The organism is Streptomyces sp. NPDC029041 (assembly GCF_040637515.1).
GTDB lineage: Bacteria > Actinomycetota > Actinomycetes > Streptomycetales > Streptomycetaceae > Streptomyces.
Genome location: NZ_JBEZWO010000005.1, coordinates 1 through 56,481, shown reverse-complemented (window position 1 = coordinate 56,481; position 56,481 = coordinate 1). Strand labels below are relative to the sequence as shown.

The following is a 56,481-nucleotide window of genomic DNA, read 5'->3' as shown; positions in this document are numbered from 1 at the left end:
CCCGCGCGTGCCCGTGACCGCGCGCCCAGGCCACCGCCGCGGCCAGGTCCAGCACCTCCCGGTCGCCGACCGTGGAGTGGCCGCCGGACATCCCGTGCCCGCGGAAGGAGAAGGTGACCACGCCCCCGTACCGGGCGAACGCCTCCGCGATCCGCCGCACGTGCGGGCGGTCCACCGCGCCGGTGAAGCCGTGGGCGACGACGAACACCGGATGACCGGAAGGCGTCCCGGAGGTGTCGTGCGCCGCCGCCCCCGGCTCGTACACGGCGTCGATCGCGACACCGTCGGACGTCCGCAGAAACGCCCGCGACGACATCCGCACACGCTTCCCCCCGTTCGTCTCGGAATGCGGACGATCGGTGGAACGCGCCACATGACCTGCCGGACCAGAGCTCATGTGGGCTATTCTGCTGGGCAGAGGACTCGGGCACCGTAGCCCCCGGGTCCTTTTGTGCTTTCGGAAGCGTTGTATACGACGCGGGAAACCGCAGGTGTACGGGGCCTTCGGGATCGCAGAGCGGTGCTGTGCCAACAAACGTCCTCGCAGGGACCGAGGAGGAACCAGACGTATGAGTTCTCTGCTGCTCCTGACCAATGCCCTCCAGCCGTCGACGGAGGTGCTCCCCGCCCTCGGCCTGCTCCTGCACAACGTGCGTGTGGCGCCCGCGGAGGGGCCGGCCCTCGTCGACACCCCCGGCGCCGACGTCATCCTCGTCGACGGCCGCCGCGACCTGCCGCAGGTCCGCAGCCTGTGCCAGTTGCTGCGCTCCACCGGACCGGGCTGTCCGCTCGTCCTGGTCGTCACCGAGGGCGGCCTCGCCGCCGTCACCGCGGACTGGGGCATCGACGACGTCCTGCTCGACACCGCCGGCCCGGCCGAGGTCGAGGCGCGGCTGCGGCTGGCCATGGGCCGGCAGCAGATCGTCAGCGACGACTCCCCCATGGAGATCCGCAACGGCGACCTGTCGGTGGACGAGGCGACGTACTCGGCGAAGCTCAAGGGCCGCGTCCTCGACCTCACCTTCAAGGAGTTCGAGCTCCTGAAGTACCTCGCGCAGCACCCCGGCCGGGTCTTCACCCGCGCCCAGCTGCTCCAGGAGGTCTGGGGCTACGACTACTTCGGCGGTACGCGCACGGTCGACGTGCACGTACGGCGGCTGCGCGCCAAGCTCGGACCGGAGCACGAGTCGTTGATCGGCACCGTCCGGAACGTCGGTTATCGATTCGTTACGCCGGAGAAGCCGGAGAAGATGGAGCGCCCCGCCGAGGAGGCGAAGGCCAAGGCGGCCGAGGCAAAGACGGACAAGGCGGACGAGTCGGCCGCCCTGGACGCCGCCGACGCCCGCGCCAAGGCCTGAGAGGCGTCATGCGGCCCCGACCTGGGCATCGCTATCCGCACAGGGTGCCCCGGACGGCGGTCGGGATATCGTACGGAACCTCCTTTACGCCCTGCCCGCGGCAGGTATATCCGCGTAGACTCCGCGCGTGGCCAAGGTGACTCGGGATGATGTGGCGCGGCTGGCAGGGACTTCCACTGCCGTCGTCAGCTACGTCATCAACAACGGACCCCGGCCGGTCGCCCCGGCCACGCGCGAGCGTGTCCTCGCCGCGATCAAGGAGCTGGGGTACCGGCCCGACCGGGTCGCCCAGGCGATGGCCTCCCGGCGCACGGACCTCATAGGCCTGATCATCCCGGACGCCCGCCAGCCCTTCTTCGGGGAGATGGCGCACGCGGTCGAGCAGGCCGCCTCCGAGCGCGGGAAGATGGTCCTGGTCGGCAACACGGACTACGTGGCCGAGCGCGAGGTCCACTACCTGCGCGCCTTCCTCGGCATGCGGGTCTCCGGCCTGATCCTCGTCAGCCACGCGCTCAACGACCTGGCCGCCGCCGAGATCGAGGCCTGGGACGCCCGCGTCGTGCTGCTGCACGAACGGCCCGAGGCCATCGACGACGTCGCCGTCACCACGGACGACCTGGGCGGCGCCGAACTCGCCGTCCGGCACCTGCTGGAGCACGGCTACGAGTACGTCGCCTGTATGGGAGGCATAGCCGAGACCCCCGCGGTCGGCGACCCGGTCTCCGACCACGTCGAGGGCTGGCGCCGCGCGATGGAGGACGCCGGGATCTCCACGGAGGGCCGCCTCTTCGAGGCGCTCTACAACCGCTACGACGCCTACCAGGCCGCCCTGAAGATCCTTTCGGGCCCCGAGCGCCCGCCGGCGATCTTCTGCTCCACCGACGACCAGGCGATCGGCCTGCTGCGCGCCGCGCGCGAGCTGCGCATCGACGTCCCCGGCGAGCTGGCGGTGGCCGGCTTCGACGACATCAAGGAGGCGGCCCTCGCCGACCCGCCCCTGACGACGGTCGCCTCCGACCGTCCGGCGATGGCCCGGGCGGCGGTGGATCTCGTCCTCGACGACGGGCTGCGGGTCGCGGGAACCCGGCGCGAACGGCTGAAGGTGTTCCCCTCACGCCTGGTCACCCGGCAGTCCTGCGGCTGCCCGTAGGCCCCCGGCTCCAAAGCCGCGGGCCTCTTCGTTCCGGGGCGGCGGCCGCCTTTATATCGGGCATACGAGGTTCTGTCGGGCTTCTCAGGGAGCACTCAGGAAGCTCTCATGGTCGGGCGACAAGCTCTGTTCCATGACCGAGAGCTTCCACCGCAGTGGCGAACACGAGAACCCTTACGAGGGTCAGCAGCAGGCCCCGGTGAACCCCGAGTGGCCGCCCCCGCCGGCGTACGCCCCGGCACATGCTCCGCATCCGAAGAAGCGCACCCGCGGGCCCCTGGCCCTGATCGCCGCCGTGGCGATCGTCGCGGCGGCGATAGGCGGCGGCACCGCCTACGGCATCCAGGAACTGACCGGCAACGACACCGTCGCCTCCAGCTCCACCAGCACCAACGTCGTCCCCTCCAGCCAGAAGGGCACGGTCGCCGGGGTCGCGAAGGCGGTCAGCCCGAGCATCGTCGAGATCAGCGCCGAGTCCAACGCCGGGTCCTCCACCGGCTCCGGCGTGATCATCACCAGCGGCGGCGAGATCGTCACCAACAACCACGTCGTCGCCGGGGCCTCGCAGATCAAGGCGACCACCAGCGACGGCAAGTCGTACACCGCGAAGGTCGTCGGCACCGACAGCAAGAAGGACCTGGCGCTGATCAAGCTGGAGAACGCCTCCGGCCTGAAGGCGGCCACGCTCGGCGACTCGGCCGGGCTCCAGGTCGGCGACCAGGTCGTGGCGATCGGCTCCCCCGAAGGGCTGTCCGGCACCGTCACCAGCGGCATCATCTCGGCCCTCGACCGTGACGTCACCGTCCCGACCGAGGAGGGCCAGGACCAGGGCCAGCAGCAGTGGGGCCAGGGGCAGGGCGACCAGTGGCCGTTCGAGTTCGGCGGACGCCAGTTCAACGGCGACACCGGCAACGACACCACGACGTACAAGGCGCTCCAGACCGACGCGTCCCTCAACCCGGGCAACTCCGGCGGTGCGCTGATCGACATGAACGGCAACATCATCGGGATCAACTCCGCGATGTACTCGCCGGCCGGGCAGGCCTCCTCGTCCTCCGACGCGGGCAGTGTCGGCCTCGGCTTCGCCATCCCGATCGACACCGTCAAGGCCGACCTCGCGAAGCTGCGGGCGGGTTCGACCGACTGAGTCCCGGCCATCGACAGTTCGACAGCTCGACAGTGAGGAGTACGGCGATGATCCAGCAGGTGGTGCACACGGAGCCGGGCGACGACCCGGCGGCGATCGGGCCGGCCCTGGCGGTGGCGTACGCCCTGCACCCGCCGACGGGCCGGGCGGCGGAGGTGGCACCGGCGGCCACGACGACGCGCAGGACGGGCCGGTCCGCGAGGGCGCGACGCCGGGCGGGACGAGGCTGAGGCACGTCCCGCCGCAGCCCGCCACCGGGGCGGCGCCCGCCCGTCACCGTCGTCGGCCCCCGGGGACCGGCAGACGCTCCCGCGCAACCGCCCACCACGGTCCGGCACTCGCCCCCCGCCCCCGCCCGCCGGCGTGCGACGCTGAGAGCGTCAGAGGAGCAGCACCCCCGTCCCCCTTCACCCCCGAGGACCCCGAGCCATGAGCCCCGCAGACGGCGACCGTGACCCGCAGCGCATCCTGATCGTCGACGACGAGCCGGCCGTACGCGAAGCACTCCAGCGCAGCCTCGCGTTCGAGGGATACGGGACCGAGGTCGCCGTCGACGGCGCGGACGCCCTGGACAAGGCGGCGGCCTACCGGCCGGACCTGCTGGTCCTCGACATCCAGATGCCACGCATGGACGGCCTGACGGCGGCCCGCCGCATCCGCGCCACCGGCGACACCACGCCGATCCTCATGCTCACCGCCCGCGACACGGTCGGCGACCGCGTCACCGGCCTCGACGCGGGCGCCGACGACTACCTGGTCAAGCCCTTCGAACTGGACGAACTCTTCGCCCGGATCCGCGCCCTCCTGCGCCGCAGCTCCTACGCGGCGGCCGTGGGGGCGGCGGGCCCGGCCGACGAGGACGCGCTCACCTTCGCCGACCTGCGCATGGACCTCTCGACACGGGAGGTCACGCGGGGCGAGCGCCACGTGGAGCTGACCCGCACGGAGTTCACGCTCCTGGAGATGTTCATGGCGCACCCGCGCCAGGTCCTCACCCGGGAGCAAATCCTCAAGGCCGTCTGGGGCTTCGACTTCGAGCCGTCGTCGAACTCCCTCGACGTGTACGTGATGTACCTGCGCCGCAAGACCGAGGCGGGCGGGGAGGCGCGCCTCGTCCACACGGTGCGGGGCGTCGGCTACGTGCTGCGGCAGGGCGGCGCGGAGTGAGTTCCCGGACGGTCCTGCGGCGGTTCCGCTCCCTGCCGATCCGGTCCCGGCTGGCCCTGCTGGTGGCGGCGGCGGTGGCGTTCGCGGTGGCGGCGGTGTCGGTGACATGCTGGTTCATCGTGCAGGGGAAGCTGTACGACGAGATCGACAACGACCTGAAGTCGTCGGTCGCGCCGCTGCGTTCGGACGAGTTCCAGGCGCTCACCGACGAGTGCCTCCAGAGCCCTTCCGACTCGCTGGGCATGGGGTCGCGGCCCAAGACCTACGGGCAGCTGGTCCGCGTCGACGGCACGCTGTGCCTCTTCCCGAGCTCCACGACCCAGGTGCGCGTCACCGGCGACGACAAGGCCGTGGCCAAGAACCCCGACCCGAACCAGGGCCACATCCGCGACGGCACGGACGAACACGGCAACAAGCTGCGCGTCCTGACGACGGCGGTCGTCATCAAGGACGGGCCCGTGACGCGGGGCGTCGCCGCCGACTACTCCCTCGTCATCGCACTGCCGCTCAAGGGCACCCAGTCCACCCTCAACGAGCTGGCCCTGATCCTCCTCCTGGTCTCCGGCGTCGGAGTCCTCGGCGCCGGAGCCGCCGGTCTGGCCGTCGCCCGGGCCGGGCTGCGCCCCGTCGACAAGCTGACCGAGGCGGTCGAGCACGTGGCCCGTACGGAGGACCTGCACATCCGCATCCCCGTGGAGGACGACAGCGAGGACGAGATCGCCCGCCTGTCCCGGTCCTTCAACTCGATGACGTCGGCGCTGGCCAGCTCCCAGGAACTCCAGCAGCAGCTGATCGCGGACGCCGGCCATGAACTCCGCACCCCCCTCACCTCCCTCCGTACCAACATCGAACTCCTCACCCGCAGCGAGGAGACGGGCCGCCCCATCCCCGAGGCGGACCGCAAGGCGCTGCTCGCGTCGGTGAAGGCGCAGATGACGGAGCTGGCCGCGCTCATCGGCGACCTCCAGGAACTGTCCCGCCCCGACACGGGCCAGCACGGGGGCCGGACCCAGATCGTCGCCTGGCAGGACACGGTCGAGTCGGCACTGCGACGGGCCCGGCTGCGGGGTCCGGAACTGACGATCACGGCGGACATCGAGCCCTGGTTCGTCCGCGCGGAACCCTCCGCCCTGGAACGGGCGATGGTCAACATCCTGGACAACGCCGTGAAGTTCAGCCCGCAGGGCGGCACGATCGAGGTACGCCTGGCCTCGGGCACCCTCACGGTCCGCGACCACGGCCCGGGCATCCCCGCCGACGAACTCCCCCACGTCTTCGACCGCTTCTGGCGCTCCCCGAGCGCCCGGGCCCTCCCGGGCTCCGGCCTGGGCCTGTCGATCGTGGCCCGCACGGTGCAGCAGGCGGGCGGCGAGGTGTCCCTCACCCCGGCGGAGACCGGCGGCACGACGGTGACGGTACGACTGCCGGGGGCGTCGGTGCCGCCCCCGGAGGACCCTCCTGCCCCTGTCTGAGGGACATCTCGCCCGCCCAGCTGTCGATGTCCTGTCATACCCGTCAGTAGCGCACACTCCTGCCGCTGTTCTGACATCTTCATCACCGTCACAGAACGACAAGCAGGAGTGAGCCCCCCACATGCGTCTCATCCGCACATCAACTCTCAGGAAGTGCGGCATAGTTGCCGCCTCCACCGCCCTCGCCGTCACCGGACTGCTCACCGGTGCGGGCACCGCCGCCGCCGGACCCGCCGGGGCGACCGACATCCGGGGTGTGGACCCCGGGGACACCGACCTGATGATCGAGCGGCTCTGCAGTCAGGAGACGAGTCTGACGGGCGTGTACGGCGCCCTCAACGTCGACACCGGTGAGTTCAAGACCCGGGACGAGTACCTGCGGGACGTCATCGGGCTGTGGGCGCCCGCGGGACCCTGGGAGCTGTTCCGCGGCTGGTGCGGGTACGCCGAGGCCTCCACCTGGTCCATCAAGGGCGACACCGTCCGCACGTCCCGGTGGATCGGCAACCAGGGCTCCGCCGACGACAAGGAGACCTTCGTCAGCAGCTACAGCACCAAGACGTTCGCGAAGAAGAGCGTCGGCGGCTCCATCAGCCTCTCCCTCGCCAAGAGCATCTTCAGCGGGACCGTGGGCGGCAGCGCCGGGTACGAGTGGGGCTGGGAGAAGGAGTCCAGGTTCGAGACCCGCAGCGAGAAGACCGTCCCGCCGTGCCGGCAGGTCGCCGTGACCTGGACGCCGTACCAGCGCGTGGTGCGCGTCAACCCCGTCTTCTACGTCGAGGACTACCAGTGGAACAAGGGCGACGGGGACCGGACCGTGCACAGCTGGCGTGACCGGGGCTACCAGACCATCTACTCGCACGGGTACTACATCGACGGCATCTCCGACAAGCTCCTGCCCAGCGGCCAGCCCGACGGCCGTGAGGACAAGATCGAGGAGAAGCTCGACCCCAAGTCCTGCATCCAGTAAGGCCCTCGTACCGGCAACCTTTCCGCGCGGTGCGGCGACTGCTCAGCGGTCATTCCCCCACACGGAACGGATCGCCGCATGAGTGAGCCGCGCAGCAAGGCCCGTCACCGCAGAAGCCGCACCGCCGTGGCGGTCGGGGTCCCCCTGGCCCTGACCGCCACCGGTACCTTCGCCTACGGCGCCGACCTCGGCGCCCTGGGCTCCACCGCACTGCAGGCCTCCGCCGCCACCTCCGCCTCCACCAGGGCCGCGGCCGCCACCACCCTCACCGTCGCCCAGGACGGCAGCGGTCAGTACAGGACCGTCCAGGCCGCCGTGAACGCCGTACCGGCGAACAACCCCTCGCGCGTGGTGATCGCCGTGAAGCCGGGGACGTACCGCGAACTGGTGAAGATCCCCTCCAACAAGCCGCACGTCACCCTCCAGGGCACCGGCGGAAGCCGCAAGGACACGACGATCGTCTACAACAACGCGTCGGGCACCCCCAAGCCGGGCGGTGGCACCTACGGCACGAGCGGCAGCGCCACCGTCGCCGTCGAGGCCGACGACTTCCAGGCGCGCAACCTGACCATTTCCAACGACTTCGACGAGAAGGCCAACCAGCACTTCAAGGACCATCAGGCCGTCGCCCTGCGGACCGCCGCCGACAAGGTGTTCCTGGACGGCATCATCGTCAGCGGGGACCAGGACACCCTGCTGCTGGACACCGCGTCGAAGGACCGGCTGGGCCGGGTCTACGTCTCCGGCTCCTACGTGATCGGCAACGTCGACTTCATCTTCGGCCGGGCCACGGCGGTCGTCGACAAGTCCGTGATCACGCTGAAGAAGCGCTGGGACGGCACCTCGACCGGGTACGTCACCGCTCCGAGCACCGCGGCGAACCGCAGGGGCTTCCTGATCGCCAACTCCACGGTCAACGGCGACGTCTCGGCCGGCGGCTTCCACCTCGGCCGGCCCTGGCACGCGGGCGGGGACGCGTCCCTCGATCCACAGGCCACGGTCCGCAACACCAACCTGAGCAACGCGATCAAGCCGGCCCCGTGGACCGACATGAGCGGGTTCTCGTGGAAGGACGACCGGTTCGCCGAGTACAAGAACTACGGCGCCGGGGCCGGCCCGGCGAGCACGAACCGGCCGCACCTGACCGACGCGCAGGCCGCGAACCAGGAGATCGCGGACTGGCTCGCGGGCTGGACGCCTTCGGCGTCCTGAACGGCTCCCTTCCGGGTCCGGCTGACGAGCGGCGCCGGGCCCGGAAGGGCCACCACCTCGCGGGTGACTACTGCTTCCAGGCGTAGTGCAGCCGGTCCAGGCCGCTCTGGTTGTTCACCGTCAGGCTGAGGTTCGTGCCCGTGCCCTGGAGCGTGGTGAGGGAGTAGGTGTCACCGTTGCGCAGGCCGGGCCAGTAGACCGAGCCCAGCCCGAGCTCGCGGATGGTGTCGGTCGCGGCCTGGATGTAGGCGATCTCGTTGGAGGTGCCCACCGGGCCGTTGTAGTCCAGGCCGGTGGTCATCGAGGCGCCGAACTCGTCGAGGATCGTGCGGGACGCGCAGTCGCCGATGCGGCTCTTGAAGTCGGCCTTCCACTGGTCGACGCTGGTCCAGTCGGTGTGCCAGAAGCCGTAGTTGTGCAGGGCCAGGCGGACGCCCTTGAGGCGCGGGTCGGCGCAGACCGGCTTGACGTCCTCGCTGTACTTGTAGCCGCCGATCAGGACCCGGTCCCGGGGCACGTTGCGGTGGGTGGTCACCCACTTCGCGGCGATGTCGGTCCACTCCTGCGCGGTGTAGCCGAACGGCTCGTTCATCGGCTCGAAGTACACCTTGGAATCGCCGGCGTAGGCGGAGGTGATCCGCGCCCACATGCGGTCCCAGGACGCCTGGTCGTCGATCTTTCCGTCCTTGGCGTTGTCGGCCTCCCAGTAGCCCAGGATGACCTTGAAGCCCTTGGCGGTGGCGGCGTCGATCGCGCCCCGGTACGACTTCCAGAACGGCCCGTTCACCGAGGTCGGGTTGACCGGGAGGCGGACGGTGTTGGCGCCGAGCTTGGAGAACCCGCCGATGATCGCCCTGGACTTGGCGTAGGTCGTGGCGTAGCTGTCGGAGGTGGACAGGCCCGAGGGCACGACCGCGTCGTCGGCGTAATTGTCGCGCGGGTCGGCCCAGTTGACGCCCTTGAAGTCGCTGACGGGCGGTGGGGTGGGACGGTGGGCGGGAGAGGCGGCCGCGGGGGAGGCGAATGCCCCGCCGAATGCCGTGACGCAGGCCAGGAGCGCCCCCGCGGCGGCTGTCCCACGCTGGTTCTTTCTGGACACGACATCCCCTTCTGAGCAGGTGCACGGATGAGCGACCGTCAGACGGACCGCTCATGGGAGCACGAAACTAGAAGGGTTCTCGAACAGAGGTCAACACATCTGCACACAAAGATTGATCCAGCGCGAGGCCGGGCGGCTCTGCGCAGCCGCACCGGCTCAGCCGCCCACCGGACAACTCCGAGCCGGCTCAGCCGCCCAGCGTCAGCCCCGAGCCCGACAGCCGCACGCGGATGCCGTCCTCCTCCACCCGTACGTCCTCCAGCTTCATGTCTCCCTGCTCCGGCTTGGGCAGTTCGAAGGCCAGCGCGAGCCGGTCGGCCAGGACCGGCCGGGTCAGGCGCGACAACTCCCCGAGCAGAGAGGGGTCGAGGCCCAGACTCTTGAGCACGTCGGGGTTGTCCAGGGCGAGGTCGATGAGGTTCAGGCGTTCGGCCTGGCGGGCGAAGCGCGGGGAGCCGGTCAGCTCGGTGAGCTTGCCGTCGTCGGCCAGGGCCTGGTTCACGGTCGCCTCGGGTACGCCCATCCGCCGCACGATGGCCGGGACCGACAGCAGCGCCTTGGCCTTGCGGGTCTCCCGGGCCAGATCCGCGGACGCCTCGGGCGTCAGGTGCAGCCCTTCCGAGGGGCGCTTGCCGGGGCGGTAGGTCGCCAGGTCACCGATGTCCAGGCGCATGCCGCCGATCTCGGTGGCGATGCCCCGCTCGCCCTGCCGCCGGATCCGGGCCTCGGCCCGCAGCTTGAGGTCGTGACCGGCGACCGGCAGGGTGCCCCGTGCCCGCACCCGGTCGCGGCCCTCGCCCGTGAACTTCACCTGGGAGGCGCCGAGTTCGCGGTTGAGGTCCTCGAAGGACAGCAGCACGTCCCCGTCGAACCGGGGGACGTCGGCACCCCGCACGGACGTCAGTCCGTCGGCGTTGAGCCGCACGTCGTGGGCCGTGGCCGACACCTTCGCGAGCGAGACGCGGTCGGCGGCGACGTCCGGGACGGTCAGCCTCACCGACTCCAGCCGCTTGTCGGCGAGCTGGGTGAGGAAGGGGAAGCCGCCGATCTCCACCTCGGGCGCGGCGGCCAGGTCGAGGCGGTCCTTGAGCGTGTCGGCGGCCCGGTGCTCGGCGTACAGCACCGCCCCGCGGTCGCCGAGGGCGGCGAACGAGGCGAGGACGACCAGGCCGACGACGGCCTTCACCGCGAACGGCAAGCCAGCGAAACGATTCTTCCGACGTCGCTTGCCGCCGCGGCGATGGTCCGGCGGGGCCCAGGCGTCCTCGGCGCCCGCAGTGCGTTCCTCCGGGAGGAACTCCTCCAGAGGGGTCTCCTCCAGAGGCCCGTCATCGAGGGCGGCGAGCTCCTCGTACGGGTTCGGACGGGGATGCGCATCGAGGTGGTGGGGGGTACGCATCGATCCATCCGACCATGCGCACCGCCCCCACCCGCAACTCGAACCCCCGGTATGCGACCTACTTCACGATCGTGATCCGGTCCGCCTTCGGCGGCGCGATCGGGTTCGACGCCGAGGAGTTGGCCGTCAGGTACTGCTCCAGCGCGGTCAGGTCGTCGGCGCCGACGACGTCGTTCGTGCCCTGGCCGAGGGTCGGGAAGCCGTCACCGCCGCCCGCGAGGAAGCTGTTCGTCGCGACACGGTAGGTGGCCGACGGGTCGATGGCCGAGCCGTTCAGCCTGATGCTGTCCGTGACCACCCGGTCGGCACCCGACTTGGTGAGGTCCAGCGTGTAGGTCAGGCCGGAGGACACCTGGAGGACCTTCGGGGCCGCCGCGTTCGGGCCGGACACCTGCTCCTTGAGCACCTGGACGATCTGCGCGCCGGTGAAGTCCTGCAGGTTCACGGTGTTGGCGAACGGCTGGACCGTGAAGCCCTCGGCGTAGGTGACGACACCGTCGCCCTCGGCGCCCTTGGCCGCGTAGGTCAGCGGCGCGCGGATGCCGCCCGGGTTCATCAGCGCCAGGTCGGTCTCCGGGTCGAGCTGCTTGCCGTGGGCGAGCTGGGCGTCGGCGATGAGGTCGCCGAGCGGGGACTCGGTGCCGGTGTTGCCGATGTCGCCGGAGATGTAACCGATCGCGCGGTTGCCGATGGGCGCGGCCAGCGTGTTCCACTTGCTGATCAGCTCGGTCATGTCGGGCGCCTTGGGGACGTCCCGGGTGACCACGCGGTTCGCGGACTTCACGGCCGTACGGGCGATGTCGCCGGTCCTGCGGTCGTAGGTCAGCGTCGTGTCGGTGTAGAGGCGGCCGAAGGACGCGGCCGAGGTGACCATGCGGGGCTTGCCCGCCGGGTCGGCGATGCTGCACACGTACGCGTTGTGGGTGTGGCCGGTGACCAGCGCGTCCACCTGCGGCGTGACGTTCTTGGCGATGTCGACGATCGGCCCGGAGATGCCGTCGCCCGCGCCCGGGGAGTCACAGTCGTAGTTGTACGACGTCGACGCCGGGAAACCGCCCTCGTGGATGAGCGCGACGATCGACTTCACGCCCTGCTTCTGCAGCACCTTGGCGTACTTGTTGATCGTCTCGACCTCGTCCTTGAAGGACAGGCCCTTGACGCCCTCGGCGGAGACGATGTCCGGGGTGCCCTCCAGGGTCACGCCGATGAAGCCGACCTTGACGCCGTTCTTCTTCCACACCCAGTAGGGCTTGAGGATCGGCTTCTTCGTCTTCTCGTCGAGGACGTTGGCCGCGAGGTAGGGGAAGTCGGCGCCCTCGAACTTCGTGTCCGAGTAGCAGCCGTCCTTCGGGTGGCAGCCGCCGTTCTGGAGGCGGCCGAGCTCCTTGGCGCCCTCGTCGAACTCGTGGTTGCCGACGGAGGTGACGTCGAGGTCGAGCTTGTTCAGCGCCTCGATGGTCGGCTCGTCGTGGAACAGCCCGGACAGCAGCGGCGAGGCTCCCACCATGTCGCCGCCGGCGGCCGTGATGGAGTACTTCTCGCCCTTGCGGGCCTGCCGCAGATGCGTGGCGAGGTACTCGACACCACCGGCGTCGATGGTCTTCGTCGTGCCGTCGGGCTGCGCCTCGGTGACACGGCCCGAGGAACCGGCGGGCGGCTCCAGGTTGCCGTGCAGGTCGTTGAAGGACAGCAGCTGGACGTCCTGGTAGCGGCCGTGGCCGTACCCGCCCTCGCTGCGCTCCTCCCCTGCCGAAGCCGAGCCGGGCAGTCCGGCCGCGGCCAGCGCACCGACGGTGACGACACCGGCGGCGAGAGCGGCGAAACGGTTCGTACGACGTCTGCGGCGGTCCGGGTGCGCCGGTGAAGTGGCTGGCATACGCCCCCCTGTAGGTCTGCTGGGACAGTGATGTCGTCCGGCGCAGCCTAGAGTCAACGCGCGTAGCGCAACAGGTGTTTCATGGTTACGGCCTGGTTGCTTCTTTGCCGCGGATTTGCCGGTGGTGCCCCGTACCCTCGTACGCATGACCAGCGACGACACCGTAAGGCCGGGCCGCCCCCGCTCGATCGAGACCCTTGCCGCGCTCTCCGCGGAGCAGACCGAGGCCGTGCTCGGACTGCTCGAGGAGGCGGCCCGGACCGACGGGCAGCAGGCGGTGTCCGAACAGGGCCGGTTGCAGTTGCGCGGCGGGGAGCGGGAGGGCGTGTCCCATCTGCTGCTCACCACCGGCGGGGAACTGGTCGGTTACGCCCAGCTGGAGGACACGGACCCGGTGGAGCCGCCGGCCGCCGAACTGGTGGTGCATCCCGGGCATCGCGGACACGGGCACGGCCGGGCGCTCGGCTCGGCCCTGCTGGCCGCGTCGGGCAAGCGCCTGCGGGTGTGGGCACACGGCGGGCACTCCGCCGCCCGGCATCTCGCACAGGTCCTCGGCCTCACGCTCTTCCGTGAACTGCGCCAGATGCGGCGCCCGTTGACCGGCTTCGACGCGCCCGACCCGGTGCTCCCCGAGGGCGTCTCGGTCCGCGCCTTCGTGCCCGGCGAGGACGACGCGGCCTGGCTCGCGGTGAACGCCGCCGCCTTCGCCCACCACCCCGAGCAGGGCTCCCTCACCCAGCGCGACCTCGACGACCGCAAGGCCGAGCCGTGGTTCGACCCGGCGGGCTTCTTCCTCGCCTTCCGCGGCGACGAACTCGTCGGCTTCCACTGGACCAAGGTGCACGCCGAGGAGGGCCTGGGCGAGGTGTACGTCCTCGGCGTCGGCCCCGGCGCGCAGGGCGGCGGCCTCGGCAAGTCCCTGACCACGATCGGGCTGCGGCACCTCGCGGACCAGGGGCTGCCGACCGCGATGCTGTACGTCGACGCCGACAACAAGGCGGCGGTGTCGGTGTACGAGCGGCTGGGGTTCACCACGCACGAGGTGGATCTGATGTACCGGACGGAGACCTGAGGGAGCCATCGGGAGGTCCCGGGTCAGGGCGTCGCCGGTCGGCGATGCGCTCGCCCCGGCTCACCGCGACGCGCAGCACCTCCCCCAGCGACTCCACTGCCCTGACCAGTGCGAAACGCAGCGCGTGCTCACCGGCTCCGGCATCGCCGAGTACGGCCCTGGCGCCGGCGAGCACCTGCTCCGCGGACGTCAGTTGCACGGCCTCGATGTCATCGGCGAGCCGCGAGAGGAGGCTGTCGGGGTCATCGGTGCTGAGGTAGCAGGGCCGTCCGTCGAGCCCGGTCCAGGGGAGCAGCCTCATACGAACACCTCCTCGGCACGCAGGTACGGCCGGACGAGCGGGCCGTCCATGAGCAGCGGTTCCGGGGGCCAGGGCCTGGGGACCGGCGGGGAGTGGGGCAGCGCCGGCGGACGCCAGGCCGACACCGCTCGATGACGCCCTCGTGCGGGCAGCAGGCTCCGCAGGAGGGCGAGCAGCAGGGACTCGCAGAATTCGGCGATACGCAGGCGCACGGGGGCGTCCCTTCTCAGGGCAGGGGGATTCAAGGCGGGGTTGACGAGCGGTGATCACCGTTCGTGCCTCGATCGTCACTCATCGCACGTACGCTGCGGAAGAGGTCCGGTGTTGTCTGGCGCTCAGACAACGGGGAGGGGTGACGTGGGTCAGAACGTTGACGCGGAGCCGGTCTCCGGGCGGGTGATGCTCGGGCAGACGCTGAAGGTCCTGCGGGAGAAGGCCGGGAAGTCACTGGGGCAGCTGGCCGACGAGACCGGCTACGAGAAGAGCTATCTGAGCCGGCTGGAGTCCGGGGAGCGGCTCTCCAAGGTGACGGTCATGGAGGACCTGGACGGCTACTACGGCACGGGTGACCTGCTGTTGAGCCATTGGAAGGCGGCTCGGCTGGATGCGTTCAAGGATCAGTACAGGGAGTTCATGGCGCTGGAGGCGACGGCGCGGATCATGTGGAAGTTCTCGCTGGGGATTCCCGGGCTGCTGCAGACAGAGGACTTCGCTCGCGGGGTGTTATCTGGCGCTCAGACAACGGCTGAGGGTGACGAGGCTGTCGAGGAGCAAGTAGCCGCTCGGCTCGGACGGCAGTCTGTGCTGGGGCAGAAGCCGGAGCCCGAGGTCCGGATCATCGTGGACGAGTTCGCGCTCCGACGTCCCGCTGCCCAGGGCAAGACGTGGCACGACCAGCTGCTTCACCTTGAGGCCGCGGCACTGTGGCCCAACTTGGCGCTCCAGGTACTGCCGTTCTCGGCGGGTGCGCATCACCATATGAACGGATCGCTGACGCTGCTCTGGCAGAGGAATGGAAGCGCCGTTGCCTACACGGAAGGCAACAGCAGTGGTCGGCTGATCGAAGGTCCGGACGAGGTTCTTCGGGAGCGGTCGTCCTACGATCGGCTTCGCGACCTGGCGTTGTCCCCGTCGGACTCGCTCGCGTTCATCAGGGGCGTACTGGAGGAGCACAGATCATGACGAGCACCCGCGACCTCACCGCTGCTGTGTGGCGCAAGTCGTCCTACAGCGACGGGGGAGACAACAACTGCGTCGAGGTCGCCGACAACTGCCCCGGCACGATCCCGGTCCGCGACAGCAAGCAGCCGCAGGGTCCGATACTCGTGTTCGGCGCGAGCCCTTGGGCGTCGTTCCTCGACTACGTCACCAACTGACTGTCGGGGCCGCCCGCTTCCTTGCCAGTGTCGTGCTTCCACGGCCTGCCTCAAGGGCGCTTCGCGTCGGCTCCGCCGATCGGCCTGCGGCCGACCCTTGACCCAGTCCGCTCCAGCACGAGGAAGAAGCGAGCGAGCGGCCCGGAAAGGCGGGTGGCCGAACCCCGCGTGCGGTCATCGGCCCGTTGCGTCGCTGATCGGCGTCGGCGGGCGCGGGCGCGTCACCTGCACGCCGGCTTGGCTCAGCGGCGAGCGGTGGGGGGGCGTAGGCGGGGCCTTGCGAGCCCGGTGGAGTATTTGGGCCATGTTGCCCAGTTCTCACCCGCGTTTCGCTCCCGCCCGTGGCCCATCCGCTCCAATACCGCAGAGGGCACCCCCTTTGCCCCCGGCCCGGCTCCCCTCCCCACGACCACCGCTCGCCGCTGAGACCACCCGGCGTGCCGGCGAGGCGCGGGTGCGCCCGCCGATGCCGATCAGCGGTACGACGGGGCGTTGATCGCACACAGCGTTTGGCCACCCGCCTTTTCGGGCCGCTCGCTCGCTTCTCTCCCGTGCTGGAGCGAGGTGAGTCAAGGGTCGGCCGCAGGCCGATCGGCACAGCCGACGCGAAGCGCCCTTTACTCGGCTCGTGGAAGCACGACACTGGCAAGAAGCGAGTGGCCCCGACAGTTTCACTCCGCCCAGGACGGGCGCCAGGTCTTGCCTTCCGTGAGCCGGGGCTGTGCCGCCAGGTGGGCGCGCAGGGCGGTCAGGCCCGGGTGGGGGTTGTCCGTGCGCCAGAGCAGGCAGTGCGGGTAGACCGGGGTCGGGTCGCGCAGCGGGACGAGGCGCAGGTCGTGGTCGGTCGGCCACACCAGCGGGGTGCGTTCGCTGAGGAACGTCGCCAGGGTCGGGGAGTCCGCGACGGTGTCGAGGAGGGCCTCGACACCGAAGTTGGGGCCGATGGTGTCGATGGCCGGGCCGAAGGTGGCGGCGAGTTCGTCGTAGTAGGCGGCCCACTCCGTGCCGGGCTCGTTGCCCGGCATCCAGATGCGGTGTCCCGCGAGTTGCGCCGGCGTCACCCACTCGGCCCGGGCGAACTCGTGGCCGGGGCCGACGCACAGCCGGAGCGGCTCGTCGAGGGCCGGGGTCGCCGTGATGCCGTCGGGGAGCCGGTGCCCGGGCATGGTGACGGCCCGGAACGTGGCGTCGACGGCCCCGTCCCGCACGGCGGCGACCGCCGCGTCGACGCCGAAGAGGGTGACGACGTCCAGCGTGATCTCCGGGTGCGCCCGGTGGAAGTCCCGGACCAGTCCCGCCGTGGCGGCCCGGCGCCCCACGATGTCCACCCGCAGCGCCCGCCCCCCGGGCCGTACTGCGGCCACCGCCCGTTCCTCCGCCTGGAGCAGGGCGCGGGCGTGTGGCAGCAGGGCCTGCCCGTCGATGGTGAGCTCCGCCCCGCGCGGCGTGCGGACGAGCAGCCGGACACCCAGGTCCTTCTCCAGCGCGGCGATGCGCTTGGACACGGCCTGCTGCGTGAGGGCCAGATCCCCGGCGGCCTTCTGGAACTGCCCGGAGTCGGCGATCGCGACGAAGGCCCGTACGGCTTTGGAATCCACGGGTAGCAGGGTAGCCACACAACCCTTGGTTGTAGGACCACCTCACCATATGGACGTTCACGGCCGGGCATGACCATCTGCACAACCGCTCGATGTGCCAGGCGCCGACCAGAGCCGGACCCGCCGCCGCAGTGGCTCCACCGCGCACACCGCACCGAGGAGCACGGCCGCGCCCAGCACCAAGCCCCACCGCTCGTGCGCCGCCGCCCACCGTTCGTCCTGCACCTGTACGAACAGGGCCCAGCGACCGGGCCAGAACAGCATGACGAGCACCGATGTGGTCAGCAGTCCGGCCGCCACCGGCAGTCCGGGCCGGGTCAGTTCACCGAACCGCACCGCGACCACCCCGCCCGCCACCGCCAGGACGAAGGCCGCCCCCGCCTCCAGCGTGAGGCCGGCGACCGGAGGCCGTACCTCCGGCGGCACGAGCAGCAGGGCCACCGTCCACCAGGCCGCCGCGGCCGGGACCGCGAGGGCCGTGCGCAGGGCGATGCGGACCGGGCGCGGGGTCGGGACGGTGGACGTGGTGTGGCGGGCCGGGTCGTCCAGGAGGAAGGCCAGACCCAAGGCGAAGGCGAGGATCGCGGCCCGCAGCAGATACAGGGAGAGCTGTTCCGCCGCCTCGCCGGTCCGGGTCAGCGCGGCGAGCAGCAGTCCCGTCGCCCCGGCCGCGCCGATCACCGCCCACGGCACCGTCCGCTGGACAGGGAACAGCAACTGCCGGATCACGAGCACTTGTCCTTCCCCTCGGGCGCGGGCAGGCCGAGCAGTTCGGCGGCCCGGGCCGTGGTGACCTTCGGTGCGGTCAGTTCGCCCCAGTGGTCCTTGACCCGCGCTTCGGCCTCGTCGCGGGGCAGGTCGAGCAGCGCCCGCAGCACCTCGGTCTGGGCCTCGGTCATGTACAGGCCGTCGGTGGGCTGGAGCACGAAGGAAGAGCCGGTGACGGTGTCGTCGAGGCGGACACGGCGCAGCGCGTCGAGCGGCTCGGACTCCCAGCCCACGGCCAGCCACATCAGGGGGACCATGCGGCCGTCGCAGATCGAGGTCGCGGCCTTCTCGTCGCCCGCGATCAGCACACCGGCCACGGCCGCGGAGAACTCGGGGACGCGGTTGCCGCCCCACGCGGTGCCCACCGTCACCTCGTGCGGACGCTCCAGCGGGGCCAGAGCGGAGTCACTGGACAGGCCGTAGCGCGCTTCGATCCGCTGCCGTACGACGAGGTCCTGCTCGTGGGCGCCGCCCCCGGCCAGGGACCGGACCCGGTCCACGACCCCGGCCCAGTCCGCCACCCGCGGCACCCACTCGGGGAACGCGCAGTACGTCGATCCGTCCCGCCGGACGCAGGTCTGCACCTGCTCGGGGTGCACGGTGGCGCGTTCGCGTGCCTTGAGCAACTCGGGGGAGTCGCCCGCCGACTGGGCCACTCCGCCGACCAGCGTCATGGCGAGCGCCCCGGCGACACCGGCGAACACGGCCGGCTTGCGGGCACCGGCCAGGAGCACCGCCAGCAGCCCGAGGCACAGGCCCAGCCCGGCCAGGTACAGGGCGTGCCAGGCGGCCGGCCGGCCCATCAGGTCCGACGGCAGGGTGTTGGGGGACGCCTCCTCGACCGCCGGCAGCAGCCACCTCGCCCCGTAGTCCATGCCCGAGAGGAAGACGAAGAAGAACAGGAAGAGCACCACCAGCAGCGGCCCGGCCAGAGCGGACCGCACCAGCCCTGCCAGGAGCAGCCCGAACAGCCCGAACAGCAGCACGGTCAGCGGTCCGACGAGCAGTTCGCCCAGCGACCCGTGCCCGATCGCGCCGGGCCGCAGCGCCTCGCGGCCGAACTGACCGGCCACGCACACGGCGGTGAGCAGGGCCACGGCCACGACCGACAGGGCGTGGGCGGCCGTACGGCGCCACTGCGGGAGCACCAGCACCGCGAGGTGCCGTTCCGTGTCGTGCCTCCGGGAGCGCAGGGCGGCGAGGTTGACGGACAGCAGGACCGCGAGGCCGATGAGCATCGGCGCGCCCTGGGTGGCCCGGTCGGCGTCCTGGAGGGCCGGGTAGTCGCCCCACGCCCTCCCGCCGCGCCACACGGTCCAGCCGGCGTACACCGCGAAGGCCAGCAGCACCGGGACCCGGGTCAGCAGCCGGCGGGACTCGAACACGGCCAGAGCGAGGACGGCCTTCCAGGCCCCGCCCGGCTCCTCCACCGTCCCGGGCACGGCCGTTTTCTCCGTCACCGCGGTCATGCCGCCACCTCCGCTCCGGTGCCGTCGAGGGTGAGCAGGTAGCCGTCCTCCAGGGTGGGTTCGAGCAGCTCGGCGCCGGGCGGCGGGTCCCCCACGTTCCGGAAGGTGCCCGTCCCGGTGCGCCACCCGGCCTTCGCGCCGGGGGCCCGCTCGGTGCTGCTCCACACCCGCCCCGCGGCCCGCTCGGTCAGCTCGGCCGGGGTGCCCTCGAACCGCACCCGGCCGTCGGCCATGACCACCACGCGGTGGCAGAGCATCGCCACGTCCTCGGTCTGGTGGGTGGACAGCAGCACCGTCCGCCCCTGCCCGGCCTCCGCGATCAGTTCCCGGAACCGCATGCGCTGTTCGGGGTCGAGACCGACGGTCGGCTCGTCCAGCACCAGGAACCCGGGGTCGCCGACGAGGGCTGCTCCCAGGGCGACGCGCTGCCGCATGCCCCCGGACAGCTTGCGGATCCGCTTGCTCCGCACGTCCGCCAGGCCGACCTCGTCGAGCACCCGCCGCACCTCCCGGTGCCGGGCGGCCCGGTCGGTCATCTCCTTCAGGATCGCCACGTAGTCGACGAACTCGAAGGCGGTGAAGTCCGGGTGGAAGCCCGGGGTCTGGGGCAGATAGCCCAGCCGGCGCCGCACCTCCTGGCGGCCGCGGGCGGTGCCCGGATCGTGCCCGAGCACGGTGAAGGCCCCGCGGTCGGCGAGCAGGGCGGTGGCGAGCACCCGCAGCAGGGTGGTCTTGCCGGCGCCGTTGGGGCCGAGCAGCCCGGTGACACCGGCGGTCAGCCGCAGCGCCACGTCGTCGAGGGCCCGGGTGCCGCCGTAGCGGAGGCTCAGCCCGGAGGCGGACACGGTCGTGGTCATACGGCACGTCCCTGGAAGAGGTCGAATCGGTCACGGAGCAGGAAGAGCAGCCCGGCGGCGAGCGCGGCGACGACCGCCGACACGCCCTGCCCGGCCGCGGTGAACGGCGCGAGGGGTACGTCCGCCCCGGCCCGCAGCGCGTCGGCCGCCAGCAGCAGCCCGGCCCATGCCCCGCCCACCAGGGACGGTGCGAGCACCGGCCCGAGACGGGGCATCAGCGCGAGTCCGGTCGCCGTCAGGGCCAGCCCGGGCAGCAGCCAGGCCAGCGCCCGCAGCCCGTAGGCGGGCAGCGCGAGGGTCGCCAGCCCGTTCAGCGCCAGCACGACGACCAGTACGGCCACCGTCCGGATCATCAGCAGCCGGAACCCGTGCATCGGAGCGACGACGGCCATCTCGTACGTCGGATCCAGCGCGGGCCCGTACGACAGCGCCACCCCGGCCAGCGGCAGCAGCGGCGCGAGGGCCAGGAACAGCGTCGGGAACTCCCCGCCGCGCACGGCATGCCCGGCCGCGACGCTCAGCAGCAGCACGGCGACGACGGCCCCCAGCCAGGACCGCCGCAGCACCGGCGTCGCCGCCAGCAGCCGCGCGGTGTGCCCGGCCACCCCGGACCGCACCAGCAGCCTCTCCAGCAACCCCGTCCGGGGCGCGTCCAGTTCGGCGTCGAGCCGGTCCCAGCCGGCGTCGAGCACGACGGGGTCGCCGACCTCCGCCAGCACCGCGCGGCACCCCGCGCAGGAGGTCAGATGGGCGTCGGCGGACCAGAGCCCGGGGGCCTTCAACTCTCCGCGCGCATAGGCGCGCAGATCTTCTTCGGACACGTGCCAGCTCATGCCAGGGCCTCCCGCAACTGCTTCCGGGCCCGCATCGCCCGCGTCTTGACCGTCCCGGGCGGTATCCCGAGCAGCACGGCCGCCTCACGGGTGGTCAGCCCGTCGATGACGGTCGCCTGCAGCACCGCCCTCAGCTCCGGCGACAGCCGGACCAGCGCCCCGGCGAGGTCCCCGTGCTCCACCCCCGCGAGCACGCGTTCCTCCGCCGAGGCCTCGTCCCGGTGCCGCAGCCGCGCCAGTGCCTGCCGCAGCCGTCCCCGCGCACCGTCGCCCCGCATCGCGTCCACCAGCCGCCGCGAGGCGATGCGCCACAGCCATCCGGCCGCGTCCGGGGAGTGGCCCTCCTGCCGGTGGCGGGCCGTGCCGCGCCACACCGCGAGGAAGGTCTCCTGCACCACGTCGTCGACGACGCCGAGATCGGCGCACCGCCCGCGCAACCGGGCCCGGAGCCAGGGCGCGTAGCGCCGGTACAGCTCCTCGAAGGCACGCCGGTCGGCGTCCGCGGCTATGGCCCGCAGCAGCTCCCCGTCGCTTCTCGTATCGCTCACATCTCCTCATCGGACGGTCCGGCCCGAACGGTTCACGCAAGCACGCTTGACTTTCCCCGCCCCCTTCCACCACCCTTTCACTACTCATTTAGTCAAAGGGTGGTGGAGCAGTGGTCGAGTACCGCATCGACCGGCGCAGCGGCGTCGCCACCTACGTCCAGATCGTCCAGCAGACCAAACAGGCCCTGCGCCTGGGCCTGCTGGAGCCGGGAGACAAGCTCCCGACGGCCCGTGAGGTGGTGGAGGCCACCGCCATCAACCCGAACACGGTCCTCAAGGCCTACCGGGAGCTGGAGCGCGAGGGCCTGGTCGAGGCGCGCCGCGGACTGGGCACGTTCGTCCGCAAGGCCCTGAGCACCGCCCCCGCCGACTCCCCGCTCCGCGCCGACCTGGACGTCTGGGCGGTCCGGGCACGCGAGGCCGGCCTGGAGCGCGAGGACGTGGCCGCCCTCTTCACTTCCGTACTCGACGCGCATTTCGCAGACTTCAAGGGGGACGCATGACCGACACCGCCATCGAGGCGGCGGGGCTGGGCAGGAGGTTCGGGCGCCGCCGCGCCCCGGCCCTGGACGGCTGCGCCTTCCGGCTCCCCGCGGGCCGCGTCTGCGCCCTCACCGGCCCCAACGGCGCCGGCAAGTCCACCCTGATCTCCCTGGCTGCCGGGCTGCTGCGCCCCACCGAGGGCAGCATCACCGTGCTCGGCACCACCCCGGCCGCGGCCCGCGAGCGCCTCGCCTACGTCGCCCAGCACAAGCCCCTGTACCCGCAGCTGACCATCGCCGGGACCCTGCGACTGGGCCGCGACCTCAACCCCCGGCGCTGGGACGCCCGGGTCGCCGAGCGGATCGTCGCCGAGGGCGACCTCGACCCCGGCACGAAGATCCGGGCGCTCTCCGGCGGCCAGCGCACCCGCGTCGCCCTCGCACTCGCACTCGGAAAACGCCCCGAACTGCTGCTGCTGGACGAGCCGATGGCCGACCTCGACCCGCTCGCGCGACACCAGCTGATGGCCACGCTCATGGCCGACGCCGCCGACCACGGCACCACGGTTGTCATGTCCTCGCACGTCGTCGCGGAGCTGGAGGGATCCTGCGACCACCTGCTGCTGCTCGGCTCGGGCCGCGTCCGGCTCGCCGGGCCGCTCGACGACCTGCTCGCCGCGCACACCCTGGTCACGGGCCGGGCGGGCGAGGCCCTCGACCCGCACACCGTGGTCGAGTCGCGCACCACCGGCCGCCAGCTGACCGCCCTGGTCCGGCCCGCCGGACCCCTCGGCGACGAATTCCAGGGCGACCGCCCGTCCCTGGAGGAAGTCGTCCTGGCCCACCTGCGCTCCCCCGCCGCCCCGCCGCTCCTGCTCGACGCGCGGGAGGCCGCCGTATGACCGCCCTCGACACCGTGACCGCACCCGCCACCACCCGGCCCACCTCGCCGTCGCGCGGCCTGCTGCGGGCCATGGTCCGGCTGCACCGCACGGCGCTGCTGTTCTGGCTGGGCCTGGTGGCGGTCGCCGCCGGGGCGCTGCTGTGGGCGATGGGCCCGGGCGCGGACGCCGCCTGGGCCGAGTACACGGCCATGGGCTGCGACCAGGCCCGCCCGAACCTGGGCTGCGACGCCCCCGGCCCCGCGCACAGCCGGTACCAGACGGCCGTCGCGGTCGGCATCGGTCTGCTCAGGCTCCTCCCGCTGCTCACCGGCGCCTGGGCGGGCGGCGCCCTCATCGGCCGCGAACTGGAGAACGGCACCGCCCGGCTCGCCTGGACCCAGTCGGTCAGCCCGGCCCGCTGGCTGGCCGCCAAGCTCGCGATCCCGGCCCTGCTGCTCATGACGGGCACGCTCACGCTGACCCTGCTGCACCGCATGCTGTGGTCGTCGGACCGTTCCCTGATCAGTGCCATGCGCTGGCGCGAGTGGCACGACGACGGCGTCTTCGAGATCAACGGCACCGTCGCCGCCGCCGAGGCCCTCGCCGCCCTGGCCCTCGGCGTCCTGGTGGGGTTGCTGCTGCGCCGGACGCTGCCCGCCCTCGGCGTCGCCGCCCTGGCGGTCGTGTCACTCGTCTACGTCCTCGACGAACTGCGTCCGCACCTGTGGCCGGTGCAGACGGTCGTGACCAGCCTGGACGACGGCACCCCCGGCATCAACAGCATGATCGTCGAGACCGGCGCCCTGACCGCTTCCGGTGCCCGCGTCCCGATCCCGTCGTGCTCGGGCGAGTTCCGGTGCGAGTCCCGGCTCGGCATCACCCACTACTACGCCGACTATCACCCGGCCTCCCACTTCTGGCCCCTCCAGCTCATGGAGACCGGCCTCCTCCTCGCCGTCGCCGCCCTGGCGGCCGCGACCGCCTTCGTCCTGCTGCGCCGCCGCACGGGAGCCGCCGTATGACCGCCCTCACCGCGGCGGCCGCCCCCGCCGCCCGTCCCGCCCTCCACCGGGGCGGCCTGCTGCGGGCGGTGCTGCGCACCCACCGCACGGCCCTGTTCCTGTCGCTGTCGGCCCTGGCCTGCGCCACCGCCGCCCTGGTCTGGCTGCACTCCCTCGGGGACGAGGCCCGCGCGGGCATGAGCGCCTGCGCCACGCCCTCCACGGACCGGCTCCCCTCCTGCGCTGCGGTCGAGGCGATCACCGCCGACGAGGTGTACGCGAACGGCATCGCCGTGCTGGCCACGGCCCTGTCCTGGGTGATGTTCCCCGTGGCCGCCTGGGCGGGCGGCGCCCTGGTCGGCCGCGAGCTGGAGCGCGGCACCGCACAGCTGGCCTGGACCCAGTCCGTCGGCCCCCTGCGCTGGCTGGCCGCGAAACTGGCCGCCCCGGCCGCGCTGCTCACCGCCGGCACCGGCGCGCTCGTACTGCTGAACGTCCGGGCGCGCGGCGACGGCGATCCCGACCTGGTCGGCGACTGGTACAACCCGGACGCGTTCGTGTCGACGGGCCCGGTGGCCGTGGCCTACGCCCTGGCCGGACTCGCCCTCGGCGCCCTCGCCGGATTGGTGTGGCGCCGGGCCCTGCCCGCCACGGGAGTGGCCCTGGCCGCCTCCCTGCTCCTCCACAGCCTCCTGGAACGGCACCGCGAGGACCTCTGGCCGACCGTCAGCCGCATCGCGCCCGGCAGCATCGAACTGCCCCGCTCGGCCTCCCAGGTCACCTGGGACACCCCCCTGCCCCACGGCGTCCGGATCAGCCACGCCACGTTCCACCCGCGGTCCCACTTCTGGCCGCTCCAGTACGTGGAGACCGGCCTCCTGCTGGCCGTGACCGGCACCGCGACGGCCGCCGCCTTCCTCCTGCTGGCCCGCCGCCTCCCCTGAACCCGGTCCGCGCGTCCTTCCACGGGGGGACGGACGCGCGGCCCGCCCTTCGGGGACACTCCACGGCACACGCCGGGGACGGACGGGACACTCCCCGGCGCACGCCCGACACCGACCCCGACACCGGGGCAACTCCACAGCGCACGGCGACGCCGGCACCGAACCCCCGGTCCGCACGCCCGACACCCACACCGGGACCCTCCGCGGCACACGCCGACACCCACACCGGGACAACTCCGCGGCACACGGCAGCGCCGAGGACCGAACCCCCGGTCCGCACGCCCGACACCCACACCGGGACCCTCCGCGGCACACGCCGACACCCACACCGGGACAACTCCACAGCGCACGGCCACGCCGGCACCGGACACCGGTCCGCACGCCCGACACCCACACCGGGACCCTCCGCGGCACACGCCCACGCCGACGCCGGGGACACTCCGCGGCGCACGGCAGCGCCGAGGACCGTCCACAGCCTGTGGGCAGCCGCCCCTGCCGCCTCACCCGGCCCTGTGGACGCCCACGGGCCGCCCCCCGGTGTCCCGCACGTCATGTCTCCGTAACCATCGATTCAGACGAGCTTGCGAAGCTCGGCCAATGAATCCCGCCGTGCCCGAGCCTCCCCCGTCCCGCGAGGGCCCCGAGGGAAACGGGAGCGCTCATGTGACGTCTTCGCTCCCGCCCGTGCCGTCCGACGCGCCCGTGATGCTCGCGACGCGGAAGAATGGGTCCATGAGCCAGCCGAACACCCAGGCACAGGTCCAGCACGCGCAGCCTTCCGTAGGCTCCATAGCAGCCCACCGCCCCCACACGGTGGCGGCGGCCGTCTCCGATCTGGAACCGGACATCGACGCCGACCTCGACGCGTACGAGGAGTCGCCGTACGACGGGCCCCAGCTGCCGCAGGGTCGTTTCCTCGACCGGGAGCGCAGCTGGCTCGCGTTCAACGAGCGGGTGCTCGAACTCGCCGAGGACCCGAACACACCCCTGCTGGAGCGGGCCAACTTCCTCGCGATCTTCGCCAGCAACCTGGACGAGTTCTTCATGGTCCGGGTGGCCGGACTGAAGCGCCGCATCGCCACCGGCGTGGCCACCCGCTCCGCCTCCGGCCTCCAGCCGCGCGAGGTGCTGGAGATGATCTGGGCCCGCTCGCGCGAACTCATGGCCCGGCACGCCGCCTGCTACCACGAGGACGTCGCCCCCGCACTCGCGGAGGAGGGCATCCACCTGGTCCGCTGGAACGAACTGCAGGAGAAGGAGCAGGCCCGCCTGTTCACCCTGTTCCGGCACCAGATCTTCCCCGTGCTGACCCCGCTGGCGGTCGACCCGGCGCACCCCTTCCCGTACATCTCCGGCCTGTCCCTGAACCTGGCCGTCGTGGTGCGCAACCCGGTCACCGGCCACAAGCACTTCGCCCGCGTCAAGGTGCCGCCGCTGCTGTCGCGGTTCCTGGAGAGCTCCCCGGGCCGCTACGTCCCCATCGAGGACGTCATCGCCGCCCACCTGGAGGAGCTGTTCCCGGGCATGGAGGTCCTGGAGCACCACGCCTTCCGCCTCACCCGCAACGAGGACCTGGAGGTCGAGGAGGACGACGCCGAGAACCTCCTCCAGGCGCTGGAGAAGGAGCTCATGCGGCGCCGCTTCGGCCCGCCGGTGCGCCTGGAGGTCGAGGAGTCCATCGACCGCGAGGTCCTGGACCTGCTGGTGCGCGAGCTGAAGATCAGCGAGGCCGAGGTCTATCCGCTGCCGGGCCCGCTGGACCTCACCGGCCTGTTCCGGATCGCCTCGCTGGACCGGCCGGAGCTCAAGTACCGCAAGTTCGTCGCCGGTACCCACCGCGACCTCGCCGAGGTCGAGTCGGCGTCCCCGCCGGACATCTTCGCCGCGCTGCGCGAGCGGGACGTCCTGCTGCACCACCCGTACGACTCGTTCTCCACCTCCGTGCAGGCCTTCCTGGAGCAGGCGGCCGGCGACCCGGCCGTCCTCGCCATCAAGCAGACGCTGTACCGCACTTCGGGCGACTCCCCGATAGTCGACGCCCTCATCGAGGCCGCCGAGACCGGCAAGCAGGTCCTGGTCCTGGTCGAGATCAAGGCCCGCTTCGACGAGCACGCCAACATCAAGTGGGCGCGCAAGCTGGAGGAGGCCGGCTGCCACGTGGTCTACGGCCTGGTCGGCCTGAAGACGCACTGCAAGCTGTCACTGGTGGTCCGCCAGGAGGGCGAGACGCTCCGCCGCTACAGCCACGTGGGCACCGGCAACTACCACCCGAAGACGGCCCGGCTCTACGAGGACCTCGGCCTGCTCACGGCCGACCCGCAGGTCGGCGCCGACCTCTCGGACCTCTTCAACCGCCTGTCCGGCTACTCACGCCGGGAGACCTACCGCCGGCTGCTCGTGGCGCCCAAGTCGCTGCGCGACGGCCTGGTCTCACGGATCACCAAGGAGATCCAGCACCACCGCGCGGGACGGCCCGCGTACGTCCGCATCAAGGTCAACTCGATGGTCGACGAGGCCGTCATCGACGCCTGCTACCGCGCCGCCCAGGCGGGCGTGCCGGTGGACATCTGGGTGCGCGGCATCTGCGCCGTGCGCCCGGGCGTGGCCGGCCTGTCGGAGAACATCCGGGTCCGCTCGATCCTCGGCCGTTTCCTGGAGCACTCCCGGGTGTTCGCCTTCGGCAACGGCGGCGAGCCCGAGGTGTGGTTCGGCAGCGCCGACATGATGCACCGCAACCTCGACCGCCGGATAGAGGCCCTCGTCCGGGTCACCGACCCGGCCCACCGGGCGGCCCTGAACCGGCTGCTGGAGACCGGCATGTCCGACTCCACCGCCTCCTGGCACCTCGGCCCGGACGGCGACTGGACCCGGCATGCGACCGACGCGGACGGACAGCCCCTGCGCAACGTCCAGGAGATGCTCATAGACGCCCGGAGGCGCCGGCGTGGCACAGCAACACCTTGACCCCACGGACCCCCGGTCCGGGCACGACGGGCCCGCCCCCACCGGAGACGTCCTCGCGGGCTATCTGCGGGTCCAGGCCACGGAGTTCCTCCGGGCGCTGCGCCTGCACCGGGAGACGGGGTCGGGGCCGAACGGCTCGGAGGGCTCCGCCGAGGCGGCCCGCGCCCTGCGCCGCTCGGCCCGCCGTATCAGCGCCAGCCTGCATTCGTTCCAGTCCCTACTCGACGCGGACTGGTGCGAGACGATGCGCCCCGAACTGGCCTGGGTGTCGGGGACGCTGGCGATGGAGCACGCCTGCACGGCCCGCCTGGAGCGCCTGCTGGCGGCCCTGCACCGCTTGTCGGGCTCCACGGCGTTCCCGGCCCAGGCCGGCGCACGGGCCTCCGGCGGTGGCCACGGCGCGGCGGCGCACCCCCGGGCCGGTGCCGCCGCCCCGGAACGCGGCAATCTGACCGTGGGCGCGGCCAAGGCCGGCGCCCTGCTCGACCGCCAGCTCACCCTCGCCCGCACCCGGGCCCATTCCACCGCCCTGCAGGCCCTGGGCAGCAGTCGCTTCCACGCCGTCGCGGACAAGGTCGCCGTCCTGGCCAGCGAGGTCCCCCTCACCAGCACCGCCGGCACCACCGACCTGCGCCCCCTGGCCCGGGCCGCCCTCGACCGCCTCGCCGACGCCGTGACCGCCCTCCCCCTCGTCACCGCGGGAAACCCGTACAACGCCACGGCCCTCGTCCACGGCCTGTCCCCGGACACGGTCCCGCACCCCCAGGACGCCCCGTGGCACCAGGTCCGGCTGCTGCTGCGCCTGCACCGCTACGCCCGCGAGGCCGTCAGCGGCCCGAAGGGCAACGCCGTGGTCGACCTGCGCCTGCTCTCCGCGGGCCAGGCCCTGAACCGGCACCGCGACGCCTCGGAGGCGGCGGCAGCGGCGGCCCAGGCGGCCCGTACCCCGCGCATCGCCCCGGCCACGGCATACGCCCTCGGCGTGCTGCACGCCGACCAGCGGCACGAGGTGGAGGCGGCGCGGTTCGCGTTCCAGCAGGCCTGGCAGAAGGAGACCGTGGGCGCGTCATGACCGCGCCCGGCACCAGGAGGCGGTGAAACACGGTGAACACTCCCAAGGGCACCACCGTTCGGGCGGCCGGCTGCGTCCTGTGGCGCCGGTCCCCGGCCACCGGCGAGCCGGAGCTCTGCCTCATCCACCGGCCGAAATACGACGACTGGTCGTGGCCCAAGGGGAAACTGAAGCGCGGCGAGGACGCACTCGCCGGAGCACTGCGCGAGGTGGCGGAGGAGACCGGCTGCCGGGCCGCGCCGGGCCCCGAGCTGTCCACCCTGCGCTACCTGGCGGGCGGCCGTCCCAAGCAGGTCCGCTACTGGGCCGCCGAGGCGGTGAGCTGCGCGTTCTCGCCGACGGACGAGGTGGACCGGGTGCTGTGGCTGGCGCCCGCCGCCGCCCGCGACCGTCTCACCCAGCCCCACGACCGGTCCCTGGTCGACGAACTGCTCGCCGTTCTGCACCTGCCCCGGGCGGGCGGCTGACCGGGAAGGTCCCGGTTCGTCCGCAGAAGCGGAATGCCGACGTGCTCTCCCCGTGAGCATTCCGTTACCTCACCAGGCCTTAGACAGGGGTTCACCCCTCGTTCATGTGCGGCCATCGGCGCCTTCACCTGATCTGCCTAATTTCGGCCTTACCGACGCGAGCCGCGCCTGCTGAGTGCGGCCGCGTCCGCATCACGCAGACTTCGCACGCCGCCGATCAGGACGGCGGCTCCTGGAAGGAACTCAAGTGAAGCTTCAGCGCATGAACCGGCGGGCCCTCGCTCTCGGTGCTCTCGCCGTCTCCGGCGCCCTGGCCCTCACGGCGTGCGGCTCCGACGAAACCGGCAACCCGGACGGTGGCTCCTCCAACGCCGCCGCGCAGAGCAACATCAAGTGTGACGACGCCTCGGGCCAGGTCCTCGCCGACGGCTCCTCCGCGCAGAAGAACGCGGTCGACGCGTGGGTCAAGCAGTTCTCCGCGGCCTGCAAGGTCGAGATCAACTACAAGGCCGGCGGCTCCGGTGCCGGTGTCACCGCGTTCACGCAGGGCCAGGTCCCGTGGGCCGGCTCCGACTCGGCGCTCAAGCCCGACGAGGTCGCCGCCTCCAAGAAGGTCTGCTCCGGCGGCCAGGGCATCGACCTGCCGATGGTCGGCGGCCCGATCGCCGTCGGCTACAACGTGCCGGGGGTCGACAAGCTCGTCCTGGACGCCTCGACGATCGCCAAGATCTTCGACAGCAAGATCACCAACTGGAACGACCCGGCGATCGCGAAGCTGAACCCCGACGCGAAGCTGCCCAACCTCAAGATCCAGGCGTTCCACCGCTCGGACGAGTCCGGCACCACGGACAACTTCACCAAGTACCTGATCGCCACCGCCAAGAAGGACTTCCCCTACGAGGGCGGCAAGGCCTGGCAGGCCAAGGGCGGCCAGTCCGCTCCGCAGTCCTCCGGCGTCGCCGCGCAGGTCAAGCAGACCGCCGGCGCGATCGGCTACTTCGAGCTGTCGTACGCCAAGGACGGCATCAAGACCGTCGCCATCGACACCGGCGCCTCCCAGCCGGTCGAGGCGACCGTCGACAACGCCACCAAGGCCATCTCGGACGCCAAGGTCGTCGGCACCGGCAAGGACCTCGCGCTGCAGCTGAACTACGGAACCAAGGCCGACGGCGCCTACCCGATGGTCCTGGTGACGTACGAGATCGTCTGCGACAAGGGCAACAAGGCCGACACCCTGCCCGCCGTCAAGGCGTTCCTGCGCTACGCGGCCTCGGAGGACGGCCAGAAGATCCTCGCCGAGAACGACTACGCGCCCATGCCTGACGACATCATCGCCAAGGTCCGCGAGACCGTCGAGAGCCTGAGCTGACCCGAGTGCGGTCCGGCCTCCTCAGCGAGACCGGACCGCACCGTCCGGTGCACCGCCGCCAGGAACCGCACAGCACGTGCGGTTCCGCAGACCGGAGAACCCGATGGACACAACACAGATAGCTGACGCACCTCCACCCCTCCAGCCATCCACGGCCGAGCAGAAGCGCGCGGCCCGTGGTGCCACCCGGCCCGGAGACCGGATCTTCCTCGGTCTCTCCCGCGGCTCGGGCATTCTGCTGCTGGTGATCATGGCCGCGATCGCGGTCTTCCTCACCTACCGCGCCTTCCTCGCCATCAGCGAGGACGAGGGCAACTTCCTGACGACCTTCGAGTGGAACACCGGTAACACCCCGCCGGTGTTCGGCATCGCGGTGCTGGCCTTCGGCACGATCGTCTCCTCGATCGTCGCCATGGTCATCGCGGTCCCGATCGCCGTCGCCATCGCGCTGTTCCTCACGCACTACGCCCCGCGCCGGCTGCGCGGCCCCATCGCGTACGTGATCGACCTGCTCGCCGCCGTGCCGTCCATCGTCTACGGCCTGTGGGGCGCCCTCGTCCTCGTGCCGCACATGACCGGCCTCTTCGGCTGGCTGAACGACTACCTCGGCTGGACCGGCGTCTTCTCCTGGGACGGCGGTGCCCCCCGCTCGATGCTGACCGTCGGCATCCTGCTCGCGATCATGATCCTGCCGATCATCACCAACGTGAGCCGCGAGGTCTTCCGCCAGGTCCCGCAGATGCACGAGGAGGCGGCCCTGGCGCTCGGCGCCACCCGCTGGGAAGTGGTCCGCATGGCGGTCCTGCCCTTCGGCCGCTCCGGCGTGATCTCCGCCTCGATGCTCGGCCTCGGCCGCGCCCTCGGCGAGACCATGGCCGTGGCGACCGTCCTCTCCCCGGACTTCCTGATCCACGGCAGCCTGCTCAACCCGGGCGGCGGCACCTTCGCCCAGAACATCGCGAGCAAGTTCAGCGAGGCCACCGAGTTCGGCCGTGACGCGCTGATCGCCTCCGGCCTGGTCCTGTTCGTCATCACCCTGCTGGTCAACGGTGCGGCCCGCGCGATCATCGCCCGCCGCAAGGAGTACTCGGGGGCCAACGCATGAGCACCGCAACCACCACCCCGAAGCGCCCCAGCACCCTGCGCGGCGGCCATTTGCCCACGTGGGCTCCGTGGGCCATCGCCGCCGGATCGGTCGCCCTCGGAGTCGGCATCAGCGCCGCCGCCCGCCTGCACAGCAGCATCCAGTGGGCCCTGATCGCCGCGATCCTCTACGTCCTCGGCACGTACGTGATCGCGGCCCGGGTCGAGAACCGCCGCCAGGCCAAGGACCGCGTGGTCACCTCGCTGGTGTGGGTCGCGTTCCTGCTCGCCGTGGTGCCCCTGGCCTCGCTGGTCTGGTCGACCGTCCAACGCGGCGTGAAGGTCCTCGACGTCTACTTCCTGACCCACTCGATGGGCGTGGTGGCCGACTCGGAGGCGGGCGGCGGCATCTACCACGCCATCCTCGGCACGCTGGAGCAGGTCGGCCTCGCCACGCTGATCGCCGCGCCGGTCGGCGTGCTCACCGCGATCTACCTGGTGGAGTACGGGCGCGGCAACCTCGCCCGGGCCGTCACCTTCTTCGTCGACGTCATGACCGGCATCCCGTCGATCGTCGCCGGCCTGTTCATCCTCAGCCTCATGCTGATGTTCGACATGGAGCCCTTCGGCTTCGCCGGCTCGCTCGCCCTCGCGATCCTGATGATGCCGGTCGTCGTCCGCTCCACGGAGGAGATGCTCAAGCTCGTCCCGAACGAGCTGCGCGAGGCCTCCCTGGCACTCGGCGTCCCGAAGTGGCGCACCATCCTGAAGGTGGTCCTGCCGACGTCCCTCGGCGGCATCACCACGGGCATCATGCTGTCCATCGCCCGTATCGCCGGTGAGACCGCGCCCGTGCTGCTGCTGGTGTTCGGCAGCAAGTTCATCAACGCCAACCCCTTCGAGGGTGCTCAGGCGTCGCTCCCGCTGTACATCTACCAGCAGTACGGATCGGGCGAGGCCACGGCGTACGACCGCGCATGGGCGGCGTCCCTCACGCTGATCGCCTTCGTGATGATCCTCAACCTGGTGGCCCGCGGCATCGCCCGCTGGAAGGCCCCGAAGACCGGTCGCTAAAGCATCCATGTGCGGCTACCGCCGCGTGGCGACCACAGCGACTGATCTGACTGTCTGGAAGTGAAGTAATCATGGCCAAGCGAATCGACGTAAGCGGACTGACTGCCTACTACGGCTCCCACAAGGCGATCGAGGACATCTCGATGACCGTCGAGCCGCGCTCGGTGACGGCGTTCATCGGCCCCTCCGGCTGCGGCAAGTCGACGTTCCTGCGCACGCTGAACCGCATGCACGAGGTCACCTCGGGCGGCCGCGTCGAGGGCAAGGTGCTCCTCGACGACGAGGACCTCTACGGCACGGGCATCGACCCGGTGTCGGTCCGCCGGGAGGTCGGCATGGTGTTCCAGCGCCCGAACCCGTTCCCCACGATGTCGATCTTCGACAACGTCGCGGCGGGCCTGCGGCTGAACGGCAACTACAAGAAGAGCGAGCTCTCCGACATCGTCGAGCGCTCCCTCAAGGGCGCGAACCTCTGGAACGAGGTCAAGGACCGCCTGAACAAGCCCGGCTCGGGCCTCTCCGGCGGCCAGCAGCAGCGTCTGTGCATCGCGCGGGCGATCGCGGTCGAGCCGAACGTCCTGCTCATGGACGAGCCCTGCTCGGCACTCGACCCGATCTCCACGCTCGCCATCGAGGACCTGATCGGGGAGCTCAAGGAGCGCTTCACGATCGTCATCGTGACGCACAACATGCAGCAGGCGGCCCGCGTCTCGGACCGCACGGCGTTCTTCAACCTCGCGGCGGTCGGCCAGCCCGGCAAGCTCATCGAGATCGACGACACCGAGCGCATCTTCTCCAACCCGTCGGTCCAGGCCACGGAGGACTACATCTCCGGCCGCTTCGGCTGATCCCACCCCCCCGACTCCTCGCGGTGCTGCATGGCGGTGCCACCGTGAGGCCGAAAAAGGGCCCGCCCCCGGCTTCCGGGGGCGGGCCCTGTCGTATGCGTCGGTGCCGCTACAGGAACGCCAGGTTCACGATCCCGAAGGACGCCGCGGCCACGATCGCCGCGGCCGGCATCGTGATGAACCAGCCCAGGATGATGTTCTTGGCGACGCCCCACCGCACGGCGTTCACGCGCTTGGTGGCCCCCACGCCCATGATCGCCGAGGTGATCACGTGCGTCGTGGAGATCGGCGCCTTGAACAGGAACGCCGTGGTGAACATGATCGACGCGCCCGTGGTCTCCGCCGCGAAGCCCTGCGGCGGGTCCAGCTCGATGATCTTCCGCCCCAGCGTCCGCATGATCCGCCAGCCGCCGGCGTACGTCCCCAGCGACAGCATCACCGCACAGGCGACCTTGACCCACACCGGAATCGGATCGCCGTAGTCCTCGACATCGGCGATGACGAGCGCCATCACCACGATGCCCATCGTCTTCTGCGCGTCCTGCAGACCGTGCCCCAGCGCCATGCCGGCCGCCGAGACGGTCTGCGCGATGCGGAACCCGCGCTTGGCCTTGTGCGGGTTGGCCTTCCTGAACATCCACAGGATCGCGGTCATCACGAGGTAACCGGCCAGCATGCCGACCACCGGAGACACGAACATCGGGATGACGACCTTCTCCAGCACCCCGCTCCAGTAGACGGTCGTCCCGCCGGCCAGCGCCGCCCCGACCATGCCGCCGAACAGCGCGTGGGACGAGGAGGACGGCAGCCCGAAGTACCAGGTGATGAGGTTCCAGACGATCGCGCCCACCAGCGCGGCGAAGAGGATGCCCATCCCCTTCGACCCGGTCGGTGTCTGGATCAGGCCCTCACTGACGGTCTTGGCGACCCCGGAGCCCATGAAGGCACCGGCGAGGTTCATCACCGCTGCCATGGCGAGCGCGGCCTTCGGCGTCAGCGCCCGCGTCGAGACGGACGTGGCGATCGCGTTCGCCGAATCGTGGAAGCCGTTGGTGTACGTGAAGAAGAGCGCGACGCCGATGGTCACGACCAGAGCAAGGGTGTCCATTGAGGGCTCAGGACTCCTTGACGGCGATGGTCTCCACCGTGTTCGCCACGTGCTCGAAGGCGTCCGCCGCTTCCTCGAGCACATCCACGATCTGCTTGAGCTTGAGCACGTCCATGGCGTCGTACTTGCCGTTGAAGAGGTGCGCCAGCAGCTTGCGGTGGATCTGGTCGGCCTGGTTCTCCAGGCGGTTGACCTCGATCCAGTACTCGGTGAGGTTCTCCATGGTCCGCAGGTGCGGCATCGCCTCGGCCGTCAGTTCGGCGGCGCGCGCCAGTACCTCGATCTGCTGCTCGACGCCCTTGGGCAGTTCCTCGACGTTGTAGAGGACGACCAGGTCGACGGCCTCCTCCATGAAGTCCATGATGTCGTCGAGCGACGAGGCGAGGGAGTAGATGTCCTCGCGGTCGAACGGCGTGATGAACGAGGAGTTCAGCTGGTGGAAGATCGCGTGCGTGGCGTCGTCACCGGCGTGTTCCGCGGCCCGCATACGCTCTGCGATCTCGGCCCTGGCGGATGAGTCCGCCCCGAGCAGTTCCATCAGGAGCTTCGAGCCCGTGACGATGTTGTCCGCGGAGGCGGCGAACATGTCGTAGAAGCTCGTCTCCCTGGGGGTCAGACGAAAGCGCACGTGGGGTCCTCGGGGTGCTTCGGTTTCGGTCAGGCTGATGCTAGGCGCATCATCCGGCCACGGCTATCGGGCCGCCCACCAGTGTCGCGCATCGGGCAGAGTGGTGAGCACGGGGGCGGTTGTCAGGCCCGTATACCCAGCAAAGTTCGGTACCATATACCCACCAGGGGTATGTATCGCCCACGGCCCACCAGGAGGAAGCGATGACGGACGTGACCGACGCCACAGATGTCGCACATGTCACCACCGGCAGCGCCGAGACCACGGGTGTCGACGTGACGGCCGATCACGACCACGGTGTGCACGGGTACCACAAGCAGAAGGACGAGCACCTCAAGCGCCTGCGTCGTATCGAGGGCCAGATCCGGGGCCTGCAGCGCATGGTCGACGAGGACGTCTACTGCATCGACATACTCACCCAGGTCTCCGCCTCCACCAAGGCCCTGCAGTCCTTCGCCCTGCAGCTGCTGGAGGAACACCTGCGGCACTGCGTCGCCACGGCAGCCGTTGAGAGCTCCGCTCAGGGGGCCCACAAGGGCGGCGACGAGATCGACGCCAAGGTGAAGGAGGCGACCCAGGCGATCGCCCGCATGCTGCGGACGTGAGCCGGGCCCGGCCTCGACGGACGCCCCGTCGCAGCCTCAGGAGGAGTCCCGCTCCTCCGCCACCTTCAGCACCTCGTCGATGCTCTCCAGGCTGAGCCGCTCGCGGGCGGCCGAGGCCGCGATGATCAGCTCCCCGCACAGCTCGATCTCGGCGAGGGCCACGTGGTCCTGAACTGCCGTACCGCCGACCGGAGCCACGTGCGTCACCTCGTCTCTGCCGTTGCCGGCTTCCTAGAGTAGGGAGCGGCCCACACACCGCGCATGGCACGGACGGGCTAGTTCACGCCGGTCACTCCTCGGCGATCCTGCCCGCGTAGATGTCGTCGGTCCGGGGCAACCGTACGCGCACCGAGGCCCCGAAATCGTAGAGCAGCGTCGTCGAGGCGACGGCTACGGGGCTCTGCTGCTGCCCGTTCAGGAAGCTGAACCGGTGCCTGACCTTGCGGATGCGTCCCTCGTCGTCGAGGTAGGCGTCGAACGGCACCTCGGCGGTGGCGAACCCCTCGGCCGCCGCCTTCAGCGGCTCCCGGTTCCCCTTCGACGCCCGCCGGGCCGCGTCGGCGAGGTCCGCCGTGCCCCGGTAGTGGCTCACCCCGGTGCCCGCGACCTCCGTCCTGCCCACATAGGTCGCCGTCCGCGTACCGAGCAGCACCTCGGCCGCCGTGAACGGGTCGGTGGCGCCGCCGGTGACGAGGTTCCCGTCGGACAGGGTCCGGGTGTCCACCCGCACCCACTTGTCCGCGGGCACACCGGCGCCCCGGTTCTTCATGAACAGCGCACCCGGCGCGAGCAGTTCGGTGATCGGCCGGCGCTCGGCCACCCCCGCGGGGTCCTGCGGCAGCAGCACCTTCAGCCGCCCCATCCGCTTGCGGTAGTCGTACACCCCGGCGCCCCGGATGGTCACCCGGGTCCCGCCGGTGGCCATCTCCATCGACGTACGGGCCTTGGAGCTCCCCGCGCCGACGAGCCGTCCGGCGGACTGGCGCAGCACGGTGACCGCTTCCCCGGCGCGAGCGTCCCCGGCCGCCGCGTCACCCGCGGAGCACCCCGCGGACCCCAGCCCCGCCCCGGCCAGGACCACGGCGGCGACGACCGTCGCGCCCGTCCGCCTGTGCCGCCCTTCCCGCTGCCGCCCAGTCATCGCCTGCCTACCCCCAGCCGGTACGTCCGTCACGGGCCCCCTCGTCGTTCCGGTTAACGACGGGTTTGTGCCCCCGTCACGCGTGGCCGCGCCGACCGCCGTACGAGCGCTTTACCCGTGCTGGGTAACGTGGTCGGCGTGGCGCAGCAGGACGGGCCGGAACTTTCCCCCCACCCCCCGGAACACCGCACGACGACCATGGAGAAGGGCCGTTTCTGCATGGCCCACTGCATCTGTGGCTGGCGCGGCCCGGCACGAAGAGCGAGAAGCCAGGCGCGTACGGACGCGGAGCGGCACGCGACGGACTGAGACCGCGCCGGACACCTCCCGGCCGGGGCCGGACCATGGAACCCTCACCCCCGTCCCACCGTCTCCCAGGACGGAACCACCGGGAGGCCCCATGGAACGGCGCACGATACTGACGGCCGGCACGGCGGCGATCGCCGCGGCCGCCACCCCCTTCACCACCGCCTGCACCCCGTCGGGCACCCGCGCCAAAGGCACGGCCACCGACGCCGTGCGCACCTCCACCACCTCGAGAACCACCGCCGCGAACTGGGCCGCCCTGGCCCGCGACCTCGACGGCCCCCTGATCCGCCCGGGCGACGCCGCCTGGTCCGCGGCCCGGCAGCTCTACAACACCCGCTTCGACACCCTGAAGCCCGCCGCGGTCGCGTACGTCTCCCACGCGGACGACATCCGCACCTCGCTGGCCTACGCCCGCGCCCACGCCCTGCGGGTCGCGATCCGCAACGGCGGCCACTCCTACGCCGGCTGGTCCTCCGGTGACGGCCGCCTGATCATCGACGTCTCCAAGCTCGACCGCGTCCGGGCCTCGGGCACCACCGCGGTGGTCGGCGCGGGCGCCAAACTCATCGACGTCTACCGGACGCTGGCCGCGAAGGGCGTCACCATCCCGGCCGGCTCCTGCCCGACCGTCGGCGTCTCGGGCCTCACCCTCGGCGGCGGCCACGGCGTGGTCTCCCGCGCCTACGGCCTGACCTGCGACAGCCTCACCCGGGCCACCCTGATCACCGCCGACGGCAAGCAGCTCACCGCCGACGCCCGCGAGAACAAGGACCTCTTCTGGGCCCTGCGCGGCGCCGGCAACGGCAACTTCGGCGTCGTCACGGAGCTGCACTTCACGACCCACCCGGCCCCGCAGGGTGTCTCGGCGAACCTGTCCTGGCCCTGGTCCAGGGCGGCGGCGGTGGTGAAGGCCTGGCAGGAGTGGGGCCCGTCGCAGCCCGACGAGATCTGGTCGTCCCTGCACCTGGCGAACGCCGCGGGCGGCACCCCGACCGTCTCGGTCTCGGCGTTCTCCCTGGGCACCTACGGCGAGCTGAAGAACGCCGTCGACCGCCTGGCCGACCGCGTCGGCGCCCCGGCCCGCAGCGTCTCCCTGAAGCGCCGCTCGTACGAGGAGTCGATGGAGGTGTACGCGGGCTGCTCCTCGTTCCCGACGGACGCGCAGTGCCATCTGCCCGGCTCGACCCCCGGCCGTTCCCCGAACGGCGCGCTGGGCCGCGAGACCTATGCCGCGGCGTCCGACTTCTTCGACCGCTCCCTGTCCACGGCCGGCATCCGCACCCTGCTGGCCCAGATCGCCTCGGTGCGCGGCGGCACCGGCAGCATCGCCCTCACGGCCCTGGGCGGCGCGGTGAACCGCGTCTCCCCCACCGCCACGGCGTTCGTCCACCGCCGCTCCCGCATGCTGGCCCAGTACATCGGCGCCTGGCGGGCCGGCACGAGCGGTACGACGGCCCGCGACTGGCTGGCCTCGGCCCACAAGGCCATGCGCCCGCACGCCTCGGGAGCCGCCTACCAGAACTACACGGACCCGACCCTGACCGACTGGCGCAAGGCCTACTACGGGGATGCGGCGACGCGCCTGGCCAAGCTGAAGAAGCAGTACGACCCCGAGCGCTTCTTCACGTATCCCCAGGCCCTGTAAGGGGCTTTAAGCGGCCAGATCCCGCTCCGAGGCCCGCTCACTGCGCGCCTCCGGGGTCACCGTGTCCTCGTCTTCGGCGGGCCCTCCGCTGCGCACCAGCCGGCCCAGGCGGGGCGAGCGCTCGACGGCCTTCACCAAAGGCGTCAGCAGGGCCATGGCGAGCGGCGACAGCAGCAGCGCCACGGCGGTGCCCAGTGCGAACCCGCCCACGACGTCCGTCGGGTAGTGCACACCCATGTAGACGCGGATGAACCCGCCGAACAACGCCAGCACGAGCCCGATGAGCCCGAACTTCCGGTTGGCGACGAACAGGCCGACCGCGAGGGCCATGACGATCGTCGCGTGGTCGCTGACGAACGAGTAGTCGGTCTTGCCCTGGACCAGCACGTCGAGCCCCTGGTGGTCCAGGAACGGCCGGGGCCGCTCCACGAACCCCCGGATGGGCACGTTCACCAGGACGGCGATACCGGCGGCCAGCGGCGCCCAGACCAGCGCCGCGACGGTGGACGCCGCGTCCTCGTCGCCGCGTCGCCGCACGGACCACCAGCACCACACCACGAGCAGGACGATGCCGAGCAGCAGCCCGTATTCACCGACGTATTCCATGACCCGGTCGAACCACGGCGGCGCGTCCTTGGCCAGGCCATTGATGTCGTACAACAGGTCGACGTCAGGGTTCGACCCGGAATCGGCGAGTCCAGCCATGGCGCTGCGGCCCCTTCGTCGTCTCTCCCGGCGCACCTGTGCGTGCGCCGCTCCTGCCACCCCCGTGGTTGTAGATCCGCTTCCGCTGCACTGACGTCCGCTCGGCTACGTCACCAGGAACGCACGGCTCCCGTTGATACGTTCCACACTCCACCGAATGATCACGCAGACGTTATCGAAGAGAGATACGTCGTCGCAGCTCAGGGGGTGGGTTCACACAGGGTTCACACCGTCGTGGGGAGTGCTTTCGCGCCATCTTCGGTGACCCGGGTGGCACCGAAGTAGTCCGGGGTGTCGATCGGGTCGAACCGGATGACGGCACCGGTCCGGGGCGCGTCGATCATGTACCCGCCGCCGACATAAATGCCGACATGCCGGATGGCACGGGAATTGGTGAGGTCGTCCGAGAAGAACACCAGGTCGCCGGGGAGCAGTTCGTCCCGCGAGGGGTGCGGGCCGGCGTTGTACTGGTCGTTGGCCACGCGCGGGAGCCTGATGCCCACGGTCGCGTAGGCGGCCTGGGTCAGACCCGAGCAGTCGAAGCGTCCGCCCTGCTCAGCGGTGCCGGTGCCGCCCCACAGATAGGGCGTGCCGAGCTTCTTCTGCGCGTACTCGATCGCGGCCGCGGCCTGCTCGGAGGGATCCACCCGCCCGACCGGCGCCGCGAAGCTCTCGGAGAGCGTCGTGATCCGCTTCACGTAGTTCCGGGTCTCGCTGTACGGCGGCACGCCCCCGTACTTGATCACCGCGTACGCCCCCGCGTTGTAGGCGGCCAGCATGTTCTCGGTCGGATTCCCGCCAACCTTCTTCACGTAGGAGGCGAGTTCGCAGTCGTACGAGGCGGCCGAGGGAATCGCGTCCTTCGGATCCCATACGTCACGGTCGCCGTCGCCGTCGCCGTCGATGCCGTGACTGGCCCACGTGCCGGGGATGAACTGCGCTATGCCCTGTGCGGCGGCGTGGCTCTGGGCTCTGGGGTTGAAGCCGCTCTCCTGGTAGAGCTGGGCGGCGAGCAGGGCCGGGCTGATGGCGGGGCAGAGGTTGCCCCACTTCTGCACGAGGGCCGCGTACGCGGCGGGCACCGACCCCTTGGCCAGCGATTTCGCCCCGCCCCCCACGCCGTTGACCAGGTTCCCGGCGACGAGATAGACCCCGACGACGAGCAGCATCACGAAGGCCAGCGCTGAGCTGATCGCAACGCTCGCCACGATCCACGCCTTACGCACCGTCAACCGCCCCTCGCCGCCCAGGAGTCCGTGGGCCAGTGTAGAGGCGGCAGGCACGCCCGGGAATGATCACGGGCAAGGGAGTCGGGGCGGACGGGGGAACGGAGCACGGCACGGGGCGGCACGGCAAGCTCGGCGAGGCACGGCAGGCGCACGGCAGGTGCAGTGGCTCCGGCGAGCGCACGGCAGGTGCGCCGGGCCGCGGCGGACGCACGCCCGCTGCCGCGGGTACACGACGAGTGCGACGGCGGACGCACGACCGCTGCCACGGGTGCACCACGAGTGCGACGGCGGACGCACGACCGCTGCCACGGGTGCACCATGGGTGCGGCGGCGGACGCACGACCGCTGCCACGGGTGCACCATGGGTGCGGCGGCGGACGCACGGCAGATGCGGCGCGGCACGACGAGTGCGGCGCCGCACGACCCGTGCGGCGGCTCCGGCGGGCGCACGGCAAGTGCCACGGGTGCACCACGAGTGCGGCGGCGGGCGCACGACCGCTGCCACGAGTGCACGACGAGTGCGGCGGCGGACGCACGACCGCTGCCCACGGGTGCACCACGAGTGCGGCGGCGGACGCACGGCAGATGCGGCGCGGCACGACGAGTAAGGCGCCGCACGACCCGTGCGGCGGCTCCGGCGGGCACACGGCAAGTGCCGCGAGTGAACGGCGAGTGCGGCCGGTGCCCGGCACACTCGGCCTGCACGCGGGTTCACGACCCCTCACCGATCCCCCGCCGCCTGTTCGTACAGCCGCAACGCCTCCGTACCGAGGACCACGCTGTAGGAGATCCTCGAGGTCGTCCCGCCCTGGTCGTGCCCGCCGAGGACACCGACGACCTGCCCGTCCCCGTTCACCCAGGGGCTGCCGCTGGTGCCCCCGCTGAAGCCGGGGCACGCGATGCGCTGCTGGGTGCGGCCGAGCGCGGTCGGCTTGTCGGTGCAGCTGACCGGCGTCTCCCGGGCGTTGGGGTACCCGGTGACGGTCACCGCGGTGGCCCCGGTCGCCGTGCCGGTCACGAACCGGTTCCCGCCGACGACGTCCTGGACCTCCGTGCCGCCCCGCGGCGCGAGCACGGCGAATCCCACGTCGCTGTCCTCGTCCTGTCTCTCGGTCCAGCCGCGGGGCAGGAACCGCCGCCGCACCGTCCACTCACCGTAGGGCGCACGCCCGTTGCGGTAGCCCGGTACGAAGACCAGCGCACGGTCTCCGCCGAGGCAGTGCGCCGCGGTGACGATCAGGTTCCGGTGCGGCGCGTCCACCACGGACGCCGTACAGAAGTGCCCTCCCCCTGGGCCACGGAGGAGCACCCCGACCCGGGCGTCGCGGCCGGTGACGGTCACACCGAACGGGCCGGCCCCGTCGTCGGCGGTCGCGGTGGACGCGGTGATGAGGGCGAGGAGGATCACGGCGACGGTCAGGACGCGCTTCACCCGGGCGACTGTGCCAGACGAAGGTGAGAGGAGCATCAGTCGCCGCCTTCATCACACGGCCATCGGGCCGTCAGCGACAGGTAAGCCCCGCACCCTCTTCAGTAAGGCGGAAGTCAGGATTCCGATCACCGCCTTGTTGGCAGGTACTCAACAAGCGATCGTCGTCGCGGGTCGCCGCCCCCGCCGGGAATCACACCGGCGGTTCCCCACCCGCAGGCCTCTCACCACCACTGCCGGGAGGCTGTACCTTGCGCACGACACTCCCGACTCCCCCCACGTCCCGCCTCAGATGGCGCCGCGTGGCGTCCGCCGTCACCGCCACCGCCGCACTCCTCCTCACCGGCCTCACCACCGCCGCCCACGCCCAGGCCGCGGACCCGAGCACGTCCAAGGTCACCTGGACCCGCTCCTGCGCCCTGCCCCGTCACGCGGGCGAGATGGCCTGCAACGCCCTGCGCGTCACCGGCGGCCGCACCGCCTTCCAGCAGCAGCACAGCCTCTCCGCCCAGGCCGCCGACGCCTCCTCCCCCTCCGGCTACGGTCCCTCCGACCTCCGCAGCGCCTACGGACTGACCTCCGCCGCCACGAGCAACGGCTCCGGCCGGACCATCGCCATCGTCGACGCCTACGACGACCCCAACGCCGAATCCGACCTCGCCGCCTACCGGTCCCAGTACGGCCTGCCCGCCTGCACCACCGCGAACGGCTGCTTCCAGAAGGTGAGCCAGACCGGCTCCACCACCGCCCTCCCCACCGCCAACAGCGGCTGGGCCGGCGAGATATCCCTCGACCTCGACATGGCGAGCGCCATCTGCCCGAACTGCCACATCACGCTCGTCGAGGCCAAGTCCGCCACCATGACCAACCTCGGCACCGCCGTCAACGAGGCCGTCGCCCTCGGCGCCAAGTACGTCTCCAACAGCTACGGCGGCGGCGAGTCCTCCGCCGACACCTCGTACGACTCCGCCTACTTCAACCACCCGGGCGTCGCCATCACCGTCAGCGCGGGCGACGCGGGCTACGGCGCCCAGTACCCGGCGGCCTCCAGGTACGTGACGTCCGTGGGCGGCACCAGTCTCTCCACGTCCGCCACGACCCGCGGCTGGACCGAGAGCGTCTGGCGCACCAGCAGCACCGAAGGCACCGGCTCCGGCTGCTCCGCCTACGACACCAAGCCCGCCTGGCAGACCGATACCGGCTGCACCCGGCGCATGATCGCCGACGTCTCGGCCGTCGCCGACCCCGCGACCGGCGTCTCCGTCTACGACACCTACGGCGCCGACGGCCAGGGCTGGGCCACCTACGGCGGCACCAGCGCCTCCGCCCCGATCATCGCGAGCGTCTACGCCCTCGCGGGCACCCCGTCGACGGGCTCCTACCCGGCCGAGTTCCCCTACGCGAACACCACCGCCCTGAACGACGTCACCAGCGGCAGCAACGGCAGCTGCACCACCAGCTACTTCTGCACCGCCCGGACGGGCTACGACGGTCCGACCGGTCTGGGCACCCCGCAGGGACTGGCCGCCTTCACCGGCTGACGCACTCCCCCCGGTGACAGACCGTCACCGGGGGACCGCCGCCCGGCGCCGTGGGGGCCCTGGGCGGCGGGGAAACGAAGGGGCCGCGGCATCCCAGCCGCGGCCCCTTTGCCCTGCCGGGTAGCCTTCACCCGGAGAACACCGGCGCGACCACTCACCCGACCAGCCGTCAGAAACGGCCCCCTAAGGTGGAAAAGGCCGCAAGAGGGCACAACGACAGAACCGCACCCCAGGTTCCGCTCAGGCCTCATTGCCCGGCGTGACCTGCCGTGATACACAGAGTGACCATACGATCCTTCGTACGCCGCCCGTCACCTCCCCTAGGGCCCGGAGCGGAACGGTGGCAAGGTATTCGTACGAAACCCGCCAATCAATGACGCCAAGTCGACATCCGACAGCATCATTGTCGGCGACAATGAGGCCTGACCTCTGCACTACCGCAGAGGGTGCGGAACTACCCAACAGGGGCGGTGACTTACATGCTCTTTGCGGCCGACAAGGGAGACATCAACACCATCATCGGCGGGATCGCTCCGGACTGGGGCCCCTTCGGCAGCCTGGGCAACGAGGCGAAGGTGATGATCGAGGTCGTGATGGCGGTGGCCATCCTGCTCTGCCTCGGCATCGCCATCTGGGGCGCCGCCAAGCAGCGCATCGGAGCCACCGCCCTGCGGGACACCTTCAGCGCGGAGCAGGGCAAGGGCCTGATCATCGCCGGCCTCACAGGAGTCTTCATCATCGGCTCCCTCGGCACCCTCTTCACCATCGTGTACGGCATGGCCGTGTAGCCCGGGCACCGTCCGTCCGGCCGGTCACGCCCGGCTCCCCCTCCATCCCACCCGCCCGTCGTGCCCACCGGCTGAGGTTGCGTTTCCCTGATGTCGAGTCACCACACCGCGCCCGCGCGGGAACCAGCACGGCTACCGTCGTACGAGCAGGATGAAAAGTACGACCGGTACGAAGTGTCTCCGCACGACGTCGAGGGGGCGTACGCGGCATGAGTCTCGGTGACGACCACCAGTCCTCCGGCGGCTACGCCGGCACGGGCCAGACCCGCACCCGCCTGCCCGACTCCGGCGACGCCTTCACCGACCCCCGCCGCCGCTCCTCGTCCCGCAGCCTGGTCACGGTCGTCGGCGTGGTGGTCCTCCTGATCGCAGCGATCGCTTTCGCCAACCGGGGGGACGGCGACGGCGGGAACGGCGGAGCGGGCAGCGACAAAGCGGAGAGCTCGGCGACAGCGCCTACGGGGCAACAACCGGTGAAGTCGAAGACCGGCGACATCGCCACGGGCTACGCCCACACCGAGCAGGGCGCCCAGTCCGCAGCCACCAACTACGGCATCGCGCTCGGGTCGGCCGACATGTACAACCTCGAGAAGCGCCACGCGATCGTCAACACCGTGTACGCACCGGACGTCGCAACCGCGCAGCTGCCCGCGTTCGACCAGGTGTACTCGAAGGAGAGCTTCCTGGAGAAGCTCGGCCTCACCAAGGACGGGGCCGCGCCCAGCGGCCAGACCTTCGTCTCGCGCGTCGTCCCGGTCGGCACCAAAGTCACCTCCTACAACGGCAGCACGGCCTCAGTCGCACTCTGGTACACCTCCCTCTTCGGCCTGTCGGGGGAGGGCTCGACGAACCCCGTGACCGAGAGCTGGTACACCACGACCTACCAGCTGAAGTGGGTCGACGGTGACTGGAAGCTCACCGACTTCAGCCAGAAGGAGGGCCCGGTCCCGGTCGGGCGCGACCAAAGAGCCTCCACCGCAGAGGACATGAGCAAGGCCGTCGAGGAGTACGGAGGCTTCACCTATGCCCGTTAGGCATCACGTACTCAAACTCGGCGCCGCGGTCACAGCGGTGCAGACGGCCGCGGTCCTGCTGGCCAGCCAAGCCTTCGCCGCACCCACTCCCTCCCCGTCCCCCAGCAACAACGCCTGCGATCTGCTCCGGGACAAGGCCAGGGACATCTGCGAAGGCGACACCGGCAGCGGAAGTGGCAGCGGTACCTCCCGCCTCGACCCCACCTCCACCCTCGACCCCCTCTCCTCCCTCGCCAAGGGCTGCGCCGACGCCGCCTCCTGGACCGTCGACAAACTCAGCGACGCCGTGAAGGAGACCGCCAACGTCGACTTCACCAACCCCAAGTTCCTCCAGCAGTACGCCGTCGTCTTCGCCGCCTCGACGATCCTCACGCTCCTGCTCTGGCTCCTGGCCGTCGCCAAGCGAGCCGTCCGCGGCGTCCCCCTCACCACCGCCCTCTCCGAAGCCATCGGCTTCCTGTGGCTCACGGTCCTGGCCTCCGCCTTCACCCCCCTGATCCTCTACACCGTCGTATCGGCCACCGACGGCATCACCGAGGTCCTCGCCAAAGCCACCGGCGACCAGACCGACGCGTTCTTCGGCACCTTCTCCGAAGCCCTCAAGAAGGGCGAGGACATCGGCGGCGGCCCGATCATGCTGATCGTCGTCTCCCTGGTCAGCATCCTCGCCGCCGGAGTCCTCTGGCTGGAGCTCGTCATCAGGGCCGCGCTCCTGTACGTCGGCGCCCTCCTCGGCACCGTCGTCTACGCCGGCCTCGTCGACAAGAACCTGTGGGGCCACGTCCGCCGCTGGGCCGGCATCATGATCGCCGTCATCCTCATCAAGCCGGTCATCGTCATCGTCCTCGGCCTCGCCGGCGCACTCTCCGCCGACGACGGCCCCAACGCCTTCTCCGCCGTCGTCTCCGGCCTCGCCATCATCCTGCTCGCCATCTTCGCCAGCGCGATGATCTACCGCTTCGTCCCCGGCTTCGGCGACGAGATCGCCGGCTCCCGCAACAACCGCCTCATGCGGGGCGCCGAGAGCAAGGCCGCCGCGGTCATCAGCTCCCCGGCCACCCTCGTCGCACAGGGCATCAAGACCCACAGCTCCCGCGCCGACAACAACGGCGGAGGCAGCCAGTCCTCCGCCCCCCGCCCCAGCAACCCCGCATCCGGCGGGGTCGCCGCGCACAGCGCCCGCACCTCGAACGGCGGCGGCGGATCCGTCCCCTCCGCCGCACCCGCGCCCCGTTCGAGCAGCCCCGTCAACACCCCGCACGCCAGCAACACCCGCAACAGCAGTACCAACCGCACGGGAGGTGAAGGGCGTTGACGACCGAGTCCCACGTGTCCCATCCGGTCACGCCCCGCCGGACATACCTGATCGGCCGCGCCCGGCCGAACGCGATCATCGGCCGCAACCGCGAGACCGGCGAGATCGCCCTGATCGTCGTGGGCGCGTTCATCGGCATGATGTGCGGGCTCCTCGTCCCGGTGCTGTCCCTGCGCATCGTGCTGCTCGCCGGGTTCCCGATGCTGGCGCTGGCCGCGGTGTACGTGCCGTACAAGCACCGCACCTTCTACAGGTGGTTCGAGATCAACCGCAGCTACAAGCGGACCCTCAAGCAGGGCACCACCTACCGCTCCTCGGCGATCGAGGCCGGCACCCGGCTGGACGGCAAGGAGATCGAGGTCGGCCCGCCCCCGGGCATCGGCCGCATCACCTGGCTGGCCGCCCCCTTCGGCCCCGACGAGATCGCCGTGCTCCTGCACGCCGACCGCAAGACCGTCACCGCCGCCATCGAGATCGAGGGCCCCGGCGTCGGCCTGCGCGACAGCGAGGACCAGGAAGCCCTCGTCGACCGCTTCGGCACCCTGCTCAAGCACGTGGCCAACGGCGACGGCTTCGTCACCCGCCTGCAGATGCTGGCCCGCACCCTCCCGGCCGACCCCGACGCCCACGCCAAGGACGTCGCCATCCGCGGCGACGACAAGGCCCTGCCGTGGCTCCAGGAGTCCTACGACCAGCTCCAGTCCATGGTGTCCACCAGCAGCGAGCAGCACCGCGCCTACCTCGTCGCCTGCATGCACTACACCCGCGAACTCGCCGCCGAGGCCAACGCCATGGCCCGGGCCGCCCGCGCCCACGGCGGCAAGGTCGACCGGGACGCCGGACTCGCCGTCGTCATGGCCCGCGAGCTCACCGACATCTGCTCGCGCCTGCAGGAAGCCGACATCCGCGTCCGCCAGCCCCTCGGCCAAGGGCGGCTGTCCTCGCTGATCCACTCCATGTACGACCCGGACCACCCCATCGACCACATCCAGGCGATGACCAAGCGCAACGCCTGGCCGGCCGAACTGGACGCCATGGAGCCCACCTACCTCCAGGCCAAGACCCGCGAGTCCTCCACCCGCGCCCCCTGGTGCCACGCCACGGCCTGGGTGAAGGAGTGGCCGATGACCCCTGTGGGCGTCAACTTCCTCGCCCCGCTCCTCGTCCACACCCCGGACGTCATCCGCACGGTCGCCGTCACCATGGACCTCGAACCCACCGAGGTCGCCATCGAGCGCATGCTCACCGAGAAGACCAACGACGAGGCCGAGGCGTCCCGCGCCGCCAAGATGAACCGCACCGTCGACCCGCGGGACGTCGCCGCGCACTCCCGGCTCGACCAGCGCGGCGAAGACCTCGCCAGCGGCGCCGCCGGCGTCAACCTCGTCGGCTACATCACCGTCAGCTCCCGCTCCCCCGACGCCCTGGCCCGCGACAAGCGGACGATAAGGGCCTCGGCGGGCAAGTCGTACCTCAAACTGGAATGGTGCGACCGCGAGCACCACCGCGCCTTCGTGAACACCCTTCCCTTCGCCACCGGCATTCGGAGGTAGGACCTGATGCGGGATCCGCTGTCCGTCCTCACCGAGGCCTTCACCTCCTTCCTCTTCGGGAAGGTCGAGACGACCAGGCTTCCGGTGCGCACGTCCACGGGCCAGGCCCAGGCGGTCTATCTCCCGACCGCCGCCCCGGGCCTCGGCGACTCCGGCGTCATCATCGGCCGCGAGGTGTACTCCGGAAAGGGCTACATCTACGACCCCTTCCAGCTCTACGGCCAACAGCTCCCCGCGCCGCACTGGCTGGTCCTCGGCGAGTCCGGCAACGGCAAGTCGGCGCTGGAGAAGACGTACGTCCTGCGCCAGCTCCGCTTCCGCGACCGCCAGGTCGTCGTCCTGGACGCCCAGGGCGAGGACGGCGTCGGCGAGTGGAACCTCATCGCCGAGGAGCTGGGCATAACTCCCATCCGCCTGGACCCGACGGCGGCCCTGGACATGGGCATCCGCCTCAACCCGCTCGACCCCGCGATCACCACGACGGGCCAGCTCGCGCTGCTCCGCACGATCATCGAGGTCGCCATGGGCCACGGCCTGGACGAACGCTCCGGCTTCGCCCTCAAGGTCGCCCACGCCTACGTCAACGAGACCATCGTCGACCGCCAGCCGGTCCTGACCGACATCGTCGAGCAGCTGCGCCACCCCGAACCCGAGTCGGCCGAGGCGATGAACGTCGCCATAGACGACGTACGGGCCTGGGGCCTCGACGTCGCCCTGGTCCTGGACCGCCTGGTCGACGGTGACCTGCGCGGCATGTTCGACGGCCCCACCACGGTGGGCATCGACCTCGACGCCCCGCTCATCGTCTTCGACCTGTCCCACATCGACCGCAACTCCATCGCCATGCCCATCCTCATGGCGATCGTCGGCGTGTGGCTGGAGCACACCTGGATCCGCCCCGACCGGAAGAAGCGCATCTTCCTCGTCGAGGAGGCCTGGCACATCATCAACAGCCCCTTCGTCGCCCAGCTGTTCCAGCGCCTGCTGAAGTTCGGCCGCCGCCTCGGCCTGTCCTTCGTGGCGGTCGTCCACCACCTGTCCGACGTGGTGGACGGAGCCGCCGCCAAGGAAGCGGCGGCGATCCTCAAGATGGCGTCCACCAGGACGATCTACGCCCAGAAAGCGGACGAGGCGAGGGCCACGGGACGGGTGCTCGGGCTGCCCAGGTGGGCGGTCGAGATCATCCCGACCCTCACCCCCGGCATCGCCGTGTGGGACGTCAACGGCAACGTCCAGGTCGTCAAACACCTGATCACCGAGACCGAACGTCCCCTGGTCTTCACCGACCGCGCGATGACCGAGTCCTCCCACGACCTCACCGACGACGCCCTGCACGCCGCCGAGCTCGAGGCGGAGGAACGGGCCGCGGCCTTCGTGGAGCACCACCTGGGCGACTCCGAATCAACGGTGGCGTAGGCGGCAGGGGAGGACGCGTGAGACCGGACGACCGCCGCACCCAGCGGGACGGCCAGGGAGGCATCCCCGACGGCCTGCTGGTCGGCATACTCGCGTTCCTCCTCGGCATGACCCTGCTGGTGTGGACGGCCACCGGCCTCGCCGCCTGGTTCGCGCACGGCTCCTGGCCGTCCGGCGTCACCTTCACCCGCACACCCCTGGCGATGCGCGCCCTCATCGCCAAGCCCCACGACATCCCTTCCGCCTGGCCCGGCACACCCCCCGCCGAACTCTCCGGCTACGGCCTGTTCTGGGGCCTGTTCATCGGCCAGCTGATGATCCTCGTCGTCCTGACGGTGTTCATGATGGGCACCCTGGCCCGGTGGCGGGCGGTTCGCGCGAGACGCCGACTGGAGAGGGCGACGGCTGGGGAGCGGCCAGGGGTCGCGTACGGGACCGGCGCCGGGACACCGCACGAGGCCCCGGTCTCACCACAGCACCAGACGACGGGCCCGGACCGGCCCGACGCATCGCCATCGGCCCGGCACCGCGCCCCCGCAGCGGCGTCCCACGACGTTCCGGCGTCGGCACATCACGACGCATCGCCATCAGCCCGGCACGGCGCCCCCGCAACGACGCCCCACGACGTACCCGCGTCGGCACAGCACGACGTGCCCACCCCACGCCGCTCCGCCCCCGAGCCCCCATACATCGTCGACCCGACGCCCCCCCTGGCCCCCACACCGGCTGCCGCGCCCGCGACCCCGGCTGCCCTGTTCGGCCAGGAACGGGTGGCCGGGTGGGAAAAAGTCCTCGTAGCGCCCAGGGAAACCCGCCAGTCCACCGCAACCCAAGCGGTACGCGACGCGGAAGGCCCGGCCCTCGTCGTCACCTCGAACCCGGCCCTCTGGCAGGACACCAAGGACGCCAGAGCCAAACTCGGCCCCACCCACCTCTACGACCCCGCACACCTCTGCGACACCCCGTCCCGACTCCACTGGTCCCCCACCACCGGCTGCGAGGACAAGGCGACGGCAACCACGAGAGCCGCCGCCCTCCTCACCCCCGTCCGCCCCACCGCCAAACTCGACCAGGCCCTCAGCGACACAGCCGAGACACTCCTGCGGAGCTACCTGCACGCCGCAGCCATCGACGGCCGCACCATCCGCCACGTCCACCGCTGGTCCCAGGGCACCCAGCTCCAGGACGCCGTACGCATCCTCCGCACCAACCCCAAGGCGGCTCCCGCCTCCGCGGGCGAACTCGAAGGCGCCCTCACGGCCCACCCCGAACGCCGCGACATGGCCCAGCAGCTGACCACCCGTGCCCTCGCGGCCCTCTCCACGATCAACATCCGCGAAGCCTGCACTCCCAACCGAACTGATGCCCTCGCCTTGGATTCCTTCGTCCACGAAGGGGGCACGCTTTACGTGGTGGGGGAATCCATCGAGGACCCCAGGACCAACCCGGGCGCGATGCCCTTCCTGACGGCCCTCGTCTCGAGCGTGGTCGAGCGCGGCCGGCACATGGCCGAACGGTCATCGGCCGGTCGCCTCGACCCACCAATGACGCTCGTCCTGGACGACGTCGCGGCCGTGGCCCCGCTTCCCCAGCTCCCGGAGCTGCTGGCCACCGGAGCGGACCGGGGCATGCCGACCCTGGCCCTGCTCCGCTCCCGCGAACAGGGCCGCGCCCGGTGGCCGCACGACGAACTGCCCGTCTAGGACCTGTTCATCGGGACCATCCCTGCGCCGACAGGACTCGGGCCCGTCACTCCCGCTCCAGCACGAACTCCAACTCCCGCTCCCCGGCATCCCCCAACGACACCGTCACCCCACTCGGCACGAACCCGGCCCGCCGGTAGAACCGCTGCGCCCGCCCGTTCTCCTCGTGCACGATGAGCCGCACGCGCTCGAGCCCCTGAGCCCACGACCACTCCAGGGCCGCATCGAACAGCACCTCGGTCAGCCCGCTCCCGCGCTCCTCCGGCCGCACGAACACACCGATCACATGCCCCTGCTTCCGCTCCACCGGAAAGCCGGCCCAGTCGGTCGTCCCGGGCTCCTCCACGAGCACGGTCAGCGTCGCCACCCACCGCCCGTCCGGCCCCTCGGCGATGATCTGCTGGGCCCTGTCCACCCCCTGCGCGGCCCCCTCGGTCCGCTCCTGCCAGAACGAGTCCGGCCGGGCCACGGCCTCCTCGTACGTCTCCAGGAAGGCCAGGTGCGCCACCGGGTCCCGCAACGCCACGAGCCGCAGCTCCTTCGCCGCAGGCCACTCGTCAGCACGGACGGACCGGATCACATAGCTCATGCGGGCCACGGTAGTACCCGGGTACGACACCCCTCACCCCGATTACCGCCGCCGGTCCGACGCCCACGCCCCCGGCAGGCACGAGCATCGAAGCATGCTGACGGCACACGAACTCACCAAACGCTACGGCGACCGGACGGTGGTCAGGGACCTCTCCTTCACCGTCCGCCCCGGCACCATCACCGGCTTCCTCGGCCCGAACGGCGCCGGCAAGTCCACGACCATGCGCATGCTCCTCGGCCTCGACGCCCCCACCCGCGGCCACGCCACCGTGGCCGGCCGCTCCTACGCCGCCCACCCCGCGCCCCTCACCGAGGTCGGCGCCCTCCTCGAAGCCCGCTCCGTCCACCCCGGCCGCACCGCCTACCACCACCTGCGCGCCCTCGCCCACACCCACGGCATCCCCAGCGCCCGCGTCGAGCAGGTCCTCGGCCTCACCGGCCTGACCGACGTCGCCCACCGCCGCGTCAAGGGCTTCTCCCTCGGCATGGGCCAACGTCTCGGCATCGCCGCCGCCCTCCTCGGCGACCCGGCCACCCTCATCCTCGACGAACCGGTCAACGGCCTCGACCCCGAGGGCGTCCTGTGGATCCGCAATCTCCTCAAGTCCCTCGCCTCCGAGGGCCGCACCGTCCTCGTCTCCTCCCACCTGATGAGCGAGATGGCCCTCACCGCCGAACACCTGGTCATCATCGGCCGCGGCCGCCTCCTCGCCGACACCACGGTCACGGACTTCATACGCGATTCCGGCGCGGGCACCACCAAGGTCGTCACCCCGGACGCCACCGCCCTCGCACGTCTCCTCACCGCACCCGGCGTCGACATCACCACCGACACCCCCGGCGCCCTCCGGGTCCGCGGCACGAACGCCGAACACATCGGCCGCACCGCGGCGGCCCACGGCATCCCCCTGTACGAACTGACCCCCGGCACCGCCTCCCTGGAAGAGGCCTTCATGGACCTCACCCGCGACGCGGTCGAATACCCGGCGACCCTGCAAGGAGCGGCAGCATGACCACGGCGACCCTTCCCCACCGCGTGACCCCGGCGCGCGTCCTGCGCTCCGAATGGCACAAGTTCTGGACCCTGCGCTCCACCTGGATCACCCTCGTCGTCACCAGCGCCCTCACCGCGGCCATGGGCGCGGGCCTGGGCGCCGCCTACGACGGCTCCGGCGAAGGCGGCATGGACACCGTCATGTTCGTCCTCCTCGGCACCCAGTTCGCCACGATCAACCTCGGCGTACTGGGCATCCTGGCCACCGCCGGCGAGTACTCCACCGGCCAGATCCGCGCCACCATGACGGCCGTCCCGCGCCGCCTGCCCGTCCTGTGGTCCAAGGCCGCCGTCCTGGCCGCGGTCGCCCTCCCCCTCACCCTGGCGACGAACCTCCTCACCTTCCCCCTGGCCCAGACCTTCCTCTCCGGTACCGACCAGGCGGCCTCCTTCGGCGACCCCGGCGTCCTGCGGGCCCTGGCGGGCAACGCGGCCGGCCTGACCCTCCTCGCCGTCCTCGCCCTCGGCATCGGCGCCCTGCTCCGCTCGGTCCCGACCGCCATCGGTGCCTTCATCGGCATCGTCATGATCCTCCCGGAGATCCTGGCCATGCTCCCGTACGCGTTCGTCGAGGACGCCGTCCGCTACTTCCCCGGCAAGGCCCTGGAGGCCCTCACCACCGCACAGCCGATGCCCGGCACGGCGGCGCCCGGCGCCGCCCTCCTGGCCATGACCCTGTGGACGGCGGCCGTCCTGACGCTCGCAGCGGTGGCCCTGCGCCGCCGAGACGTGTGACGCCGGCACCGGAAACCCTCACCATGGACCCCGTGACGGAAGACCGGGCGCCGGAGCCCCTCACCGACTACGCCCACCGCCTCACCCGCCGGGTGCGCGCCTTCGACCGACGCCACCCGCTGCCGTGGGACCTGCACTTCACCGGCTTCTGGGTGACAGCCGCCCTGATCGACTACGCCGGAGGCGGCTGGCGCCACAACGCCCACAGCGTCGACGTCCCCGGCTGGCTGCTCCTGACCATGAGCCTCGGTCTCTCGGTCCCCCTGCTGTGGCGCCGCACCCGCCCCACCGCCGCCCTGGTCGCCACGGTCCCCTTCGCCGTCGCCAGCGCCTGGACCGGCGCCGCCCTCCAGGCGGTCCTGCTCCAGCTGGTTCTCGTCTACCACCTCGCCCTGCGCCGCCCTCTGCGTGACCTGTGGTGGGCGGCGGCCCTGGTGCTCGCCCCGGTGCTGGTGTCGGCCACCCGTCATGGGGAGGGCACCTGGGACCAGCAGATCGGCTCACACCTGATGTCCGTCACGGTGGCCGTTCTCATCGGCGTCACGGTCCGCACCCGCCGCAACTACACGGAGGCGCTGGAGGACCGGGCCCGCCGCCTGGAGACCGAACGCGACCAGCAGGCCCAGCTCGCCACGGCCGCCGAGCGTGCCCGCATCGCCCGCGAGATGCACGACATCATCGGCCACAACCTCTCCGTCATCACCGGCCTCGCCGACGGCGGCCGATACGCGGCCGCCAAGTCCCCCGAACGCGCCGGCCAGGCCCTCGAAGCCATCGCGACCACCAGCAGGCAGGCCCTGACCGAACTCCGCCGTCTTCTCGACGTCCTGCGCGAGGACGAGGAGAACCAGCCCGACCTGACCCCTCAGCCCGGCCTCACCGACCTCGACCGGCTCCTCGACGGCGTACGCTCCGCAGGCCTTCCCGTCAGCACCACCACCCACGGCGTCCCCGACCTCCCCCCGGGCCGCCAGCTCACCGTCTACCGCGTCATCCAGGAAGCTCTGACCAACACCCTCAAGCACGGCGGCCCCGACACGACGGCGGCGATAGAGCTCTTCTACGAGGAGAAGGCCTCCGTCACCGTGACCATCACGGACACGGGTCACGGCCGGCCCGGCGACGCCCCCCGCTCCGACGCCCGGGGCCGGGGACTTCCGGGAATGCGCGAGCGAACGGCCCTGTACGGCGGCACACTTGAGGCCGGTCCCCGCCCCCACCCCGAGCAGGGCTGGCGCGTCCGTATACACCTCCCGGAGGAATCCCCGCAGTGACCACGGTCCTGATCGCCGACGACCAGCCTCTTCAGCGTTTCGGCTCCCGCATGCTGCTGGAGAGCCAGGACGACATGACGGTCGTGGGCGAGGCACCGAACGGCAGCGAGGCGGTCCGCCTGGCATCCGAGCTCCGCCCCGATGTCGTCCTGATGGACATCCGCATGCCCGGTCTCGACGGTATCGAGGCCACCCGCCGCATCACCGCCGCCGGCGACCGCACCCGCATCCTGATCGTCACCACCTTCGACCTCGACGAGTACGCCTATGCCGGCCTCCGCGCAGGCGCCTCCGGCTTCCTCGTCAAGGACGCCCAGCCCGAGGAACTCCTCGCCGGTATCCGCGCGGTGGCCACCGGCGACGCGGTCGTCGCCCCCAGCCTCACCCGTCGCCTCCTGGACGCCTACGTCCATCACCTCCCGGCCGGCCCCGGCACGGAGGCCGGTCCGCAGGAGGACGCGCGCCTCGCCTCCCTCACCGACCGCGAACGAGAAATCCTCACGGTCATCGGCCAGGGCTGGACGAACACGGAGATAGCCACGCGCCTGCATCTCGCCGAGTCGACGGTGAAGACTCATGTGGGCCGCATTCTCGCGAAGACGGGTTCCCGCGATCGCATTCAGGCGGTCATCCTGGCGTACGACACGAAGCTGGTGGAGCCGTCCTAAAGATCCTGGAAACGCAGAAAACCCCCGCATCCGAAGATGCGGGGGTTTTCCCAAAAATTGTTCGGCGGCGTCCTACTCTCCCACAGGGTCCCCCCTGCAGTACCATCGGCGCTGTAAGGCTTAGCTTCCGGGTTCGGAATGTAACCGGGC

General features: G+C 71.2%; 54 protein-coding genes, 1 rRNA gene and 1 pseudogene (1 of these 56 only partly in view). 35 read left to right on the top strand and 21 right to left on the bottom strand.

Going from position 1 to position 56,481, the window contains the following annotated elements:
- Positions 1 to 397, bottom strand: partial view of an alpha/beta fold hydrolase gene (locus AB0F04_RS13545; protein WP_362040945.1) — the 5' portion only. 455 nt of this gene lie to the left of the window's left edge; 397 of the gene's 852 nt are visible here — the first part of the coding sequence; its start codon is at positions 395 to 397; its stop codon lies off the left edge, out of view.
- Positions 398 to 569: 172 nt separating this feature from the next.
- Here AB0F04_RS13545 and AB0F04_RS13540 point away from each other — a divergent pair, with 172 nt between their 5' ends.
- The 8 genes and pseudogenes from AB0F04_RS13540 to AB0F04_RS13505 all read left to right on the top strand — a co-directional run.
- The gene (locus tag AB0F04_RS13540; RefSeq protein WP_362040943.1) at positions 570 to 1,358 is read left to right on the top strand and encodes a response regulator transcription factor; all 789 of its coding nucleotides are present in this window, start codon (positions 570 to 572) and stop codon (positions 1,356 to 1,358) included.
- Positions 1,359 to 1,485: 127 nt separating this feature from the next.
- Positions 1,486 to 2,508, top strand: a complete 1,023-nt coding sequence (locus AB0F04_RS13535; RefSeq protein ID WP_362040940.1) for a LacI family DNA-binding transcriptional regulator — start codon at positions 1,486 to 1,488, stop codon at positions 2,506 to 2,508.
- Positions 2,509 to 2,641: 133 nt separating this feature from the next.
- Complete coding sequence (locus tag AB0F04_RS13530) at positions 2,642 to 3,655, top strand: trypsin-like peptidase domain-containing protein (RefSeq protein ID WP_362040938.1); 1,014 nt, start codon at positions 2,642 to 2,644, stop codon at positions 3,653 to 3,655.
- A gap of 47 nt (positions 3,656 to 3,702) precedes the next feature.
- Complete coding sequence (locus AB0F04_RS13525) at positions 3,703 to 3,885, top strand: hypothetical protein (protein ID WP_362040936.1); 183 nt, start codon at positions 3,703 to 3,705, stop codon at positions 3,883 to 3,885.
- 199 nt (positions 3,886 to 4,084) lie between these two features.
- Positions 4,085 to 4,822, top strand: coding sequence for a response regulator transcription factor (locus AB0F04_RS13520; RefSeq protein ID WP_362040935.1), 738 nt, complete (start codon positions 4,085 to 4,087; stop codon positions 4,820 to 4,822).
- The gene (locus AB0F04_RS13515; protein ID WP_362040933.1) at positions 4,819 to 6,294 is read left to right on the top strand and encodes a HAMP domain-containing sensor histidine kinase; all 1,476 of its coding nucleotides are present in this window, start codon (positions 4,819 to 4,821) and stop codon (positions 6,292 to 6,294) included. Before AB0F04_RS13520 ends, AB0F04_RS13515 begins: the two co-directional genes overlap by 4 nt.
- Positions 6,295 to 6,415: 121 nt before the next feature.
- Positions 6,416 to 7,264, top strand: a complete 849-nt coding sequence (locus AB0F04_RS13510) for a hypothetical protein (protein WP_362040931.1) — start codon at positions 6,416 to 6,418, stop codon at positions 7,262 to 7,264.
- A gap of 219 nt (positions 7,265 to 7,483) precedes the next feature.
- Positions 7,484 to 8,476, top strand: a pseudogene (locus AB0F04_RS13505) (pectinesterase family protein); the annotation flags it as partial.
- Between the two features lie 67 nt (positions 8,477 to 8,543).
- Here the strand turns inward: AB0F04_RS13505 and AB0F04_RS13500 are convergent.
- The 3 genes from AB0F04_RS13500 to AB0F04_RS13490 all read right to left on the bottom strand — a co-directional run bounded on the left by AB0F04_RS13500 (position 8,544) and on the right by AB0F04_RS13490 (position 12,850).
- Positions 8,544 to 9,575: a cellulase family glycosylhydrolase gene (locus AB0F04_RS13500; RefSeq protein WP_362040929.1), complete on the bottom strand. Its 1,032-nt coding sequence runs from the start codon at positions 9,573 to 9,575 to the stop codon at positions 8,544 to 8,546.
- A 187-nt stretch (positions 9,576 to 9,762) separates the two neighbouring features.
- Positions 9,763 to 10,974, bottom strand: coding sequence for a DUF2993 domain-containing protein (locus tag AB0F04_RS13495; protein ID WP_362040927.1), 1,212 nt, complete (start codon positions 10,972 to 10,974; stop codon positions 9,763 to 9,765).
- A 58-nt stretch (positions 10,975 to 11,032) separates the two neighbouring features.
- Complete coding sequence (locus AB0F04_RS13490; protein WP_362040925.1) at positions 11,033 to 12,850, bottom strand: bifunctional metallophosphatase/5'-nucleotidase; 1,818 nt, start codon at positions 12,848 to 12,850, stop codon at positions 11,033 to 11,035.
- A gap of 145 nt (positions 12,851 to 12,995) precedes the next feature.
- On the opposite strand from AB0F04_RS13490, the gene mshD reads away from it, so the two are divergent.
- Entirely contained in the window at positions 12,996 to 13,922 is a 927-nt protein-coding gene (gene mshD, locus AB0F04_RS13485) for a mycothiol synthase (protein ID WP_362040923.1), read from the top strand.
- Here mshD and AB0F04_RS13480 read toward each other — a convergent pair.
- Positions 13,879 to 14,223, bottom strand: coding sequence for a hypothetical protein (locus AB0F04_RS13480; protein ID WP_362040921.1), 345 nt, complete (start codon positions 14,221 to 14,223; stop codon positions 13,879 to 13,881). The two genes, mshD and AB0F04_RS13480, sit on opposite strands and share 44 nt — an antisense overlap.
- A complete protein-coding gene (locus AB0F04_RS13475; RefSeq protein WP_362040919.1) occupies positions 14,220 to 14,435 on the bottom strand; it encodes a hypothetical protein in 216 nt (71 codons plus the stop codon). Before AB0F04_RS13475 ends, AB0F04_RS13480 begins: the two co-directional genes overlap by 4 nt.
- Before the next feature lie 145 nt (positions 14,436 to 14,580).
- Between AB0F04_RS13475 and AB0F04_RS13470 the strand changes: the two genes are divergently transcribed.
- A complete protein-coding gene (locus tag AB0F04_RS13470) occupies positions 14,581 to 15,405 on the top strand; it encodes a helix-turn-helix transcriptional regulator (protein WP_362040917.1) in 825 nt (274 codons plus the stop codon).
- A complete protein-coding gene (locus AB0F04_RS13465; RefSeq protein WP_362040914.1) occupies positions 15,402 to 15,599 on the top strand; it encodes a DUF397 domain-containing protein in 198 nt (65 codons plus the stop codon). The genes AB0F04_RS13470 and AB0F04_RS13465 overlap by 4 nt, the downstream gene beginning before the upstream one ends.
- A gap of 671 nt (positions 15,600 to 16,270) precedes the next feature.
- Here the strand turns inward: AB0F04_RS13465 and AB0F04_RS13460 are convergent.
- Genes AB0F04_RS13460 through AB0F04_RS13435 form a run of 6 tightly spaced genes read right to left on the bottom strand, consistent with a single transcriptional unit; the run spans position 16,271 to position 21,672 of the window.
- The gene (locus AB0F04_RS13460; RefSeq protein WP_362040912.1) at positions 16,271 to 17,197 is read right to left on the bottom strand and encodes a LysR family transcriptional regulator; all 927 of its coding nucleotides are present in this window, start codon (positions 17,195 to 17,197) and stop codon (positions 16,271 to 16,273) included.
- Positions 17,198 to 17,254: 57 nt separating this feature from the next.
- Complete coding sequence (locus AB0F04_RS13455; RefSeq protein WP_362040910.1) at positions 17,255 to 17,926, bottom strand: ABC transporter; 672 nt, start codon at positions 17,924 to 17,926, stop codon at positions 17,255 to 17,257.
- Positions 17,923 to 19,434, bottom strand: a complete 1,512-nt coding sequence (locus AB0F04_RS13450) for an ABC transporter permease (RefSeq protein ID WP_362040908.1) — start codon at positions 19,432 to 19,434, stop codon at positions 17,923 to 17,925. The genes AB0F04_RS13455 and AB0F04_RS13450 overlap by 4 nt, the downstream gene beginning before the upstream one ends.
- Positions 19,431 to 20,291, bottom strand: a complete 861-nt coding sequence (locus AB0F04_RS13445; protein WP_362040906.1) for an ABC transporter ATP-binding protein — start codon at positions 20,289 to 20,291, stop codon at positions 19,431 to 19,433. Before AB0F04_RS13445 ends, AB0F04_RS13450 begins: the two co-directional genes overlap by 4 nt.
- Positions 20,288 to 21,124 (bottom strand): zf-HC2 domain-containing protein, encoded by an 837-nt coding sequence (locus AB0F04_RS13440; RefSeq protein WP_362040904.1) that lies wholly within the window; start codon positions 21,122 to 21,124, stop codon positions 20,288 to 20,290. Before AB0F04_RS13440 ends, AB0F04_RS13445 begins: the two co-directional genes overlap by 4 nt.
- Positions 21,121 to 21,672, bottom strand: a complete 552-nt coding sequence (locus AB0F04_RS13435) for an RNA polymerase sigma factor (RefSeq protein ID WP_362040901.1) — start codon at positions 21,670 to 21,672, stop codon at positions 21,121 to 21,123. The genes AB0F04_RS13440 and AB0F04_RS13435 overlap by 4 nt, the downstream gene beginning before the upstream one ends.
- A gap of 110 nt (positions 21,673 to 21,782) precedes the next feature.
- On the opposite strand from AB0F04_RS13435, the gene AB0F04_RS13430 reads away from it, so the two are divergent.
- The 11 genes from AB0F04_RS13430 to pstB all read left to right on the top strand — a co-directional run bounded on the left by AB0F04_RS13430 (position 21,783) and on the right by pstB (position 33,860).
- Positions 21,783 to 22,175: a GntR family transcriptional regulator gene (locus tag AB0F04_RS13430; protein ID WP_362040899.1), complete on the top strand. Its 393-nt coding sequence runs from the start codon at positions 21,783 to 21,785 to the stop codon at positions 22,173 to 22,175.
- On the top strand, positions 22,172 to 23,056 hold the full coding sequence (locus AB0F04_RS13425) for an ABC transporter ATP-binding protein (RefSeq protein WP_362040897.1): 885 nt from the start codon (positions 22,172 to 22,174) through the stop codon (positions 23,054 to 23,056). Before AB0F04_RS13430 ends, AB0F04_RS13425 begins: the two co-directional genes overlap by 4 nt.
- Positions 23,053 to 24,060: an ABC transporter permease gene (locus AB0F04_RS13420; RefSeq protein WP_362040894.1), complete on the top strand. Its 1,008-nt coding sequence runs from the start codon at positions 23,053 to 23,055 to the stop codon at positions 24,058 to 24,060. Before AB0F04_RS13425 ends, AB0F04_RS13420 begins: the two co-directional genes overlap by 4 nt.
- Positions 24,057 to 24,983 carry a hypothetical protein gene (locus AB0F04_RS13415; RefSeq protein WP_362040892.1) on the top strand — a complete coding sequence of 309 codons (927 nt, stop codon included), beginning with the start codon at positions 24,057 to 24,059 and terminating at the stop codon, positions 24,981 to 24,983. Before AB0F04_RS13420 ends, AB0F04_RS13415 begins: the two co-directional genes overlap by 4 nt.
- Before the next feature lie 732 nt (positions 24,984 to 25,715).
- The gene (locus AB0F04_RS13410; RefSeq protein WP_362040891.1) at positions 25,716 to 27,947 is read left to right on the top strand and encodes an RNA degradosome polyphosphate kinase; all 2,232 of its coding nucleotides are present in this window, start codon (positions 25,716 to 25,718) and stop codon (positions 27,945 to 27,947) included.
- Positions 27,928 to 29,019, top strand: coding sequence for a CHAD domain-containing protein (locus AB0F04_RS13405; RefSeq protein ID WP_362040889.1), 1,092 nt, complete (start codon positions 27,928 to 27,930; stop codon positions 29,017 to 29,019). Before AB0F04_RS13410 ends, AB0F04_RS13405 begins: the two co-directional genes overlap by 20 nt.
- Positions 29,020 to 29,051: 32 nt before the next feature.
- Entirely contained in the window at positions 29,052 to 29,486 is a 435-nt protein-coding gene (locus AB0F04_RS13400; protein WP_362040887.1) for an NUDIX hydrolase, read from the top strand.
- Between the two features lie 247 nt (positions 29,487 to 29,733).
- A complete protein-coding gene (gene pstS, locus AB0F04_RS13395) occupies positions 29,734 to 30,855 on the top strand; it encodes a phosphate ABC transporter substrate-binding protein PstS (RefSeq protein ID WP_362040885.1) in 1,122 nt (373 codons plus the stop codon).
- Between the two features lie 103 nt (positions 30,856 to 30,958).
- Complete coding sequence (gene pstC, locus AB0F04_RS13390; protein WP_362040883.1) at positions 30,959 to 31,960, top strand: phosphate ABC transporter permease subunit PstC; 1,002 nt, start codon at positions 30,959 to 30,961, stop codon at positions 31,958 to 31,960.
- Complete coding sequence (pstA, locus tag AB0F04_RS13385; RefSeq protein WP_362040882.1) at positions 31,957 to 33,012, top strand: phosphate ABC transporter permease PstA; 1,056 nt, start codon at positions 31,957 to 31,959, stop codon at positions 33,010 to 33,012. Before pstC ends, pstA begins: the two co-directional genes overlap by 4 nt.
- Positions 33,013 to 33,083: 71 nt before the next feature.
- Positions 33,084 to 33,860, top strand: coding sequence for a phosphate ABC transporter ATP-binding protein PstB (gene pstB / locus AB0F04_RS13380; RefSeq protein WP_020269923.1), 777 nt, complete (start codon positions 33,084 to 33,086; stop codon positions 33,858 to 33,860).
- 109 nt (positions 33,861 to 33,969) lie between these two features.
- On the opposite strand, the gene AB0F04_RS13375 is transcribed toward pstB, so the two are convergent.
- Both AB0F04_RS13375 and AB0F04_RS13370 read right to left on the bottom strand, forming a co-directional pair.
- Entirely contained in the window at positions 33,970 to 34,968 is a 999-nt protein-coding gene (locus AB0F04_RS13375) for an inorganic phosphate transporter (protein ID WP_362040880.1), read from the bottom strand.
- A 7-nt stretch (positions 34,969 to 34,975) separates the two neighbouring features.
- Positions 34,976 to 35,596, bottom strand: coding sequence for a DUF47 family protein (locus AB0F04_RS13370; protein ID WP_053670931.1), 621 nt, complete (start codon positions 35,594 to 35,596; stop codon positions 34,976 to 34,978).
- A gap of 203 nt (positions 35,597 to 35,799) precedes the next feature.
- On the opposite strand from AB0F04_RS13370, the gene AB0F04_RS13365 reads away from it, so the two are divergent.
- Complete coding sequence (locus AB0F04_RS13365) at positions 35,800 to 36,201, top strand: metal-sensitive transcriptional regulator (RefSeq protein WP_362040878.1); 402 nt, start codon at positions 35,800 to 35,802, stop codon at positions 36,199 to 36,201.
- Between the two features lie 36 nt (positions 36,202 to 36,237).
- Here AB0F04_RS13365 and AB0F04_RS13360 read toward each other — a convergent pair whose 3' ends face one another.
- Positions 36,238 to 36,399 carry a hypothetical protein gene (locus tag AB0F04_RS13360; protein ID WP_199825650.1) on the bottom strand — a complete coding sequence of 54 codons (162 nt, stop codon included), beginning with the start codon at positions 36,397 to 36,399 and terminating at the stop codon, positions 36,238 to 36,240.
- Between the two features lie 91 nt (positions 36,400 to 36,490).
- Positions 36,491 to 37,342, bottom strand: a complete 852-nt coding sequence (locus AB0F04_RS13355; protein ID WP_362040876.1) for a hypothetical protein — start codon at positions 37,340 to 37,342, stop codon at positions 36,491 to 36,493.
- 400 nt (positions 37,343 to 37,742) lie between these two features.
- On the opposite strand from AB0F04_RS13355, the gene AB0F04_RS13350 reads away from it, so the two are divergent.
- A complete protein-coding gene (locus AB0F04_RS13350; RefSeq protein WP_362040874.1) occupies positions 37,743 to 39,296 on the top strand; it encodes an FAD-binding oxidoreductase in 1,554 nt (517 codons plus the stop codon).
- A 6-nt stretch (positions 39,297 to 39,302) separates the two neighbouring features.
- On the opposite strand, the gene AB0F04_RS13345 is transcribed toward AB0F04_RS13350, so the two are convergent.
- From AB0F04_RS13345 to AB0F04_RS13335, 3 genes are all read right to left on the bottom strand, one after another.
- Positions 39,303 to 40,001 (bottom strand): phosphatase PAP2 family protein, encoded by a 699-nt coding sequence (locus AB0F04_RS13345; RefSeq protein ID WP_362040872.1) that lies wholly within the window; start codon positions 39,999 to 40,001, stop codon positions 39,303 to 39,305.
- A 224-nt stretch (positions 40,002 to 40,225) separates the two neighbouring features.
- A complete protein-coding gene (locus tag AB0F04_RS13340) occupies positions 40,226 to 41,227 on the bottom strand; it encodes an NlpC/P60 family protein (protein ID WP_362041925.1) in 1,002 nt (333 codons plus the stop codon).
- 724 nt (positions 41,228 to 41,951) lie between these two features.
- Positions 41,952 to 42,698 (bottom strand): trypsin-like peptidase domain-containing protein, encoded by a 747-nt coding sequence (locus tag AB0F04_RS13335; RefSeq protein ID WP_362040869.1) that lies wholly within the window; start codon positions 42,696 to 42,698, stop codon positions 41,952 to 41,954.
- Positions 42,699 to 42,910: 212 nt separating this feature from the next.
- On the opposite strand from AB0F04_RS13335, the gene AB0F04_RS13330 reads away from it, so the two are divergent.
- The 7 genes from AB0F04_RS13330 to AB0F04_RS13300 all read left to right on the top strand — a co-directional run bounded on the left by AB0F04_RS13330 (position 42,911) and on the right by AB0F04_RS13300 (position 52,009).
- Entirely contained in the window at positions 42,911 to 44,200 is a 1,290-nt protein-coding gene (locus tag AB0F04_RS13330; RefSeq protein WP_362040867.1) for a S53 family peptidase, read from the top strand.
- 479 nt (positions 44,201 to 44,679) lie between these two features.
- Positions 44,680 to 44,988 (top strand): hypothetical protein, encoded by a 309-nt coding sequence (locus AB0F04_RS13325; RefSeq protein WP_003991275.1) that lies wholly within the window; start codon positions 44,680 to 44,682, stop codon positions 44,986 to 44,988.
- A gap of 209 nt (positions 44,989 to 45,197) precedes the next feature.
- Positions 45,198 to 46,022: a hypothetical protein gene (locus tag AB0F04_RS13320; RefSeq protein WP_362040865.1), complete on the top strand. Its 825-nt coding sequence runs from the start codon at positions 45,198 to 45,200 to the stop codon at positions 46,020 to 46,022.
- On the top strand, positions 46,012 to 47,337 hold the full coding sequence (locus AB0F04_RS13315; protein ID WP_362040863.1) for a hypothetical protein: 1,326 nt from the start codon (positions 46,012 to 46,014) through the stop codon (positions 47,335 to 47,337). Before AB0F04_RS13320 ends, AB0F04_RS13315 begins: the two co-directional genes overlap by 11 nt.
- Complete coding sequence (locus AB0F04_RS13310; protein WP_362040861.1) at positions 47,334 to 48,890, top strand: SCO6880 family protein; 1,557 nt, start codon at positions 47,334 to 47,336, stop codon at positions 48,888 to 48,890. The genes AB0F04_RS13315 and AB0F04_RS13310 overlap by 4 nt, the downstream gene beginning before the upstream one ends.
- Positions 48,891 to 48,896: 6 nt before the next feature.
- Entirely contained in the window at positions 48,897 to 50,306 is a 1,410-nt protein-coding gene (locus AB0F04_RS13305; RefSeq protein ID WP_362040860.1) for an ATP-binding protein, read from the top strand.
- Between the two features lie 17 nt (positions 50,307 to 50,323).
- A complete protein-coding gene (locus AB0F04_RS13300) occupies positions 50,324 to 52,009 on the top strand; it encodes a TraM recognition domain-containing protein (protein ID WP_362040858.1) in 1,686 nt (561 codons plus the stop codon).
- A gap of 46 nt (positions 52,010 to 52,055) precedes the next feature.
- Here AB0F04_RS13300 and AB0F04_RS13295 read toward each other — a convergent pair whose 3' ends face one another.
- Positions 52,056 to 52,598, bottom strand: coding sequence for a GNAT family N-acetyltransferase (locus AB0F04_RS13295; RefSeq protein ID WP_362040856.1), 543 nt, complete (start codon positions 52,596 to 52,598; stop codon positions 52,056 to 52,058).
- Positions 52,599 to 52,692: 94 nt separating this feature from the next.
- On the opposite strand from AB0F04_RS13295, the gene AB0F04_RS13290 reads away from it, so the two are divergent.
- Genes AB0F04_RS13290 through AB0F04_RS13275 form a run of 4 tightly spaced genes read left to right on the top strand, consistent with a single transcriptional unit; the run spans position 52,693 to position 56,331 of the window.
- A complete protein-coding gene (locus AB0F04_RS13290; RefSeq protein ID WP_362040854.1) occupies positions 52,693 to 53,613 on the top strand; it encodes an ABC transporter ATP-binding protein in 921 nt (306 codons plus the stop codon).
- A complete protein-coding gene (locus AB0F04_RS13285) occupies positions 53,610 to 54,389 on the top strand; it encodes an ABC transporter permease (RefSeq protein ID WP_362040852.1) in 780 nt (259 codons plus the stop codon). The genes AB0F04_RS13290 and AB0F04_RS13285 overlap by 4 nt, the downstream gene beginning before the upstream one ends.
- Before the next feature lie 23 nt (positions 54,390 to 54,412).
- Positions 54,413 to 55,663: a histidine kinase gene (locus AB0F04_RS13280; RefSeq protein WP_362040850.1), complete on the top strand. Its 1,251-nt coding sequence runs from the start codon at positions 54,413 to 54,415 to the stop codon at positions 55,661 to 55,663.
- The gene (locus AB0F04_RS13275) at positions 55,660 to 56,331 is read left to right on the top strand and encodes a response regulator transcription factor (protein WP_362040848.1); all 672 of its coding nucleotides are present in this window, start codon (positions 55,660 to 55,662) and stop codon (positions 56,329 to 56,331) included. The genes AB0F04_RS13280 and AB0F04_RS13275 overlap by 4 nt, the downstream gene beginning before the upstream one ends.
- A 59-nt stretch (positions 56,332 to 56,390) precedes the next feature.
- Here AB0F04_RS13275 and rrf read toward each other — a convergent pair.
- Positions 56,391 to 56,481, bottom strand: a 5S ribosomal RNA gene (gene rrf, locus AB0F04_RS13270); the annotation flags it as partial.

Bases quoted from the DNA above. Each gene is read 5' to 3' on its own strand.
- AB0F04_RS13480 (WP_362040921.1), bottom strand. From the start codon at position 14,223: ATGAGGCTGCTCCCCTGGACCGGGCTCGACGGACGGCCCTGCTACCTC.
- AB0F04_RS13280 (WP_362040850.1), top strand. From the start codon at position 54,413: ATGGACCCCGTGACGGAAGACCGGGCGCCGGAGCCCCTCACCGACTAC.
- AB0F04_RS13315 (WP_362040863.1), top strand. From the start codon at position 46,012: ATGCCCGTTAGGCATCACGTACTCAAACTCGGCGCCGCGGTCACAGCG.
- pstA (WP_362040882.1), top strand. From the start codon at position 31,957: ATGAGCACCGCAACCACCACCCCGAAGCGCCCCAGCACCCTGCGCGGC.
- AB0F04_RS13285 (WP_362040852.1), top strand. From the start codon at position 53,610: ATGACCACGGCGACCCTTCCCCACCGCGTGACCCCGGCGCGCGTCCTG.
- AB0F04_RS13495 (WP_362040927.1), bottom strand. From the start codon at position 10,974: ATGCGTACCCCCCACCACCTCGATGCGCATCCCCGTCCGAACCCGTAC.
- AB0F04_RS13375 (WP_362040880.1), bottom strand. From the start codon at position 34,968: ATGGACACCCTTGCTCTGGTCGTGACCATCGGCGTCGCGCTCTTCTTC.
- AB0F04_RS13410 (WP_362040891.1), top strand. From the start codon at position 25,716: ATGAGCCAGCCGAACACCCAGGCACAGGTCCAGCACGCGCAGCCTTCC.
- AB0F04_RS13425 (WP_362040897.1), top strand. From the start codon at position 22,172: ATGACCGACACCGCCATCGAGGCGGCGGGGCTGGGCAGGAGGTTCGGG.
- AB0F04_RS13365 (WP_362040878.1), top strand. From the start codon at position 35,800: ATGACGGACGTGACCGACGCCACAGATGTCGCACATGTCACCACCGGC.
- pstC (WP_362040883.1), top strand. From the start codon at position 30,959: ATGGACACAACACAGATAGCTGACGCACCTCCACCCCTCCAGCCATCC.
- AB0F04_RS13490 (WP_362040925.1), bottom strand. From the start codon at position 12,850: ATGCCAGCCACTTCACCGGCGCACCCGGACCGCCGCAGACGTCGTACG.
- AB0F04_RS13295 (WP_362040856.1), bottom strand. From the start codon at position 52,598: ATGAGCTATGTGATCCGGTCCGTCCGTGCTGACGAGTGGCCTGCGGCG.
- AB0F04_RS13445 (WP_362040906.1), bottom strand. From the start codon at position 20,291: ATGACCACGACCGTGTCCGCCTCCGGGCTGAGCCTCCGCTACGGCGGC.
- AB0F04_RS13355 (WP_362040876.1), bottom strand. From the start codon at position 37,342: ATGACTGGGCGGCAGCGGGAAGGGCGGCACAGGCGGACGGGCGCGACG.
- AB0F04_RS13320 (WP_362040865.1), top strand. From the start codon at position 45,198: ATGAGTCTCGGTGACGACCACCAGTCCTCCGGCGGCTACGCCGGCACG.
- AB0F04_RS13290 (WP_362040854.1), top strand. From the start codon at position 52,693: ATGCTGACGGCACACGAACTCACCAAACGCTACGGCGACCGGACGGTG.
- AB0F04_RS13510 (WP_362040931.1), top strand. From the start codon at position 6,416: ATGCGTCTCATCCGCACATCAACTCTCAGGAAGTGCGGCATAGTTGCC.
- AB0F04_RS13415 (WP_362040892.1), top strand. From the start codon at position 24,057: ATGACCGCCCTCACCGCGGCGGCCGCCCCCGCCGCCCGTCCCGCCCTC.
- AB0F04_RS13520 (WP_362040935.1), top strand. From the start codon at position 4,085: ATGAGCCCCGCAGACGGCGACCGTGACCCGCAGCGCATCCTGATCGTC.
- mshD (WP_362040923.1), top strand. From the start codon at position 12,996: ATGACCAGCGACGACACCGTAAGGCCGGGCCGCCCCCGCTCGATCGAG.
- AB0F04_RS13335 (WP_362040869.1), bottom strand. From the start codon at position 42,698: ATGCTCCTCTCACCTTCGTCTGGCACAGTCGCCCGGGTGAAGCGCGTC.
- AB0F04_RS13450 (WP_362040908.1), bottom strand. From the start codon at position 19,434: ATGACCGCGGTGACGGAGAAAACGGCCGTGCCCGGGACGGTGGAGGAG.
- AB0F04_RS13465 (WP_362040914.1), top strand. From the start codon at position 15,402: ATGACGAGCACCCGCGACCTCACCGCTGCTGTGTGGCGCAAGTCGTCC.
- AB0F04_RS13530 (WP_362040938.1), top strand. From the start codon at position 2,642: ATGACCGAGAGCTTCCACCGCAGTGGCGAACACGAGAACCCTTACGAG.
- AB0F04_RS13540 (WP_362040943.1), top strand. From the start codon at position 570: ATGAGTTCTCTGCTGCTCCTGACCAATGCCCTCCAGCCGTCGACGGAG.
- AB0F04_RS13420 (WP_362040894.1), top strand. From the start codon at position 23,053: ATGACCGCCCTCGACACCGTGACCGCACCCGCCACCACCCGGCCCACC.
- AB0F04_RS13350 (WP_362040874.1), top strand. From the start codon at position 37,743: ATGGAACGGCGCACGATACTGACGGCCGGCACGGCGGCGATCGCCGCG.
- pstB (WP_020269923.1), top strand. From the start codon at position 33,084: ATGGCCAAGCGAATCGACGTAAGCGGACTGACTGCCTACTACGGCTCC.
- AB0F04_RS13345 (WP_362040872.1), bottom strand. From the start codon at position 40,001: ATGGCTGGACTCGCCGATTCCGGGTCGAACCCTGACGTCGACCTGTTG.
- AB0F04_RS13440 (WP_362040904.1), bottom strand. From the start codon at position 21,124: ATGAGCTGGCACGTGTCCGAAGAAGATCTGCGCGCCTATGCGCGCGGA.
- AB0F04_RS13525 (WP_362040936.1), top strand. From the start codon at position 3,703: ATGATCCAGCAGGTGGTGCACACGGAGCCGGGCGACGACCCGGCGGCG.
- AB0F04_RS13305 (WP_362040860.1), top strand. From the start codon at position 48,897: ATGCGGGATCCGCTGTCCGTCCTCACCGAGGCCTTCACCTCCTTCCTC.
- AB0F04_RS13325 (WP_003991275.1), top strand. From the start codon at position 44,680: ATGCTCTTTGCGGCCGACAAGGGAGACATCAACACCATCATCGGCGGG.